At 69.4% G+C, this 56983-nt stretch carries 50 protein-coding genes, 1 tRNA gene, 4 pseudogenes and 1 riboswitch (1 of these 56 only partly in view); of the genes and pseudogenes, 25 read left to right on the forward strand and 30 right to left on the reverse strand.

Features of this window, described 5'->3' with window-relative positions; genetic code table 11:
* Positions 1-67: 67 nt before the first annotated feature.
* Positions 68-1765, reverse strand: coding sequence for a YibE/F family protein (locus ACI2L1_RS05845; protein WP_404738044.1), 1698 nt, complete (start codon positions 1763-1765; stop codon positions 68-70).
* Between the two features lie 71 nt (positions 1766-1836).
* Positions 1837-2026, forward strand: a riboswitch (TPP riboswitch).
* Here ACI2L1_RS05845 and thiC point away from each other — a divergent pair.
* The 3 genes and pseudogenes from thiC to ACI2L1_RS05860 all read left to right on the forward strand — a co-directional run.
* Positions 2019-3824, forward strand: a complete 1806-nt coding sequence (thiC, locus tag ACI2L1_RS05850; RefSeq protein WP_404738045.1) for a phosphomethylpyrimidine synthase ThiC — start codon at positions 2019-2021, stop codon at positions 3822-3824. Its footprint overlaps the riboswitch before it by 8 nt.
* A gap of 155 nt (positions 3825-3979) precedes the next feature.
* A complete protein-coding gene (locus ACI2L1_RS05855; protein ID WP_404738046.1) occupies positions 3980-4534 on the forward strand; it encodes a hypothetical protein in 555 nt (184 codons plus the stop codon).
* 71 nt (positions 4535-4605) lie between these two features.
* Positions 4606-4752: pseudogene (locus tag ACI2L1_RS05860) on the forward strand (thiamine biosynthesis protein ThiC); the annotation flags it as partial.
* A gap of 153 nt (positions 4753-4905) precedes the next feature.
* Here ACI2L1_RS05860 and ACI2L1_RS05865 read toward each other — a convergent pair.
* The 3 genes from ACI2L1_RS05865 to ACI2L1_RS05875 form a co-directional block, all read right to left on the reverse strand.
* The gene (locus tag ACI2L1_RS05865) at positions 4906-5766 is read right to left on the reverse strand and encodes a hypothetical protein (RefSeq protein ID WP_404738047.1); all 861 of its coding nucleotides are present in this window, start codon (positions 5764-5766) and stop codon (positions 4906-4908) included.
* Between the two features lie 193 nt (positions 5767-5959).
* Positions 5960-7024: a metallophosphoesterase gene (locus ACI2L1_RS05870; RefSeq protein ID WP_404738048.1), complete on the reverse strand. Its 1065-nt coding sequence runs from the start codon at positions 7022-7024 to the stop codon at positions 5960-5962.
* Positions 7025-7224: 200 nt separating this feature from the next.
* Positions 7225-8337, reverse strand: a complete 1113-nt coding sequence (locus ACI2L1_RS05875; RefSeq protein ID WP_404738049.1) for a LacI family DNA-binding transcriptional regulator — start codon at positions 8335-8337, stop codon at positions 7225-7227.
* Positions 8338-8826: 489 nt separating this feature from the next.
* On the opposite strand from ACI2L1_RS05875, the gene hisC reads away from it, so the two are divergent.
* From hisC to ACI2L1_RS05905, 6 genes and pseudogenes are all read left to right on the forward strand, one after another.
* Complete coding sequence (hisC, locus tag ACI2L1_RS05880) at positions 8827-9906, forward strand: histidinol-phosphate transaminase (protein WP_404738050.1); 1080 nt, start codon at positions 8827-8829, stop codon at positions 9904-9906.
* 185 nt (positions 9907-10091) lie between these two features.
* Positions 10092-11600 (forward strand): cytochrome ubiquinol oxidase subunit I, encoded by a 1509-nt coding sequence (locus tag ACI2L1_RS05885; protein ID WP_404738051.1) that lies wholly within the window; start codon positions 10092-10094, stop codon positions 11598-11600.
* Positions 11601-11631: 31 nt separating this feature from the next.
* The gene (gene cydB / locus ACI2L1_RS05890; RefSeq protein ID WP_404738052.1) at positions 11632-12636 is read left to right on the forward strand and encodes a cytochrome d ubiquinol oxidase subunit II; all 1005 of its coding nucleotides are present in this window, start codon (positions 11632-11634) and stop codon (positions 12634-12636) included.
* A gap of 12 nt (positions 12637-12648) precedes the next feature.
* Positions 12649-16137, forward strand: coding sequence for a thiol reductant ABC exporter subunit CydD (cydD, locus tag ACI2L1_RS05895; RefSeq protein WP_404738053.1), 3489 nt, complete (start codon positions 12649-12651; stop codon positions 16135-16137).
* A 213-nt stretch (positions 16138-16350) separates the two neighbouring features.
* Positions 16351-16692, forward strand: a pseudogene (locus ACI2L1_RS05900) (ATP-binding protein); the annotation flags it as partial.
* Positions 16693-16770: 78 nt separating this feature from the next.
* Complete coding sequence (locus ACI2L1_RS05905; protein WP_404738054.1) at positions 16771-17835, forward strand: M23 family metallopeptidase; 1065 nt, start codon at positions 16771-16773, stop codon at positions 17833-17835.
* Positions 17836-17877: 42 nt separating this feature from the next.
* On the opposite strand, the gene ACI2L1_RS05910 is transcribed toward ACI2L1_RS05905, so the two are convergent.
* On the reverse strand, positions 17878-18744 hold the full coding sequence (locus ACI2L1_RS05910) for a Cof-type HAD-IIB family hydrolase (RefSeq protein ID WP_404738055.1): 867 nt from the start codon (positions 18742-18744) through the stop codon (positions 17878-17880).
* Between the two features lie 276 nt (positions 18745-19020).
* On the opposite strand from ACI2L1_RS05910, the gene ACI2L1_RS05915 reads away from it, so the two are divergent.
* A complete protein-coding gene (locus ACI2L1_RS05915) occupies positions 19021-19923 on the forward strand; it encodes an LLM class flavin-dependent oxidoreductase (RefSeq protein WP_404738056.1) in 903 nt (300 codons plus the stop codon).
* A gap of 154 nt (positions 19924-20077) precedes the next feature.
* Here the strand turns inward: ACI2L1_RS05915 and ACI2L1_RS05920 are convergent, their stop codons facing one another.
* The 3 genes and pseudogenes from ACI2L1_RS05920 to ACI2L1_RS05930 all read right to left on the reverse strand — a co-directional run.
* Positions 20078-20545 carry a hypothetical protein gene (locus tag ACI2L1_RS05920; protein ID WP_404738057.1) on the reverse strand — a complete coding sequence of 156 codons (468 nt, stop codon included), beginning with the start codon at positions 20543-20545 and terminating at the stop codon, positions 20078-20080.
* Positions 20546-20570: 25 nt separating this feature from the next.
* Positions 20571-21143 carry an RNA 2'-phosphotransferase gene (locus ACI2L1_RS05925; protein ID WP_404738058.1) on the reverse strand — a complete coding sequence of 191 codons (573 nt, stop codon included), beginning with the start codon at positions 21141-21143 and terminating at the stop codon, positions 20571-20573.
* A gap of 122 nt (positions 21144-21265) precedes the next feature.
* Positions 21266-21781 (reverse strand): annotated as a pseudogene (locus tag ACI2L1_RS05930) (MerR family transcriptional regulator); the annotation flags it as partial.
* A 273-nt stretch (positions 21782-22054) separates the two neighbouring features.
* On the opposite strand from ACI2L1_RS05930, the gene ACI2L1_RS05935 reads away from it, so the two are divergent.
* The 7 genes from ACI2L1_RS05935 to ACI2L1_RS05965 all read left to right on the forward strand — a co-directional run bounded on the left by ACI2L1_RS05935 (position 22055) and on the right by ACI2L1_RS05965 (position 26872).
* Positions 22055-23044: an ABC transporter ATP-binding protein gene (locus ACI2L1_RS05935; RefSeq protein ID WP_404738127.1), complete on the forward strand. Its 990-nt coding sequence runs from the start codon at positions 22055-22057 to the stop codon at positions 23042-23044.
* Positions 23034-23942 carry an ABC transporter permease gene (locus tag ACI2L1_RS05940; protein WP_404738059.1) on the forward strand — a complete coding sequence of 303 codons (909 nt, stop codon included), beginning with the start codon at positions 23034-23036 and terminating at the stop codon, positions 23940-23942. The genes ACI2L1_RS05935 and ACI2L1_RS05940 overlap by 11 nt, the downstream gene beginning before the upstream one ends.
* Positions 23939-24850 carry an ABC transporter ATP-binding protein gene (locus ACI2L1_RS05945; protein ID WP_404738060.1) on the forward strand — a complete coding sequence of 304 codons (912 nt, stop codon included), beginning with the start codon at positions 23939-23941 and terminating at the stop codon, positions 24848-24850. The genes ACI2L1_RS05940 and ACI2L1_RS05945 overlap by 4 nt, the downstream gene beginning before the upstream one ends.
* A 10-nt stretch (positions 24851-24860) precedes the next feature.
* Positions 24861-25580 (forward strand): ABC transporter permease, encoded by a 720-nt coding sequence (locus ACI2L1_RS05950; RefSeq protein WP_404738061.1) that lies wholly within the window; start codon positions 24861-24863, stop codon positions 25578-25580.
* A gap of 110 nt (positions 25581-25690) precedes the next feature.
* The gene (locus ACI2L1_RS05955) at positions 25691-25888 is read left to right on the forward strand and encodes a hypothetical protein (protein WP_404738062.1); all 198 of its coding nucleotides are present in this window, start codon (positions 25691-25693) and stop codon (positions 25886-25888) included.
* Positions 25889-26157: 269 nt separating this feature from the next.
* Positions 26158-26261 (forward strand) — tRNA-OTHER (locus tag ACI2L1_RS05960).
* A gap of 68 nt (positions 26262-26329) precedes the next feature.
* Positions 26330-26872, forward strand: a complete 543-nt coding sequence (locus ACI2L1_RS05965) for a phosphoribosyltransferase family protein (protein WP_404738063.1) — start codon at positions 26330-26332, stop codon at positions 26870-26872.
* A gap of 3 nt (positions 26873-26875) precedes the next feature.
* Here the strand turns inward: ACI2L1_RS05965 and ACI2L1_RS05970 are convergent, their stop codons facing one another.
* The 9 genes and pseudogenes from ACI2L1_RS05970 to ACI2L1_RS06010 all read right to left on the reverse strand — a co-directional run bounded on the left by ACI2L1_RS05970 (position 26876) and on the right by ACI2L1_RS06010 (position 37254).
* A complete protein-coding gene (locus ACI2L1_RS05970) occupies positions 26876-27673 on the reverse strand; it encodes an HAD family hydrolase (RefSeq protein WP_404738064.1) in 798 nt (265 codons plus the stop codon).
* Positions 27670-28947: a serine--tRNA ligase gene (gene serS, locus ACI2L1_RS05975; protein WP_404738065.1), complete on the reverse strand. Its 1278-nt coding sequence runs from the start codon at positions 28945-28947 to the stop codon at positions 27670-27672. Before serS ends, ACI2L1_RS05970 begins: the two co-directional genes overlap by 4 nt.
* 520 nt (positions 28948-29467) lie before the next feature.
* Positions 29468-30400, reverse strand: a complete 933-nt coding sequence (gene pheA, locus ACI2L1_RS05980) for a prephenate dehydratase (protein ID WP_404738066.1) — start codon at positions 30398-30400, stop codon at positions 29468-29470.
* A gap of 68 nt (positions 30401-30468) precedes the next feature.
* A pseudogene (efeB, locus tag ACI2L1_RS05985) lies at positions 30469-31686 on the reverse strand (iron uptake transporter deferrochelatase/peroxidase subunit); the annotation flags it as partial.
* A gap of 662 nt (positions 31687-32348) precedes the next feature.
* Positions 32349-34322 carry a copper resistance CopC/CopD family protein gene (locus ACI2L1_RS05990; RefSeq protein ID WP_404738067.1) on the reverse strand — a complete coding sequence of 658 codons (1974 nt, stop codon included), beginning with the start codon at positions 34320-34322 and terminating at the stop codon, positions 32349-32351.
* A gap of 13 nt (positions 34323-34335) precedes the next feature.
* The gene (locus tag ACI2L1_RS05995; RefSeq protein ID WP_404738068.1) at positions 34336-34824 is read right to left on the reverse strand and encodes a copper chaperone PCu(A)C; all 489 of its coding nucleotides are present in this window, start codon (positions 34822-34824) and stop codon (positions 34336-34338) included.
* Entirely contained in the window at positions 34821-35477 is a 657-nt protein-coding gene (locus tag ACI2L1_RS06000; protein WP_404738069.1) for an SCO family protein, read from the reverse strand. Before ACI2L1_RS06000 ends, ACI2L1_RS05995 begins: the two co-directional genes overlap by 4 nt.
* Positions 35478-35555: 78 nt before the next feature.
* The gene (locus tag ACI2L1_RS06005) at positions 35556-36293 is read right to left on the reverse strand and encodes a YcnI family protein (protein ID WP_404738070.1); all 738 of its coding nucleotides are present in this window, start codon (positions 36291-36293) and stop codon (positions 35556-35558) included.
* Between the two features lie 145 nt (positions 36294-36438).
* Positions 36439-37254 carry a hypothetical protein gene (locus ACI2L1_RS06010; RefSeq protein WP_404738071.1) on the reverse strand — a complete coding sequence of 272 codons (816 nt, stop codon included), beginning with the start codon at positions 37252-37254 and terminating at the stop codon, positions 36439-36441.
* A 230-nt stretch (positions 37255-37484) separates the two neighbouring features.
* Between ACI2L1_RS06010 and ACI2L1_RS06015 the strand changes: the two genes are divergently transcribed.
* Positions 37485-37925: an ATP-binding protein gene (locus tag ACI2L1_RS06015; RefSeq protein WP_404738072.1), complete on the forward strand. Its 441-nt coding sequence runs from the start codon at positions 37485-37487 to the stop codon at positions 37923-37925.
* Between the two features lie 108 nt (positions 37926-38033).
* Here ACI2L1_RS06015 and ACI2L1_RS06020 read toward each other — a convergent pair whose 3' ends face one another.
* Together ACI2L1_RS06020 and ACI2L1_RS06025 are read right to left on the reverse strand one after the other, a co-directional pair.
* Positions 38034-39377 (reverse strand): tyrosine-type recombinase/integrase, encoded by a 1344-nt coding sequence (locus tag ACI2L1_RS06020; protein WP_404738073.1) that lies wholly within the window; start codon positions 39375-39377, stop codon positions 38034-38036.
* Positions 39370-39678 carry a helix-turn-helix domain-containing protein gene (locus ACI2L1_RS06025; protein ID WP_404738074.1) on the reverse strand — a complete coding sequence of 103 codons (309 nt, stop codon included), beginning with the start codon at positions 39676-39678 and terminating at the stop codon, positions 39370-39372. The genes ACI2L1_RS06020 and ACI2L1_RS06025 overlap by 8 nt, the downstream gene beginning before the upstream one ends.
* Positions 39679-40145: 467 nt before the next feature.
* On the opposite strand from ACI2L1_RS06025, the gene ACI2L1_RS06030 reads away from it, so the two are divergent.
* From ACI2L1_RS06030 to ACI2L1_RS06045, 4 genes are all read left to right on the forward strand, one after another.
* Positions 40146-40379 (forward strand): helix-turn-helix transcriptional regulator, encoded by a 234-nt coding sequence (locus ACI2L1_RS06030; RefSeq protein ID WP_404738075.1) that lies wholly within the window; start codon positions 40146-40148, stop codon positions 40377-40379.
* A gap of 679 nt (positions 40380-41058) precedes the next feature.
* Positions 41059-42228 carry a DUF3631 domain-containing protein gene (locus ACI2L1_RS06035; protein ID WP_404738076.1) on the forward strand — a complete coding sequence of 390 codons (1170 nt, stop codon included), beginning with the start codon at positions 41059-41061 and terminating at the stop codon, positions 42226-42228.
* Between the two features lie 396 nt (positions 42229-42624).
* Entirely contained in the window at positions 42625-43026 is a 402-nt protein-coding gene (gene mobC, locus ACI2L1_RS06040; protein WP_404738077.1) for a plasmid mobilization relaxosome protein MobC, read from the forward strand.
* Between the two features lie 4 nt (positions 43027-43030).
* Positions 43031-44707, forward strand: a complete 1677-nt coding sequence (locus ACI2L1_RS06045) for a mobilization protein (protein ID WP_404738078.1) — start codon at positions 43031-43033, stop codon at positions 44705-44707.
* Here the strand turns inward: ACI2L1_RS06045 and ACI2L1_RS06050 are convergent, their stop codons facing one another.
* The 6 genes from ACI2L1_RS06050 to ACI2L1_RS06075 form a co-directional block, all read right to left on the reverse strand.
* Positions 44708-45046 carry a DUF6087 family protein gene (locus ACI2L1_RS06050; protein WP_404738079.1) on the reverse strand — a complete coding sequence of 113 codons (339 nt, stop codon included), beginning with the start codon at positions 45044-45046 and terminating at the stop codon, positions 44708-44710.
* Positions 45047-45077: 31 nt separating this feature from the next.
* Complete coding sequence (tgmC, locus tag ACI2L1_RS06055) at positions 45078-46265, reverse strand: ATP-grasp peptide maturase system methyltransferase (RefSeq protein ID WP_404738080.1); 1188 nt, start codon at positions 46263-46265, stop codon at positions 45078-45080.
* Entirely contained in the window at positions 46255-47217 is a 963-nt protein-coding gene (tgmB, locus tag ACI2L1_RS06060; RefSeq protein WP_404738081.1) for an ATP-grasp ribosomal peptide maturase, read from the reverse strand. The genes tgmC and tgmB overlap by 11 nt, the downstream gene beginning before the upstream one ends.
* A 5-nt stretch (positions 47218-47222) precedes the next feature.
* On the reverse strand, positions 47223-47525 hold the full coding sequence (gene tgmA, locus ACI2L1_RS06065; protein WP_404738082.1) for a putative ATP-grasp-modified RiPP: 303 nt from the start codon (positions 47523-47525) through the stop codon (positions 47223-47225).
* 123 nt (positions 47526-47648) lie between these two features.
* Complete coding sequence (locus ACI2L1_RS06070; protein ID WP_404738083.1) at positions 47649-47963, reverse strand: hypothetical protein; 315 nt, start codon at positions 47961-47963, stop codon at positions 47649-47651.
* Between the two features lie 41 nt (positions 47964-48004).
* The gene (locus ACI2L1_RS06075; protein ID WP_404738128.1) at positions 48005-48421 is read right to left on the reverse strand and encodes an ATP-binding protein; all 417 of its coding nucleotides are present in this window, start codon (positions 48419-48421) and stop codon (positions 48005-48007) included.
* 250 nt (positions 48422-48671) lie between these two features.
* Here ACI2L1_RS06075 and ACI2L1_RS06080 point away from each other — a divergent pair, with 250 nt between their 5' ends.
* Entirely contained in the window at positions 48672-49925 is a 1254-nt protein-coding gene (locus ACI2L1_RS06080; protein WP_404738084.1) for a helix-turn-helix domain-containing protein, read from the forward strand.
* Positions 49910-50440, forward strand: a complete 531-nt coding sequence (locus ACI2L1_RS06085; protein WP_404738085.1) for a GNAT family N-acetyltransferase — start codon at positions 49910-49912, stop codon at positions 50438-50440. Before ACI2L1_RS06080 ends, ACI2L1_RS06085 begins: the two co-directional genes overlap by 16 nt.
* A gap of 90 nt (positions 50441-50530) precedes the next feature.
* Here ACI2L1_RS06085 and ACI2L1_RS06090 read toward each other — a convergent pair whose 3' ends face one another.
* The 4 genes from ACI2L1_RS06090 to ACI2L1_RS06105 all read right to left on the reverse strand — a co-directional run bounded on the left by ACI2L1_RS06090 (position 50531) and on the right by ACI2L1_RS06105 (position 54864).
* Positions 50531-51826: an RNA polymerase sigma factor gene (locus ACI2L1_RS06090; protein ID WP_404738086.1), complete on the reverse strand. Its 1296-nt coding sequence runs from the start codon at positions 51824-51826 to the stop codon at positions 50531-50533.
* A complete protein-coding gene (locus ACI2L1_RS06095) occupies positions 51823-52170 on the reverse strand; it encodes a YciI family protein (RefSeq protein ID WP_404738087.1) in 348 nt (115 codons plus the stop codon). Before ACI2L1_RS06095 ends, ACI2L1_RS06090 begins: the two co-directional genes overlap by 4 nt.
* Before the next feature lie 323 nt (positions 52171-52493).
* Complete coding sequence (locus ACI2L1_RS06100; RefSeq protein WP_404738129.1) at positions 52494-53753, reverse strand: MFS transporter; 1260 nt, start codon at positions 53751-53753, stop codon at positions 52494-52496.
* Positions 53754-54177: 424 nt separating this feature from the next.
* Positions 54178-54864, reverse strand: coding sequence for a DUF317 domain-containing protein (locus ACI2L1_RS06105; protein WP_404738088.1), 687 nt, complete (start codon positions 54862-54864; stop codon positions 54178-54180).
* Positions 54865-55244: 380 nt separating this feature from the next.
* Between ACI2L1_RS06105 and ACI2L1_RS06110 the strand changes: the two genes are divergently transcribed.
* On the forward strand, positions 55245-56117 hold the full coding sequence (locus ACI2L1_RS06110; RefSeq protein WP_404738089.1) for an alpha/beta fold hydrolase: 873 nt from the start codon (positions 55245-55247) through the stop codon (positions 56115-56117).
* Between the two features lie 472 nt (positions 56118-56589).
* On the opposite strand, the gene fxsT is transcribed toward ACI2L1_RS06110, so the two are convergent.
* Positions 56590-56983: the 3' end of an FxSxx-COOH system tetratricopeptide repeat protein gene (gene fxsT, locus ACI2L1_RS06115; RefSeq protein ID WP_404738090.1), read on the reverse strand. 3572 nt of this gene lie beyond the right edge of the window; 394 of the gene's 3966 nt are visible here — the last part of the coding sequence; its start codon lies beyond the right edge, outside the window — the gene reads right to left on this strand; the stop codon is at positions 56590-56592.

The following is a 56983-nucleotide window of genomic DNA, read 5'->3' on the forward strand; positions in this document are numbered from 1 at the left end:
CCGAGGAGCCCGGAGGTCCAGAAGTCCGAGAGCCGGGCGAGCCCGCAGACCCCGGCCTGGGCCCCTCTCAGTGCCTGCGCCGTCGTCCCTTCCCGCCCCGGGCCGGAGCCGGTCGGCCACCGGCTGTCCCCGCGCTCGCGCTCGTCGCCGGTACGGCCGCAGGGACCCCCGCTACTGCCCCCGCGTCCGCCCCCGCCGTCTCCGACCCCGCACGGTCGGCGGAGACGACCAGCGCCGCCAGGGCTGTGGTGACCGGAACCGAGGCGACGAGGCCGATCGAGCCGACCAGTGTGCGCACGATCTCCTCCGCCACCAGCTCGCTGTTGGCGACAGCGCCCACGCTGGACTGGGCGATCGAGAAGAGCAGCAGCAGCGGCAGCGCGGCGCCCGCGTAGGCGAGGACGAGCGTGTTGACCACGGACGCGATGTGGTCGCGGCCGATCCGGATACCGGCGCGGTACAGCCCGCGCCAGCCCATCGCCGGGTTGGCCTCGTGCAGTTCCCAGACCGCCGAGGTCTGGGTGACCGTCACATCGTCGAGTACACCGAGCGAGCCGATGATGACGCCGGCGAGCAGCAGACCACTCATGTCGATCGACGGATACAGACCATGGATGAGCCCGGTGTTGTCGTCCGTGTTGCCGGTGAGCGCGGCCCAGCCGATGAACTGCGAGCCGAGAACGCCGATCAGCACCAGGGAGATCAGCGTGCCGAGGACCGCCACGGAGGTTCTCGCCGAAAGACCGTGGCACAGGTAGAGGGCGATCAGCATGATGGCGCTCGCCCCGATCACCGCCACGAGCAGCGGGTTCGAGCCCTGCAGGATCGCCGGCAGGATGAAGAAGTTCAGCACCATGAAGCTGATGGCCAGCGCGACCAGCGCCATGACTCCGCGCAGCCGTCCGACGACCACGACGGCGAGTGCGAAGATGCCGGCGAGCAGCCCCATCGGGAGCCTGCGATTCACGTCGGTGACCGAGTACTGCAAGTCCCGGGGCGCGGAGGGCTCGTACGCGACCACGACCTTCTCGCCCTCGTGCAACTGCCTCGACTGGTCCGGCTGGACGATCTCCGTGAAGGTGCGGCCGTTGTCCTTGCCGGTGTCGACCCGGATCGTCGCCTTCTTGCAGGTGCCGTTCGCCTGCTGCTCGGCGGAGGAGCCCTCGGCGGTGGAGGTGTCCCCGGTCGGGGTCTCCCCCGAGGCGTTCACCGACTTGCAGCTGACGCTCACGACCTTGCTGACCGTGGCCTGCTGGGTCTGCCGGTCGAAGCCGACACCGGTCCGTTCGTGTGCTGGAGCTCCACCGGGCCAGAGCACCGCGAGCCCCACCACGACGGCCACACCGAAGGGGATCAGGATCGCCGCGATGACCTTGCGCAGGTGCTTGGAGACGGGCGCCGCCGGGCCGTGGTTATGGCTGTGACCGTGCGAGTGGCCGGGTCCACCGCCGCCGCCGGACCCGGGACCGCTCGCATGCACGGGCCCGTCGCCGGGTCCGTGCCCGTGGCTGTCATCGCCTCCACCACGACCGCCGTGACGGCTGTCGTCACCGTCGTCACCGCTGCCATAGCCACCGCCACCAGCGTCCTGCTCGTGGCCGTAACCGTGCCCACCGCTGTGCTCGTGCTCGTGCCAGCCGTCGGCGCCGCCACCCCTGGGGCCACTGGGGGAGCCACTGCCGGGCCCAAGCCGGGGGCCGTTTCCGGGGCCCGGACGGCGCGGAGGCTCGGGGGGCGGGTACGGAGGCTGATGCGTCGTGGTCACCGACCGATCATCGCAAGAACGACAGGGGCCCTCTGTTCACCGCGCCCGAATTGACGCTAGCGTGGTGGCAACTTTGTACACGCGGGAGCTCGGAGCACCGGGCTGAGAGGGCGCTGACCTCCGTCCCAGCGATGTTTCACGTGGAACATCACGTCAAGTGAGTGACGTTCCCCACGAAACGTCGGCAGACGGAAACCGCTGCGTCGACCGCCGAACCTGTTACCGGGTAATGCCGGCGTAGGGAGTAGGTCTCATGACCATCAAGGACGCGCGCACGCCTGCCTCCGAGCAGATCGACGAGGAGGCCGGGACGTCCATCGGCTGGCACAAGGGGTACGTGACGGGCCCAGAGGGCTCGCGCCCCGATCTCCGGGTGCCGGTCCGCCAGGTGCACCTCACCAACGGGCAGTCGGTCACGCTGTACGACACGTCGGGCCCGTACACCGATCCGTTCACCGAGACGGACGTCCGCCGGGGCCTTGTGCCGCTGCGGGAGAACTGGATCATCGCCCGCGGCGACACCGAGGAGTACGCGGGCCGTCCCTCGCGCCCCGAGGACGACGGGATCAAGCACACCTCACCACGCGGTGGCCTGCGCAACCTCGACGCGGTGTTCCCGGGGCGGCCACGCCAGCCGCGCCGCAGCCGCGACGGCAACGCGGTCACACAGCTCGCTTACGCCCGCCGCGGTGAGATCACACCGGAGATGGAGTACGTCGCCATCCGGGAGAGCGTCGAACCCGAGGTGGTCCGGGAGGAGATCGCTGCGGGCCGTGCGGTGCTCCCGGCGAACGTCAACCACCCGGAGATCGAGCCGATGATCATCGGTAAGCGGTTCCTGGTGAAGGTCAACGCCAACATCGGCAACTCCGCGGTCACCTCCTCAATCGAGGAGGAGGTCGAGAAGATGACCTGGGCGACCCGCTGGGGCGCCGACACGGTCATGGACCTGTCCACCGGCCGCAACATCCACACCACCCGCGAGTGGGTGCTGCGCAACTCCCCCGTCCCCATCGGCACGGTGCCGCTCTACCAGGCGCTGGAGAAGGTCGACGGCCGCGCCGAGGAACTGACCTGGGAGATCTACAAGGACACGGTCATCGAGCAGGCCGAGCAGGGCGTCGACTACATGACGGTCCACGCGGGCGTCCGGCTGCCGTACGTACCGCTGACGGCCAACCGCAAGACGGGCATCGTCTCGCGCGGTGGCTCGATCATGGCGGCCTGGTGCCTCGCACACCACAAGGAGTCGTTCCTCTACGAGAACTTCGAGGAGCTCTGCGAGATCCTCGCCGCCTATGACGTCACGTACTCGCTGGGTGACGGCCTCAGGCCCGGTTCGATCGCGGACGCCAACGACGAGGCGCAGTTCGCGGAGTTGCGCACGCTCGGGGAACTCAACACGATCGCGAAGCGTTTCAACGTACAGACCATGATCGAGGGCCCGGGACATGTCCCGATGCACAAGATCAAGGAGAACATCGAGCTTCAGCAGGAGATCTGTGAGGAAGCTCCCTTCTATACGCTCGGCCCGCTGACCACCGACATCGCGCCGGCCTACGACCACATCACCTCAGGTATCGGCGCCGCGATGATCGCCTGGTGGGGCACCGCGATGCTCTGCTACGTCACGCCCAAGGAGCACCTGGGCCTGCCCAACCGGGACGACGTCAAGACCGGTGTCATCACCTATAAGATCGCGGCCCACGCGGCCGACCTCGCCAAGGGACACCCAGGCGCCCAGGAATGGGACGACGCCCTCTCCGACGCCCGCTTCGAGTTCCGGTGGGAGGACCAGTTCAACCTCGCCCTGGACCCGGACACGGCCCGTGAGTTCCACGACGAGACCCTCCCGGCCGAACCGGCCAAGACGGCCCACTTCTGCTCCATGTGCGGCCCGAAGTTCTGCTCGATGAAGATTAGCCAAAGCATCACAAAGCAGTTCGGCGGTACGGCGGCTGCGGGGGCGACGGCTGAGGAGGTCGCTGAGGGGATGCTGCAGAAGTCGAAGGAGTTCGCGGCGAGCGGGAACCGGGTGTATTTGCCGCTCGCGGACTGAGACCCGCGTGTGACGGGCCGCGTTTCCGACTGGTCCCCATCCAAGTCGGAAACGCGGACCTGATTTTTCCAGGCGGAGGCGGATGGACAGGGTGTCCCGGATACGCAATCCTGCCTTGGCGATCACGCGCCTGCGGTGGCCGCATCGTGCGAGGGGTGGGGTTCGTGGAGCGATCACAGGCCGGGGCTCTGCCGCCGGAAGCCCTCCGTTACCGGTCGACGCGTCTGCAACGCGTGCTGCCTGTCTTGCCTCTCTTCGTCGTCGTCATGGGCACGCACATCTGGGAGTGGGTGGCTGGGGCGCCATCGGGCGCTGAGGTGGCAGGGACGTCCGGTACGTGGGCCGCCCTGCTGTTCGTGCCGCTGATCATGAATAGGCATTTCGGCATCACGCTCTCGCAGTCGACAGCCATCGTGCACAACCTCCGACGCCGGACCATCCAGTGGGCCGAAGTCCAAGTCATCCGCATCGAGTATGTCCTCGGGACCCGGACCGTCGTGATCTACGAAGCGGACGGCCGCCGTACCAGCCTGCGGGCACCTATCACCGGTTTCCTTTCCTGGGATCGCGAATTCGAAGAGAAGTTCCACAAGATTGGCAGGTGGTGGTTGGAGCACCGTGGAGAGGACTGGGTTCCTGTCCCGCCGCCCGAATCATGGTGGAATGCTCCGTCGGCGCCCAGCGGGAATCCATTCGCTCCTCCCGCGTAGTTGACTGCCGACCCACGCGCCCTTCGTGCGATGGAGCGACCTTGGCGTGAAGATGCGCGCAGACCGACTCCGGTCTGAACCTGTCTTCCATGAAGATCTCCCAGGACATCCGCCGACGCCACGGCGACAGTCAGGGGGAGATCGAGGAGGGAATGGCCCAGAAGTCGAAGGAGTTCGCGGCGGCGGGCAACCGGGTGTATCTGCCGATCGCCGACTGACGAAGGCGAGACGCCGACTGACGAACGCGACACGCGGACTGCCGTAGGCGAACGCGGACCTCCGAAGGCGACGCACAGGCAGGCGGCGCGCAGCCGGGTCTTCGGCTTGCGCTCCCCGTGGTGGGGGCGCAAGCCGAGGGGCTCGACCGGGTGTCACTCCGGCTGGTGTTCCGGCCCCCCGAAGTCCGGGCTGGTGTAGTCCGGGCTGCTGAAACTCGGGCGGGCACCGGAGGCTCCGTCGTCCGGGCTGCTGAAGCCAGGGCGGTCGTAGCCGAGGTTGGGCATACGGCTGGTCGGTGCGGGCGGTGCCGTGTGGTGCAGAGCGGCGGTGCCGGGGTCGGCCAGCGCTTCCCTGAGGAAGGGGAGGATGCCGCGTTCCAGCAGGGCTTCGCGCCAGGCGTCCCTGGCCCGCGCCACCTCCCCGCTGAGCTCGCCGTATCCCGCGTCCGGCGAGGGCCGGTTTCGCAGGGCGGTGAGCAGCAGGCCGCCGGCGGCGACGAGGATCGCGACCGCGGTCAGGGCACCGAACACCCATCCGATAGTGATCATCGCGTGGGCGAACGCCGGCGGCGGACTGAGCATCTGGAGGATGTAGCCCACGAGCAGGAAGATCGCCGCTGCGATGCCGGCGAGGACAGGTGTCAGGACGGCGGCGACGGCGACGGCGCCCGCACCGGCGGTCTCGGCGACCTCTCCCATGGTGGTGGCGAGCCCCATCGCACCCGTGCCCGACTCGGCGGGGCCGGGTTCGTGCACGGACGACAGGGTGGACGGCGCCGGACGGCGCTGTTCCTCGCGGACCTTCACGTAGTGCTGGTACTCGGTCGCCGCGGCCGCCGTGATGAGTGCGGTGGCGTTCAGCGCCATGGTGCGCAGCTGTTCGGGATTCAGCCGCTGTCCGACAGCGGCCAGTTCGGGACGGTGTGGTGCGGAGCGCAGCGCCTCATCGAGGATCCGCTCGTACTCCTGGCGGTCCTCGCTGTGCAGGTGCTGCGGAACGCTGTTCATGTGCATCCCCCGATGCTCCGTAGGGCTTGGGGCTCGCATGCCAACGAGCCGTCGGGCAGAAACGGAGGGGAGCCTGCTACGGATAAGCAGATGGTAGAGCGGTGACGGCACAGGGTGACAGGGGGTTTCCAGAAATTGGCCTCTGGCCTGCGCGGTCTCCGGTCAGTCCGGCATAGGGAGACGACTGCCCTGTGAACGTTCAGATATCCAGGGGAAGTTGCTGGACCAGCAGTTTTCCGGCCATGGTCACCCCACCGTCCATCGCGATGGCCAGTCCGTCGGCGTAGACGTGCGGTCCCTCGACCACCGGACCGGATTCGTCCTCGTCGTCCTCGGAGCCCACTTCGCCGAGCAGATAGGGAATCGGGCTGTGGCCGTGAACGATGCGGGTGCCGCCGTACATATCGAGCAGCGAGCGCACATGGTCGGCTCCGCCCTCGTCGCGGAAGGAGAAGCGCTTGGTGAACTTGCGGAACAGATCCCACACCTCGTCCGCGTCGTTGCGCGTGAGGGTCTCGCGGACGGTGTCGTTGACCGCCTCGATCGAGTCGCCGTAGTCGAGGTAAGCGGTGGTGTCGGAGTGCACGAGCAGATGTCCGTCGACCTCCTCGACCGCGTCCAGTCGTGCCATCCACTGCAGATGGTGGTCCTGGAGGCGGTCCATATCGGTCTTCTGGCCGCCGTTGAGCAGCCAGGCCGCCTGGAAGGTGGCGGTGCCGGCGCCGGAGTTGACGGGGGTGTCGCCGAACCGCTTGGCGCCGATCAGCAGCAGTTCGTGGTTGCCCATGAGGGCCTTGCAGTAGCCGCCGGCCGCTGCGGCCTCCGCGGACAGTCGCATCACGAGGTCGATGACGCCGATGCCGTCGGGGCCGCGGTCGGTGAAGTCGCCGAGGAACCACAGCCGGGCGGTGCCCGCGCTCCAGTTGCCCGCCTCGTCGACGAGGCCCTTCTCCTGGAGTGCGGCCAACAGCTCGTCGAGATAGCCGTGGACGTCGCCGACGACGAACAGCGGACCGGGACCGTCCACCGCATGGGACGCGGGGTCGGCGGCCGCCTGGAGCTCGTCACCGTGGTGGATGACGGGCAGGTCCTGCTCGGTGGGGGTGTACCCCTCCGGGTACGCCTCCTCGTGGGCCGGTACGACGTCGCCTGGGTGTGTGCTGTGGCCGTACGGGCCGGTCTCGTTGACGTACGCGGGCACCCGGAAGTCGCGCAGCACCGCCGTGCGCTCCACCTCGGGTCCCTGACCGGCCCCCTGAGTCATCAGACCCCTCCACCATCGCGCCGCATCTGCACCGCTTCGGACTGCCTGGTCGCAGCGGCCCGCGGTGTCGTGGGCCCATCATAGGAATGCGGATCGCGCCATGTGATGACCCAGGGGTGGTGAATCGGAGCAAGACTCCTGTTCACCGCGGCATTCGCCCCGATTGGGCCGGGCTTCGACCACCGGCCGGCCGCTTCCGGCTACTTCTCCTCGGGCGACCGTGGCGGGCTGACCGTCGTGCGCGGGGCCCGACGCTGGGACGAGGTGCGCACGATCAGCTCCGTCGGCATCACCTGCTCGACCGGTTGGTCCGATTCGACCCCCTCGATGGCGTCGATGAGGAGCTGGACCACGGCCGTGCCGATCCGGCGCGGCTTGAGGGAGAGCGTGGTGACGGGCGGCTCGGTGCTGGCGTACACCGTGGACTCGCTGCAGCAGACGATCAGCAGGTCGTCCGGGACGCGCAGTCCGTAGCGGCGGGCGGCGGCGAGCAGGTCGGTGCCGTTGGGGTCGAACAGGCCGTAGACGGCGTCCGGTCGGTCGGGGCGGGCGAGCAGCCGGTCGGCGGCGACGGCACCCGCGCATGGATCGTGCGCGGGGTAGGCCTCGTAGACCGGATCCTGGCCCACCCGCTCGCACCAGCGCAGATACGCGGTGGTCGACAGATGGGTGTACGTGTCCGTCGTCGTCCCGGTCAGCAGGCCGATGCGGCGGGCGCCGGCGTCGGCCAGATGGTCGAGGATGCCGAGTACGGCGGCCTCGTGGTCGTTGTCGACCCACGCGGTGACCGGGAGCGCGCCCGCCGGGCGGCCGTCGGAGACCACCGGTAGACCCTGCCGGACCAGTTCGCTGACGACCGGGTCCTGGTCGGACGGGTCGATGACCACGGTGCCGTCCAGTGCGACGTTCGACCACACGTCGTGGCGCGAGGTCGCGGGCAGGATGACGAGGGCGTAACCGCGGGCGAGCGCGGCGGAGGTGGCGGCCCGTGCCATCTCGGCGAAGTAGGCGAACTCGGTGAAGGTGAAAGGTTCATCCCCGTACGTCGTCACGGTCAGGCCGATGAGTCCTGACTTGCCGGTACGGAGCGTTCTGGCCGCGGCGGAGGGCCGGTATCCCAGCCGGTCGGCGACCTCCCTGACATGGCGGCGGGTGGCGTCCGGGAGCCTGCCCTTGCCGTTCAGGGCATCGGAGACGGTCGTGATGGAGACTCCGGCGGCGGCGGCCACGTCTCTGATGCCCGCCCGGCCCGGCCGACTGCCTCGACGTGAGGTTTCCGCGCGGCTCACCTGGTGCTTCCCTGCTGCTGTCATGGCGAGCCGATAGTAGGGCTCATGCGGTGGGGTAGGGCGGACGCATATGCACGCGTTGACAGGCACGTTTCTGCAAGGTCATTTCATGTCAACTGGCTGAGAAACAAAGCCAGTTAAACGATCCAATGGCACTACGTAACTTGTCGGCACGCATGGGCCTGCCAAGTCCCCGATGTTTCGAAGAGGTCTCAACTCACCTTGACGGGTGATGCGCGCCACGGCGCGAACCACCGGCGCATAGATATATCTGACCGCGCCCCCCGATTCGCCTGGCTTCGTACGACGATGCCCGTGATGCCAGTGGGGCAGATGGGGCGCGCGGGGTACTGGCGCTACGTGCCTCCGCACCGGTACGCACGGGCGCCCAATCCTCATAGGGTGAGCAGTATTGGAAGCCGCTGCCAGAGTCGGCTGCCATGAGTCGGCTGTCCATGAGTCGGCTGCCCATGAGTCGGCGGTCATGAGTCGGTGGTCATGAGGAGGACTGCGGTGAGCGAGACGAGCCCCAAGCTGCGCGCCGAGCTGGAGGGTATCCCCACCTACAAGCCGGGCAAGCCGGCCGCGGCCGGCGGTCCGGTGGCCTACAAGCTGTCCTCCAACGAGAACCCGTATCCACCGCTGCCGGGCGTGCTGGAGACCGTGACGGCCGCGGTCTCCTCCTTCAACCGCTACCCGGACATGGCCTGCACCGGCCTGATGAACGAACTCTCCGAGCGGTTCGGTGTCCCGCTCTCCGACCTCGCCACCGGCACCGGCTCGGTCGGTGTCGCCCAGCAGCTGATCCAGGCGACCTCGGGCCCCGGTGACGAGGTGATCTACGCCTGGCGGTCCTTCGAGGCGTACCCGATCATCACGCAGATCAGCGGCGCGACCTCGGTGAAGGTGCCGCTGACGGCGGGCGATGTGCACGACCTGGACGCGATGGCCGACGCGATCACCGACCGCACCCGGCTGATCTTCGTCTGCAACCCCAACAACCCGACGGGCACGGTGGTGAGGCGGGCCGAGCTGGAACGGTTCCTCGACCGGGTGCCGAGCGATGTGCTGGTGGTGCTCGACGAGGCCTACCGCGAGTTCATCCGCGACCCCGAGGTGCCGGACGGCGTGGAGCTGTACCGCACCCGGCCGAACGTCTGTGTGCTGCGCACCTTCTCCAAGGCGTACGGCCTAGCGGGCCTGCGTGTCGGCTTCGCGATCGCCCATGAGCCGGTGGCGGCGGCACTGCGCAAGACGGCGGTGCCTTTTGGAGTCAGCCAGCTCGCGCAGGAGGCGGCGATCGCCTCGCTGCGGGCCGAGGACGAACTGCTCGGCCGGGTCGGCTCGCTGGTCTGCGAGCGCAACCGTGTGGTGGAGGGGCTGCGCGCCCAGGGCTGGACGGTGCCGGAGTCCCAGGCCAACTTCGTGTGGCTGCGGCTGGGGGAGCGCACGGTCGACTTCGCGGCGGCGTGCGAACAGCACGGCGTGGTCGTACGTCCGTTCCCGGGCGAGGGTGTGCGGGTCACGGTCGGCGAGACCGAGGCGAACGACATCCTCCTGAAGGTGGCGGAGGCCTTCCGTAAGGAGCTCTAGCTCACACCGGCCGCGCGTGCGCGCAGGTCAGGACGGTTCAACAGGGGGGTTCCCGGCGGTAATCGGGACCCCCCGTCGTCTATCGAAAGCAGGTGCGGCATACTGGCTTGTGAATGTGAACGCTTTCACAAGCGAACGCTTCGCACGCATATGTTCCACAAGCCTGTGAGGTAAGGAGCGGCGACGTGGACCTGGCTCTGGCGCCGGAGACCCTGGCGCGCTGGCAGTTCGGCATCACCACCGTCTACCACTTCCTGTTCGTCCCCCTGACGATCTCCCTGGCCGCCCTCACGGCCGGCCTCCAGACCGCCTGGGTGCGTACGGAGAACGAGAAGTACCTCAGGGCCACCAAGTTCTGGGGCAAGCTCTTCCTGATCAACATCGCGATGGGTGTGGTCACCGGCATCGTGCAGGAGTTCCAGTTCGGCATGAACTGGTCCGACTACTCGCGCTTCGTCGGCGATGTCTTCGGCGCTCCGCTCGCCTTCGAGGCGCTGATCGCCTTCTTCTTCGAGTCGACCTTCATCGGTCTGTGGATCTTCGGCTGGGACAAGCTTCCCAAGAAGATCCACCTGGCCTGTATCTGGATGGTCTCGATCGGCACGATCCTGTCGGCGTACTTCATCCTCGCGGCCAACTCCTGGATGCAGCACCCGGTCGGCTACCGGATCAACAAGGAGAAGGGCCGTGCCGAACTCACCGACTTCTGGGCGGTGCTGACCCAGAACACCACGCTGGCCCAGGTCTTCCACACGATGTCGGCGACCTTCCTCACCGGTGGCGCCTTCATGGTCGGCATCGCGGCCTTCCATCTGTTCCGCAAGAAGCACATCCCCGTGATGAAGACCTCGCTGCGGCTCGGCCTGGTCACCGTGGTCATCGCCGGCATGCTCACCGCCATCAGCGGTGACACCCTCGGCAAGGTCATGTTCAAGCAGCAGCCGATGAAGATGGCGGCCGCCGAGGCGCTGTGGGACGGCCAGGACTCGGCGCCCTTCTCGATCTTCGCCTACGGCGACGTGGAGAAGGGCCACAACACCGTGGCTATCGAGATCCCGGGCCTGCTGTCCTTCCTCGCCAACGACGACTTCACCTCGTACATCCCCGGCATCAACGACGTCAACAAGGCCGAACAGCAGAAGTACGGGCCCGGCGACTACCGGCCCAACATCCCCGTCACCTTCTGGGCGTTCCGCTGGATGATCGGCTTCGGCATGGCGTCCTTCGCCATCGGCCTTGCCGGACTCTGGCTGACCCGCAAGAAGTTCATGCTGCCGCAGCACCTGAGGGTCGGCGAGGACGAGGTGCCGCACCTGGTCCTCTTCAAGAACAAGGCCCTCAGCCCCAAGCTCGGCAGGCTCTACTGGCTGGTGGCGATCTGGACCCTGGGCTTCCCCCTGATCGCCAACTCCTGGGGCTGGATCTTCACCGAGATGGGCCGTCAGCCGTGGGTCGTCTACGGCGTCCTGCAGACCCGGCACGCGGTCTCCCCCGGCGTCTCCCAGGCCGAGGTCCTCATCTCGATGATCACCTTCACGACCCTGTACGCCATCCTCGCTGTCGTCGAGGTCAAGCTGCTGGTGAAGTACATCAAGGCGGGCCCGCCCGAGCTCACCGAGGCCGACCTCAACCCGCCCACGAAGATCGGCGGCGACGCCCGTGACGCCGACAAGCCGATGGCCTTCTCGTACTAGGCCTCGCTGCTAGGCCAAGGGAGCTCAAGTCATGGAACTTCACGACGTCTGGTTCGTGCTCATCGCCGTCCTGTGGACCGGCTACTTCTTCCTGGAGGGCTTCGACTTCGGGGTCGGCGTCCTCACCAAGCTGCTCGCCCGCGACCGGGTCGAGAAGCGTGTTCTGATCAACACCATCGGTCCCGTCTGGGACGGCAATGAGGTGTGGTTGCTCACCGCGGGCGGGGCGACCTTCGCCGCCTTCCCCGAGTGGTACGCCACCCTCTTCTCCGGCTTCTACCTGCCGCTGCTGGTCATCCTGGTCTGCCTGATCGTCCGCGGGGTCGCCTTCGAGTACCGCGCCAAGCGACCCGAGGAGAACTGGCAGCGCAACTGGGAGACCGCGATCTTCTGGACCTCGCTCATCCCGGCGTTCCTGTGGGGCGTCGCCTTCGGCAACATCGTCCACGGCGTGAAGATCGACCGGAACTTCGACTACGTCGGCGGCCTCTGGGACCTGTTCAACCCGTACGCCCTGCTCGGCGGAGTGGTGACGCTGACGCTGTTCACCTTCCACGGCACGGTGTTCACCGCGCTCAAGACGGTCGGGGAGATCCGGGAACGGGCACGGAAGCTGGCGCTTCGGGTCGGAGTGGTGACGGCTGCGGCGGCAGTGGTCTTCCTTCTGTGGACCCAGGTCGACAAGGGAGACGGCAAGAGCCTGGTGGCGATGGTCGTGGCGGTCGCCGCACTGCTCGCCGCTTTGGTGGCCAATCAGGCCGGACGCGAGGGATGGTCGTTCGCACTGTCCGGCGTCACCATCGTGGCCTCGGTCGCCATGCTCTTCCTGGCGCTGTTCCCGAACGTCATGCCGTCCACGCTCAATGACGACTGGAGCCTGACGGTCACCAACGCCTCTTCCAGCCCGTACACCTTGAAGATCATGACCTGGTGTGCCGGTATCGCCACGCCGATCGTCCTCCTCTACCAGGGTTGGACCTACTGGGTGTTCCGCAAGCGCATCGGAACGCACCACATCGCTGAAGCCGCGCACTGAGGTGTGTTTCACGTGAAACCAATCGATCCGCGTCTGCTCCGGTACGCCCGCGCCACCCGCCTGTTCATGGCGGCGATCGTCGGTCTGGGCGTCGTCGGAGCGGCGCTGGTCATCGCTCAGGCGATGCTCATCGCCGAAGTGGTGGTCGGCGCCTTCCAGCACGGTCTGTCGGCGGGGGAACTCCGCACTCCCCTGCTGCTGTTGGCCTCGGTCGCCTGCGGGCGCGCTCTCGTCTCCTGGCTCACCGAGCTCGCCGCGCACCGCGCGAGCGCCGCGGTGAAGTCGGAGCTGCGGGGGCGGCTGCTGGAGCGTGCCGTGGCCCTCGGTCCCGGGTGGCTGAGCGGGCAGCGGACCGGGTCGCTGGTCGCCCTCGCCACCAGGGGAGTCGACGCCCTCGACGACTATTTCTCGCGCTATCTCCCGCAGTTGGGTCTTGCGGTGGTCGTGCCGGTGGCGGTGCTGGCGAGGATCGTGACCGAGGACTGGGTCTCGGCGGCCATCATCGTCGGGACCCTGCCCCTCATCCCCGTCTTCATGGTGCTGATCGGCTGGGCCACCCAGTCCCGGATGGACCGTCAGTGGCGGCTGCTGTCCCGGCTGTCGGGGCACTTCCTGGTCGTCGTCGCGGGGCTGCCGACCCTCAAGGTGTTCGGCCGGGCCAAAGCGCAGGCCGAGTCGATCAAACGCATCACCGGCGAGTACCGCCAGGCGACCATGCGGACGCTGCGGATCGCCTTCATCTCCTCTTTCGCCCTGGAGCTGCTGTCGACGCTCTCGGTGGCGCTGGTCGCCGTGACGATCGGGATGCGGCTCGTGCACGGCGAGATGCATCTCTACGACGGCCTCGTCATCCTCATCCTGGCTCCCGAGGCGTATCTGCCGTTGCGGCAGGTCGGCGCGCAGTATCACGCGGCGGCGGAAGGGCTGGCCGCCGCCGAGGAGATCTTCTCGGTCCTGGAGAGGCCGGTGCCGGTGTCGGGTACCGCCGTGGTGCCGTCGGGCGGGCTGGTCTTCGAGCAGGTCACGGTCAGGTACCCGGGGCGCTCCGGGGACGCCGTCACGAACGTGTCCTTCGAGGTCGCGCCCGGGGAGACGGTCGCGCTCGTCGGGCCCAGCGGGGCGGGCAAGTCGACGCTGCTGAACGTCCTGCTGGGCTTCGTACGGCCGGCCGAGGGGCGGGTGCGGATCGGGGGAGCCGATCTCGCCGAGCTCGACCTGGAGGAGTGGCGGTCGCGCATCGCATGGGTGCCGCAGCGGCCGCAGCTGTTCGCCGGGACGATCACCGAGAACGTACGGCTCGCCCGGCCCGACGCCGACGAGGCGGCCGTACGGCGGGCGTTGCGGGACGCGGGATCGCTGGAGTTCGTCGACGCGCTGCCCGGGGGCGCTGACACGGTGCTCGGCGAGGACGGGGCCGGGCTGTCCGCCGGGCAGCGGCAACGGCTCGCGCTGGCACGGGCGTTCCTCGCGGACCGCCCGGTGCTGCTCCTGGACGAGCCGACGGCGGCGCTCGACGGGGCGACCGAGGCGGAGGTCGTGGCGGCGGTACGGCGGCTGGCGGCCGGGCGGACGGTGCTCCTGGTGGTGCACCGGCCGGCGTTGCTGGGGGTCGCGGACCGGGTGGTGCGGCTGGCGGAACCGGCGGCTCACGTGCCGGTGGAGGTCACGGCCAGGGCATCCGAGGCTCAGGTGGTGGAGACCGGCGTCGCCGCTTCGGCCGAGCCCGGGGCGGTCGATGTGCCCTCGGACCGGCGGGGCCCTCTCGCCCGCGTCCGAGCCATGTCCGGCCCCCGGCATGGCCGGCTCGCCCTCGCGCTGCTGCTCGGCAGCCTCGCGCTCGGCAGTGCGGTGGGTCTGATGGCCACCTCGGGATGGCTGATCTCGCGGGCCTCGCAGCAGCCGCCCGTGCTGTATCTGATGGTGGCCGTGACGGCGACCAGGGCCTTCGGCATCGGCCGGGCCGTCTTCCGGTACGCGGAGCGGCTGGTGTCGCACGACGCCGTGCTGCGGATGCTCGCCGACACGCGGGTCGCCGTGTACCGGCGGCTGGAGCGACTGGCACCCGCCGGTCTGCGGACGGCGCGCCGGGGTGATCTGCTCTCGCGGCTCGTCTCGGACGTGGACGCACTTCAGGACTACTGGCTGCGCTGGTTGCTGCCCGCCGCTGCCGCGGCCGTGGTGTCGGCGGCCTCCGTTGGCTTCACGTCGTGGCTGCTGCCCGAGGCCGGTGCCGCGCTCGCCGTGGGCCTGCTGGCCGCCGGTGCCGGTGTCCCGCTCGTCAGCGGTGCCGTGGCCCGCCGGGCCGAGCGCAGGCTCGCCCCCGCCCGCGGAGCACTGGCGACCCGTGTGACCGATCTGCTCACCGGAACCGCGGAGTTGACCGTCGCCGGTGCCCTGCCCGCCCGTACCTCAGAGGCGCGGCGGGCCGACGGCGTCCTCACCCGGATCGCCGCGCGCACCGCCACCGCCACCGCACTCGGCGACGGACTCACCACCCTGATCTGCGGCCTGACCGTCACGGCCACCGCCCTCGTCGGCGCCCAGGCGGTCGCCGCTGGGCGCCTGGGCGGGGTCACCATGGCCGTCGTGGTCCTCACCCCGCTGGCCGCCTTCGAGGCGGTACTCGGACTGCCGCTCGCCGTGCAGCACCGCCAGCGGGTGCGCAGGAGCGCGGAGCGCGTCTACGAGGTGCTGGACGCGCCCGAGCCCGTACGGGAACCGGAGCAGCCGCGACCGGCGCCCGCCTCGCCGTTCCCGGTAGTGCTCAAAGGACTGACCGCGCGTTACGAGGGCCAGGAGCGGGACGCCCTCACCGGGCTCGACCTGACCCTTCACCGGGGCCGCAGGGTCGCCGTGGTCGGCGCGTCCGGCTCCGGCAAGACGACCCTCGCGCAGGTCCTGTTGCGCTTCCTGGACACGGACGCAGGCACCTACACCCTGGGCGGAGCGGACGCCCACGGGCTGGCGGGCGACGACGTACGGCGCCTGGTGGGGCTGTGCGCGCAGGACGCGCACCTCTTCGACAGCTCGGTGCGCGAGAACCTGCTCCTCGCGAAGAAGGACGCGACCGAAGACGAGCTGCGGGAGGCGCTGAGCCGGGCCCGGCTGCTCGACTGGGCGGAGAGCCTGCCAGACGGCCTCGACACGCTGGTCGGCGAGCACGGGGCGTGGCTGTCCGGTGGCCAGCGGCAGCGCCTCGCGCTGGCCCGGGCACTGCTCGCCGACTTCCCGGTCCTCGTCCTGGACGAGCCCGCCGAGCATCTCGACCTGCCCACCGCGGACGCGCTCACCGCCGATCTCCTGGCCGCCACCGAGGGCCGTACGACCCTCCTCATCACGCACCGGCTGGCGGGTCTCGACTCGGTGGACGAGGTCGTCGTACTCGACGGGGGACGGGTCGTGCAGCGGGGTTCCTACACGGAGTTGGTTGCTGTGGAGGGGCCGTTGCGGGGGATGGCGGAGCGGGAGGCTGAGTCGGAGCTGCTGGTGGCGGCGGGCTGAGACCCGGGCGGCTCCGAAGACCCAGTCCGGCTTTCTCGGGCAAACCGGGCTCATTGCGCTCGGGGTAAGCCCCACCCCTCGCGGACCGTCGGCCGAACTCGCCGTGCGGCTGCTGGAGGCGATGCGGTCCGTCGGCAACGGTCTGCTGCTGCACGCCACGCTGGAGCGGATCTGCGAGAGGGCGGCGGAACTGAACGGCGCCCGCTATGCGGCCCGCTCGGCTTCAAGCCCTCGCGCCGCTTTGTCGGCGCGCTCGACACCGTGGTCGGCGACCGCACGGGCAAGAGCCTCGTCGCGGCTCTGCGGGAGGCCCTCTCCAACGCCTTCCGGCACGCCGGGGCCTCCCGGATCGACGTCGTCGTCGACCCTGCCGGGCGGCAGCGACGGCGTACGTCTGACCACTGCGGATGACGGTGAGGCATTCCCGAGGGCGGTCGGCACAGCGGTCCGAACAACCTGAAGCGGCGTGCGGAGGCCCCGGGCGAGACATCGGCACGGGCCCGGATGGGCGAGGACGGCGGCGGTACGACCATCGTGTGGCAGGCACCATACTGACCCGTCCGCAGCAATGTGTCCCCCAGCCGTACGACTTGAACAGGACCGCGACGGGGAGCCCGGGACAGGATCGCTGACATGCGATCACCTCGCCGTCATCCGCTGCTCGTTCCGGCGCTGCTGTGTGCGTTCGCGATACTGGCGGTCCGGCCCACGGACGCCGCCGCCGACGGTGCGGACCGCCGAAAGGACGGTGATCCGGGGCTCAGTGCGCAGGTGGCGCGGTTGTACCAGGACGCGGCCCTGGCGACACAGCGATACGAGGCGGGCCGCCAGGAGGCGGTGGTGCAGCGGGCGCAGGCGCTGCGGTCCGAGGCTCTCCTCGACCGGGAGCGGCGGGAGATCGCCGTCCTGCACGAGGAACTCGGCCGTATCGCCCGCGCCCAGTACCGTGACGGCGGCGGCCTTCCGCTCACCGCGCAGATCATCTTCGCCGCCGACACCAGTGAGTTGATAGAGGGTCAGCACGTCTTCTCCCGGACGACGGTGGCCGTCAACAACGCGGTCGAAAAGAGTCGTCGGGCCGAGGCACGGCTCGCGGCGGACGAGGCGAGGTCGGCGGCGGCCTGGCAGAAGCTGGAGAGGCGGAGCACCGAACTGGCCGCGTTGAAGAACGACATCGAGCAGAAGCTCGAAGAGGCCCGTTGGCAGTTGCAGGGGCAGGCCGACGCCTCCGTCGCGGCCGGTGCGTGCAGGGGTGCCGTACGCCTGGACCAGCCGCAGCAGGCCCCCGCCGGCGCATGGGTCACACCGGTGGAGGTGTACGAGTTGTCCGCCGCGTTCGGCAGCGGCGGGTCGCGGTGGGCGAGCCGGCACACCGGGCAGGACTTCGCGGTGCCGATCGGCACGCCGGTACGGGCGGTGGGCGCGGGCCGTGTGGTGCGGGTCTCCTGCGGTGGCCCCTTCGGCATCGAGATCGTGATCGAGCACCCCGGCGGCTATTACACGCAGTACGCCCATCTCGCCGCCGTCGGTGTCGATCAGGGGGAGAGCGTCGTCCCCGGCCAGGTGGTCGGGCAGTCGGGCACGAGCGGCAACTCCACCGGCCCGCACCTGCACTTCGAGGTGCGGGTCACGCCGGAGATGGGCTCGGCGGTGGACCCGGTGCCATGGCTGGCGGCACGTGGGGTACCGGTCGGCTGAGCGCGTGTGTGGAGTGCGCGGAAAGCCGAGGGGAGACCGCGCCTACGGCCGCTCCAGCATTCGCTCGATCACGACCGCCACCCCGTCGTCGTTGTTGGCGACGGTTCTGCCCGAGGCCGCGGCGATCACATCCGGGTGGGCGTTGCCCATCGCGTACGACTGTCCCGCCCAGGTGAGCATCTCGACGTCGTTGGGCATGTCCCCGAAGGCGACGACCTCCTCGTGCGAGATGCCGCGTTCGGCACAGCACAGGGCGAGTGTGCTGGCCTTGGAGACGTCGGGGCCGCTGATCTCCAGCAGGGCGCTGGGGCTGGACCGGGTGACGTTGGCGCGGTCGCCGATGGCCAGGCGGGAGAGTGTGAGGAAGGCGTCCGGGTCGATCGAAGGATGGTAGGCGAGGATCTTCAGCACCGGCTCGTCGGCACCGGGGCCGTCGTCCGCGAGCAGCCGCTCGGCCGGGGCGAGGTTGTCCGGGATCTCCATGTGCAGCTTGGGATAGTCCGGCTCCTGGTAGAAGCCGTACGTCTGCTCCACCGCGTAGACCGTGCCGGGGGCCGCCTCGCGCAGCAGCCGTACGGCGTCCAGTGCGTTGTCCCGGGCCAGCTCGCGCACCTTCACGAACCGGTGGGCGCCGGGACCGCCGTGCAGGTCGACCACCGCGGCGCCGTTGCCGCAGATGGCGAGGCCGTGGCCGTGGACGTGGTCGCTGACGACGTCCATCCAGCGGGCCGGGCGGCCGGTGACGAAGAAGACCTCGATGCCCGCCTCCTCGGCGGCGGCGAGGGCCGCGACCGTGCGCGGGGACACCGACTTGTCGTCGCGCAGCAGGGTGCCGTCGAGGTCGGTGGCGATCAGGCGCGGCGGTATGTCGGCGGCCGGGGTCTGGGGCTGTCGGGTCGCTGAGGTCACCGGCCCATTCTCCCGCATATGCGTGCACGACCGTGTGGGTGCCCGCACAGGTGAGACATGGATGACGTCTGGCCGACCCCCGGCCGTCACGGTGCCCAACTCTGCGGTGACCGAGTCCGGCTCATCGGTGTCTGAGTCCGGAAGTGTCGTTGCCGCCTCCCGCCCAAAGCGAATTCCCCCAGATCACGCTGTGACAGGCGAAATGAAGAAGTCCGGGGCTGGCTCTGGGGAGAGCAGCGTGCAGGGCCCATCGAGCAGCGTCGTAGCCTCTGAGGCATGAGTCTGCGCCTGAGCACCGTGATCCTCCCGTATCGCCGCTGGTCCGAAGGCGGCCGTGCGGCCTGGCAGCGCGCGGAACAGCTCGGCTTCCACACCGCGTACACCTACGACCACCTGTCCTGGCGCACCTTCCGGGACGGCCCGTGGTTCGGCGCCGTGCCCACGCTGACCGCCGCCGCGGCCGTCACCCGACGCATGCGGTTGGGGACCCTCGTCACATCGCCCAATTTCCGGCATCCAGTGCCCTACGCCAAGGAGCTGATCTCCCTCGACGACTTCTCCGGCGGCAGGTTCACGCTGGGCGTCGGTGCGGGTGGCTCCGGCTTCGACGCCACCGTGCTCGCGCAGGACCCGTGGTCACCGCGCGAGCGTGCCGACCGGTTCGCCGAGTTCGTGCAGCTCCTCGACCGGCTGCTGACCGAGGGCTCGGTGTCGTACGAGGGCGACTTCTACTCCGCGCACGAGGCGCGCAATATCCCGGGCTGTGTGCAGCGCCCCCGGCTGCCCTTCACGGTGGCGGCGACCGGGCCGCGCGGGTTCAGGCTCGCGGCGCGCTACGGACAGGCTTGGGTGACCACCGGCGACCCCAAGCTGTACGAGAACGGCACTTCCGAACAGTCGATCCAAGCCATTCGCGGGCAGGTCGAGAAGCTGACCGATGCCTGCGCCGAGATCGGCCGGGACATGGCCGGGATGGACAGGATCCTGCTCACCGGTTTCACCCCCGACCGAGGCCGTCCGCTGGAGTCGCTGGACGCGTTCGTGGACTTCGCGGGTCGGCATCAGGAGCTGGGTTTCACGGAGATCGTGGTCCACTGGCCGATCGCCGACTCGGACTTCGCTGCGGATGAGAAGGCCTTCGAGCGGATCGCCATGGAAGCACCTGCCCAGCTGCGCTGAGTGGCCATTGGCCCTACGAGGGTGGAGGGGGAAGTCTGCCCAGGGTAGGTGTACGCGGTGTGGAAGCCGAGCTGTTCCGCGCGCTGCCAGGCCGCACGGCCGCCTTCGGGCCAGCGGTGTCGGGCTGTGTTTCACGTGACACAGTGACTCAGGGTCACTGTGTGCGGCCGCTGAGCCAGGGGCTGAGCCCGACCGGGATGAACTCCTTGTGCACACGGTCGCCCGGCAGCGGCACCATCAGGAAGTGGCTTGGCGGGAAGCGGCGCACCTTCACCCAGGCGTGGCCCTCGTAGAGAGCACGCAGGAAGGCGGGGACGTCGTCGCGGGCGATGTCGGGGCACTCGACTCCGTCGACGGTGATCAGGGCGTCGTCGTCCGGGAACAGCCGCACATCCACCTGGGGCCGTCCGCCGAGCTCGACGTAGGCCTCGTGGGGCAGGGTGCCGTCCGGGTCGGTGGTGACGCCGACGCCCGCGGCACTGCGGCGCGAGGTCTGGTCGGCGCCGATGTCGTGGGACACCTCGATCGCGAGCCCGTACTCGGCGGCGAGAGCGCGGAGTGCGGTGACGGCGGCCTCGGTGGTGGGGAGGTGGCCTTTGCCCTGGTCGCTGCCTTCTTCCATGGGGTCGATCATCTCCCGCCGAGGTTCAGTGCGGCTCGGGAAACCGCAAATAGCGCGGTGGCACGGCCTGGGTCAGCCACACCCCGTTCGCGCTGACGTGGAATACATGGCCGTCGCGGTGCATGGCTCCCGTGTCCACGGAGAGCACGACGGGGCGGCCGCGGCGGGCGCCGACCCGGGTCGCGGTCTCGCGGTCGGGCGACAGGTGTACGTCGTGCCGGTTCATGGGCCTGAGGCCCTCGGTGCGGATCGCCTCCAGGTTGCGGGCCACGGTGCCGTGGTAGAGGTACGGCGGTGGGCTCGCCGGGGTGAGTCCGAGGGCGACCTCGATGCTGTGGCCCTGGCTGGCGCGGATGCGGGTGCCTTCGATCGCGAAGCGTTGCTTGTCGTTGGCTGCGACGACGTGGTCCAACTCCTCACGGGTGATGCGGAAGTGGTGTGCGGCGGTCGCGGCGAGCAGTTCGTCGATCTCGACCCAGCCGGCCTCGTCGAGGGTGAGCCCGATCCGTTCGGGTTGGTGGCGCAGATGCTTCGAGAGGTACTTCGACACCTTCACGGTGCGTCTCTCGTCCTTCTCGCGCGGCTTGTTCTCGTTCATCCCGTCAGGGTGCCGGGAGAGATGTGAATCACGCGAATGATTTTGGAGCGGATGTTTGATCCACAACCAACTGCGGTTATCCACAGGCTACTTGGCGGTTCTGTGGACAACTCCCTGTCATGTCAGTGACCTTCGTCAAGATCGACTGGGGGCGCTTCGGTTGACGTGAGCGCATCCAACGCCCTTGCCCGCCCCTCCCGTTCAGCCGCCAGCGCGAAGAACTCAGTCGCCCTCTCCGCCCCAACGAGCCTCTCCACCGCCCGCATCGTCTCCTCGGGCACGACCACGGAACGTGACACGGAAGGGCTCGATGGCGGCTCCTCGGATCCCGGGTGCCGGCGCAGCTGCCGTACCGCCAACAGCCGCATCGCGCACGCGAGTTCCGCGTCCACTGTCTGCTGGGCGAGCGGTCGCAGCAGGCGTGCGAGCGAGGCTGCTTCGGTCGCGTCCGCGCCGGTCGGATGGTGGGGTCCGTCCAGGCAGCGGGTGAAGACATGCTCAGTGGTGAACTCCAGGAAGCGGGCGGCCATGTGCTCGACCTGGCCCCTCAACTCCCGTACGTGGCCTGAGATCGCCGAGAGCGGGACGCCCGCTCCGCACAACTCGACGGTCACGGCGAGCTCTTGGGGGCTCGGTAGTCCGCTGTTCGGCGCCGTCGTCATGCCGCCCCGCCTCTGTCGACTGCGCTACGCGTCCGTAATGTGACACTGGGGAATGAGGCGGTCATTGAAGGCTGCGTCAACAGGGCCCGGATCGGTCTGTGGAGAACCCCGGCGATGTGGAAAGCGGAGTTCGCGTTGTTCGACCTCAGGGGGACCCTTAGGTGCCCGTACATCTGGAGTCTGATGCCGATGCAGCTCTGCGGGTTGACGACCTGAGTGGTCCGCGTCACTACCGTCTATGACGTGACTGTGATCGCGACCGAAAGCCTGAGCAAGCGGTTCCCCCGGGTGACCGCGCTTGACCGGCTCTCCTTGGACGTCGGACCCGGTGTGACCGGACTCGTCGGAGCCAACGGAGCCGGCAAGTCCACCATGATCAAGATCCTGCTGGGTCTGTCCCCCGCGTCCGAGGGCCGTGCCGAAGTGCTCGGGCTCGACGTGGCCACCAAGGGCGCCGCCATCCGCGAGCGGGTCGGCTACATGCCGGAACACGACTGCCTGCCGCCGGACGTCTCGGCGACCGAGTTCGTCGTGCACATGGCCCGCATGTCCGGACTGCCGCCCACCGCCGCGCGTGAGCGCACCGCGGACACCCTGCGCCATGTCGGCCTGTACGAGGAGCGCTACCGCCCCATCGGCGGCTACTCGACCGGCATGAAGCAGCGCGTGAAGCTGGCGCAGGCCCTGGTGCACGACCCGCAGCTGGTCTTCCTCGACGAGCCGACCAACGGCCTCGACCCGGTCGGCCGGGACGACATGCTGGGCCTGATCCGCCGTATCCACACCGACTTTGGCATCTCGGTCCTGGTCACCTCGCACCTGCTGGGCGAGCTGGAGCGCACCTGCGACCACGTCGTCGTCATCGACGGCGGCAAGCTCCTGCGCTCCAGTTCCACCACCGACTTCACCCAGACCACGACGACCCTCGCGGTCGAGGTCACCGACACCGACGAGCACCCGGACGGCACCCGCGCGGTGCGTGAGGCGCTCCACGCGCGCGGGGTGGAGGTCCTCGACTCGTCGAGCGTCCTGCCGGGCGCCGGCCACATCCTGCTGCTGACCGCGCAGGGCGAGGAGACCTACGACGTCGTCCGGGACGCCGTCGCCGACCTCGGACTCGGCCTGGTGCGCATGGAGCAGCGCAGGCACCACATCTCGGAGGTCTTCACGAGCGAGGACACGCGTGTGGACACGAACGAAGAAGCGCAGCGGAAGGAGGCGGTCGGCCATGGCAATTGAGCACTCCGCAGCACCACCGTCGGGTGACCAGACCCGCATCCACAACATCGGCTACCGCAGCTACGACGGCCCCCGCCTCGGCCGCTCGTACGCCACCCGCTCGCTCTACTCGCAGTCCCTGCGCGGCGCCTACGGCCTCGGCCGCTCGGTGAAGTCCAAGGTGCTGCCGATGCTGCTGTTCGTCGTGATGTGCGTGCCCGCGGCCATCATGGTGGCCGTCGCGGTCGCCACCAAGGCCAACGACCTGCCGGTCGACTACACGCGCTACGCGATCATCATGCAGGCCGTCATCAGCCTGTACGTCGCCTCGCAGGCGCCCCAGTCCGTCTCGCGGGACCTGCGCTTCAAGACCGTGCCGCTGTACTTCTCGCGGCCCATCGAGACCGCCGACTACGTACGGGCGAAGTACGCGGCGCTGGCCTCGGCGATGTTCGTCCTCACCGCGGCCCCGCTGATCGTGCTCTATGTCGGCGCGCTGCTGGCCAAGCTGGACTTCGCCGACCAGACCAAGGGATTCGCGCAGGGACTCGTCTCCGTGGCACTGCTCTCGCTGCTCTTTGCCGGTATCGGCCTGGTCATCGCCTCGGTCACCCCGCGCCGCGGCTTCGGCATCGCGGCCGTGATCGCCGTCATGACCATCTCCTACGGCGCGGTCTCCACCCTCCAGGCCATCGCCGACTCCCAGGGCAGCACGTCCGCCATCCCGTGGATCGGCCTGTTCTCGCCGGTCACGCTCATCGACGGACTGCAGTCGGCCTTCCTCGGCGCGAACTCGGCGTTCCCCGGTGCGGTGGGCCCGAGCAACGGCGAAGGGGTCGTCTACGTCCTCGCCGTCCTGGGCCTGATCGCCGCGAGCTACGGCCTCCTGCTGCGCCGCTACAAGAAGGTGGGACTGTGACCACGCTCCAGATCGACCACGTCTCCCGCTGGTTCGGCAACGTGGTCGCCGTCAACGACATCACCATGACGATCGGCCCCGGCGTCACGGGCCTGCTCGGCCCCAACGGCGCCGGGAAGTCCACCCTCATCAACATGATGGCCGGCTTCCTCGCCCCGTCCACGGGCACCGTCACCCTCGACGGACAGCAGGTGTGGCGCAACGAGTCGATCTACAAGCACATCGGCATCGTCCCCGAGCGCGAGGGGATGTACGACTTCCTCACTGGCCGCGAATTCGTCGTCGCCAACGCCGAGTTGCACGGTCTCGGCGCCAAGGCCGCCCAGCAGGCGCTGGCCACGGTCGAGATGGAGTACGCGCAGGACCGCAAGATCTCCACGTACTCCAAGGGCATGCGCCAGCGCGTGAAGATGGCGTCCGCCCTGGTCCACGACCCCTCGCTGCTCCTGCTCGACGAGCCCTTCAACGGCATGGACCCGCGTCAGCGCATGCAGCTCATGGACCTGCTGCGGCGCATGGGCGACGAGGGCCGTACGGTCCTGTTCTCCTCCCACATCCTCGAAGAGGTCGAGCAACTCGCCTGGCACATCGAGGTCGTCGTCGCCGGACGGCACGCGGCCAGTGGTGACTTCCGCAAGATCCGCCGCCTGATGACCGACCGCCCGCACCGCTACCTGGTGCGTTCCAGCGACGACCGCGCCCTCGCGGCCGCGCTGATCGCCGACCCGTCGACGTCCGGCATCGAAGTCGACCTGGCGGAGGGCGCGTTGCACATCCAGGCCGTCGACTTCGGCCGCTTCACCGCGCTGTTGCCCAGGGTCGCCCGTGACCACGGCATCCGGCTGCTCACGGTCTCGCCGTCCGACGAGTCCCTCGAGTCCGTCTTCTCGTATCTCGTCGCGGCGTAGGAGGCCGAACATGTACGACCCCACAGTCGCCCGACTCACTTATCGGGCCCTGCTCGGCCGTCGCCGGGCCCTCATCCTGGGCGCCCTACCCGTGCTGCTGATCCTGATCTCCGTGATCGTGCGCGCTTTGGTCGGCGCCGACGACCAGACCGCTTCCGACCTCCTCGGCGGGCTCGCGCTCGCCACGATGGTGCCGATCATCGGCGTCATCGCGGGCACCGGCGCGATCGGTCCCGAGATCGACGACGGTTCGGTGGTGTACCTGCTGTCCAAGCCGGTCAAGCGGCCGACGATCATCTTCACCAAGCTGATCGTGGCGATCGCCGTGACGATGGTGTTCTCCGCCCTGCCGACGCTGATCGCGGGCTTCATCCTCAACGGCAACGGTCAACAGATCGCCGTCGCCTACACGGTGGCCGCGCTGGTCTCCTCGATCGCCTACGCGGCGCTGTTCCTGCTCCTTGGCACGGTGTCCCGGCATGCGGTGGTCTTCGGTCTCGTCTACGCGCTGGTCTGGGAGGCCCTGTTCGGCTCCCTGGTCGCCGGGGCGAAGACCCTGAGCGTCCAGCAGTGGTCGCTGGCCGTCGCGCACAAGGTCGCGGGCGGTGACCTGGTCACCTCGGAGGTCGGGCTGCCGACGGCCACGGTGCTGCTGGTCGTGGTGACCGTCCTCGCCACGTGGTACGCGGGACAGAAGCTGCGCTCGCTGACGCTGGCGGGCGAGGAGTAGGCGCCCGGCGCTTCGCGCTTCAGACGCCCCGCTTATTGACAGGGACTTCACCTCTGTCCGGGCACACTGGACAAAGGGGGATGTTCGGCTGCGAGTCGAAGGGAACGGGCATGGCAGACGACTGGGACGACCTCGTCCTGGATGAGGACTTCATACGGTCCGCCGAGACGAACGAGCCGTCTGCCAGGGCCCGTACGCTCGCTGCGCGCTGGCGCCGGGAGGCACCGGAGCCGCAGCCCTGGCGCTCCGACGAGCCGCCCGCAGGGTGGTTCTTCAGCAAGCGCCGACGCCGGTGGCGGCGCGGCTAGCATCGAACACACGGCCGCTTTAAATCGGTGGCGCCCAACTCGTCGTGCAGGCAGAGTGGTTGTGTCCACACCGCCGGACGACGGTTCGGCGCCACTTTCTGGGAGAGGAGCCGGGCGATGTCCATGCACGACAGTACGTCCAGCTCCCGTCAGGGCAGCCAGCGGAGGACTCCGGTGTAGTTACGCCGCCGTCGAGTTCACCCCGCAGGACCTGCCCGGGGCGGCCGCTTCGAGCACGCGATGTCGCTCTCGCGTGAGGCCGCCCACCCGGAGGATTGGCCGAGTGGTAAGGCACTGGCTTGCGCTGTGTTCATCAGAAGCGAGCCGTGGTCGGGTCTGAAAACCCGCGCACGTTCGATCCGTGCATCCTCCGCAAGACGTTGTCACTGGGACTTGGCCGGGCTTTCTCGGCCGGCGTACGCCAGCCAAGAAGGGCCGGAGTTGACCAGGACCGCACACGACCTCGTACTCGAACACTTCACGTGGCTCGGTGGTCACGCCGACGTGTGGGCGGTGTTCCGGGACGCCGAGGCCCTGGAGGCGGTCGTGAAGGCGCTCGCCGAGCCGTTCCGGGACGCCGGGATCACCGCGGTCTGCGGTGTCGAGTCCCGGGGGTTTCTGCTTGGTGCCGCCACGGCCGTCGAGCTGGGAGTCGGCTTCGTGCCTGTCCGCAAGGGCGAGGGCCTGTTCCCCGGCCGGAAGAGCCAGCGGACCACCGCACCGGACTACCGCCGGCTCCGGCACCGGCTCCGGCTGCAGCGGAACTCCGTGCGGTCCGGCGACCGGCTGGTGCTGGTCGACGACTGGATCGAGACCGGGCAGCAGGCGGCCGCTGTCCGGGACATGGTCGAGGAGCGCGGTGGCGAGTGGGCCGGTTGCAGCGTGATCGTCGACCAGCTCGGACCGGAAGGCCACATACCGGCGGGACCCGTGCGCGCGCTGCTTTCCTTCGACGAGCTTCCGGCCCAGCCGGACGCCCCCTAGGCGTCAGCCCAGCATCCGCTCCACGACCTCCGCGATCCCGTCCTCCTCGTTGGAGGACGTCACCTCGTCGGCCACCGCCTTCAGTTCCTCGTGCGCGTCCGCCATCGCCACGCCGTACGACGCCCAGGCGAACATCGGGATGTCGTTGGGCATGTCGCCGAAGGCGATCGTGTCGGCGGCCTTCAGGCCCAGACGGCGGGCCGCCAGAGAGAGGCCGGTCGCCTTCGACAGGCCCAGCGGGAGCAGTTCGACGATGCCCTCGCCGGCCATCGCGACGCTGACGAAGCCGCCCGCGGCCTGCTGGGCCGCCTCGGCCAGCTCGTCGTCCGACAGCTCGGGGTGCTGTATGTAGATCTTGTTCAGCGGAGCGGCCCACAGGTCCGCCACGTCGGTGAGCGGAACCGACGGCAGCGCGCCGGTCACCGTGTATCCCGCTCCGACCAGCACCTCCCCGTCGAGACCGCCCCGGCTCGCCGCGAGGTACAGGGGACCCACCGCGGCCTCGATCTTTGCCAGTGCCACCCCGGCCAGCTGCCGGTCCAGGGTCACCGACGTCAGCAGACGGTGCTCGCCGGCGTCGTACACCTGCGCGCCCTGTCCGCAGACCGCGAGGCCCTGGTAGCCGAGGTCGTCGAGGATGTGCCGGGTCCACGGGACCCCGCGGCCGGTCACCACGATGTGCGCGGCTCCGGCGGCCGTGGCCGCCGCGAGCGCGGAACGTGTGCGCTGCGAGACCGACTGGTCGGAGCGCAGGAGCGTTCCGTCGAGGTCGGTCGCGATCAGCCGATAGGGGAAGCTCACTTGGCGACCGGCTCCAGCAGCTCCCGGCCGCCCAGATACGGACGCAGTACCTCGGGCACCCGCACGGAGCCGTCGGCCAGCTGGTGGTTCTCCAGGATCGCCACGATGGTTCGCGGTACGGCGCACAGCGTGCCGTTGAGCGTCGCCAGCGGCTGGACCTTCTTGCCGTCGCGCATCCGGACGGCGAGGCGGCGGGCCTGGAAGCCGTCACAGTTGGAGGCCGAGGTCAGTTCGCGGTACTTGCCCTGGGTCGGGATCCACGCCTCGCAGTCGTACTTGCGGGAGGCGGAGGCGCCCAGGTCGCCCGAGGCCACGTCGATGACCTGGAAGGGCAGTTCGAGGCCGGTCAGCCACTGCTTCTCCCAGTCCAGGAGCCGCTTGTGCTCGTTCTCCGCGTCCTCGGGGGCGACGTACGAGAACATCTCGACCTTGTCGAACTGGTGCACGCGGAAGATGCCGCGGGTGTCCTTGCCGTAGGTGCCGGCCTCACGGCGGAAGCACGGCGAGAAGCCGGCGTAGCGCAGCGGCAGCTTGTCGGCGTCGAGGATCTCGTCCATGTGGTACGCGGCGAGCGGCACCTCGGAGGTGCCGACCAGGTAGTAGTCGTCCTTCTCCAGGTGGTACACGTTCTCCGAGGCCTGGCCGAGGAATCCGGTGCCCTCCATGGCGCGCGGGCGGACCAGCGCCGGGGTCAGCATCGGCGTGAAGCCGGCCTCCGTGGCCTGGGCGATCGCCGCGTTGACGAGCGCCAGCTCAAGGAGCGCACCCACACCCGTCAGGTAGTAGAAGCGCGAGCCGGACACCTTGGCGCCGCGCTCGACGTCGATGGCGCCCAGTGCCTCGCCGAGCTCCAGGTGGTCCTTGGGCTCGAAGCCCTCGGCGCCGAAGTCGCGGATGGTGCCGTGCGTCTCCAGGACGACGAAGTCCTCCTCGCCGCCGACAGGGACGTCGGGGTGGACGAGGTTGCCGAGCTGGAGGAGGAGGCGCTTGGTCTCCTCGTCGGCCTCGTTCTGTTCCGCGTCGGCCGTCTTGACGTCGGCGGCGAGCTGGCCGGCCTTCTGCAGCAGCTCGGCCTTCTCGTCGCCCGAGGCCTTGGGGATGAGCTTGCCGAGCGCCTTCTGCTCGGAACGCAGCTCGTCGAAGCGGACGCCGGACGACCTGCGCCGCTCGTCGGCAGACAGGAGGGCGTCGACGAGGGCGACGTCCTCTCCACGGGCGCGCTGGGACGCGCGCACTCGGTCGGGGTCCTCACGGAGCAGGCGAAGGTCAATCACGCGGCCAAGGCTACCGGTGCGGGGTGAGGGCCCACGACTCACTATTGCGAAACACGGTTTACATACCGTTATGCGGCAATTGCGCACTGTGTCAATAAAAGGGGCCTCACTCCCCGGGAGGGGTCATGATCGCGGCGCCTGGTTGACTCGACTCCCTTGTGGGGAACGGGATTTGGGCCGTAGTTGTCCACAGGGATCCACACCCTCCAAAGAGTTATCCACAGGGTGTGCGGAAGGGCTGTGGATTTCGGAATCGATCACTCCGAAACTTGGGGATCGCGGTGCGGATTCACGGTGCAAACCCCTGCTTACCCATGCTTTCGAGTGGAAAGTGGTCGCCTCAAAGGATTGCACAACGGGAAACAGTGGACGAAGGGTGATGTGCGCGCCGGTGGCCACGGAAGAGGTCGTGGGGCCGATTTGTCGACAAGGTGGCCATGGCCTGTCGACTTGTCCCCAGGTCGAGAACCAGGCCTGTGGATAACTCCTGTGGATAACTAAAATCGGCAGGTAAGACCGGTCAGAAACGGCCGTCCTGGCACCGCGCCACCCAGTCCGAGGCCGCCACGAACGCCTCGTCCGATGTGCCGGTGAGCGGCACGCGCATGTCCGCGGGTTCGCTGTCCGCACGCGGGTACGAACCGAGGAAACGCACCTCGCGGCAGATCCTCTTCAGGCCCATCAGGGCGTCCGCCACCCGCCGGTCGGTGATGTGCCCCTCGGCGTCGATGCAGAAGCAGTAGTTGCCGATGCCGGCGCCCGTGGGCCGGGACTGCAGCACCATCAGGTTGATGCCGCGGGTGGCGAACTCGCCGAGCAGATCGCGCAGTCCGCCGGGGTGGTCGTCGCGCTGCCACAGCACGACGGACGTCTTGTCGGCGCCGGTCGGCGCGGCGGGCCGGGCCGGACGGCCGACCAGTACGAAACGGGTCTGCGCGTTCTCCGCGTCGTGGATCTCTGTCTCCAGCGCCTCCAGGCCGTACCGGGCAGCCGCGAACTCGCCGGCGAAGGCCGCGTCGTACTGGCCCTCCTGGACCAGCCGGGCGGCGTCCGCGTTCGAGGCGGCGGACTCCCAGTGGGCGTCCGGGAGGTGCTTCTTCAGCCAGTTGCGCACCTGCGGCTGGGCGGCCGGGTGGGCGGAGACGGTCTTGATGTCCGTGATCTTCGTGCCCGGCCTGACCAGCAGCGCGAAGGTGATCGACAGCAGTACCTCGCGGTAGATCATCAGCGGGGCGCCCGCGACCAGCTCGTCGAGAGTGGTGGTGATGCCGCCCTCGACGGAGTTCTCGATCGGCACGAACGCGGCCTCGGCCTCACCCGCGCGCACCGCGTCCAACGCGGACTGCACCGACACATACGGGATCAGCTCCCGGGTCGCCGTCTCGGGAAGCGTCCGCAGGGCGACTTCGGTGAAGGTGCCCTCAGGGCCGAGATACGCATAGCTCGCTGGCATGACCTCACCCTAATGGCCCTTGCGGAGGCCGACGTACTTCTCTCACGACCGGGTGAATCAGCGTGACCTCACCCCTCCAGCAGACCCTGCCCCACGTACTCCCCTTCCGCCGCCCCGCCCGGCACCGCGAACAGCCCGCTCGACTCGTGCCGGATGTACTGGGAGAGCGCGTCACCTCGGTCGAGCTTGCGCTGGACGGGGACGAAACCGCGCAGCGGGTCCGCCTGCCAGCAGACGAACAGGAGCCCGGCGTCCGGCACTCCGTCCGCGTCGATGCCGTCGTGGTACGAGAACGGGCGGCGGAGGATCGCCGCGCCCCCGTTCTGGTCGGGCCGGGTGATCCGGGCATGCGCGTTGACGGGGACCAGCAGATCCCCGTCGGCGTCCGTCTTCTCCAGATCCATCGCGGTCGTCTCGGTGCCCCCGGACAGTGCGGCGCCGTTCGCCTTCCGGCGCCCGATGACGGCCTCCTGGGCTCCCAGGGTCAGCTTCTCCCAGTCGTCCAACAGCATCCGAATCCGTCGTACGACGGCGTAGGAGCCGTTCGCCATCCACGACGGGTCCTTCGAGACGGACGCCGGAACGAAGATCCGCTCGTCGAAGTCGGACTCGCTGGGCTTCGGATTGCGTGTGCCGTCCAGCTGACCCATGAGGTTGCGGGCCGTCATGGGGTGGGCCGTGGCTCCCGGCGTGCGGTTGAAGCCGTTCATCTGCCAGCGGACCTTCGCGGCGCCACCGGCGTCCTTCTGGATCGCGCGCAGGGCGTGGAAGGCGACCAGGGCGTCATTGGCGCCGATCTGCACCCACAGATCGCCGTTGCTGCGTGCCCTGTCGAGGTGGTCGGAGGAGAAGTCGGGCAGCGGGTCGAGGGCGACGGGTCGCTGTTTCTCCAGCTCGGTCCGGGAGAAGAAGCTGTGCCCGAAGCCGAAGGTCACCGTCAGGGAGGACGGCCCCGCGTCCCGGGCGACATCCGTGTCGGCGGACCCCACGGCCTCCCCCGCCATCAGCCGCTCCGCCGTCCGAGACCAACGGCGCAGCAGCGCGGCGGCCTCCTTGCGGCCCGCGCCCGCCGACAGGTCGAAGGCGACGAGGTGGCCGCGGGCCTGGAGGCCCTCGGTGATTCCGGGTTGATGTTTCCCGTGAAACATCGCCGCGTCGCTGCCCACGGAGGTCAGTGGAGTCGCCTGGACGGGCGCGGCCGCGTATCCCGCGGCCGCGCCCGCCGCACCGAGCACGAGGCCGGTGGCACCTGCGGTACCGAGCAGAGCGCGCCGCGAGATGCCTCCGGCGGTGGAGCCGGTTGCCTCGTGGCCGCGCGGCGGGGAGGGGCTCTCCGGGGAGGAGTTCTCCGCGGAGGCGGCGGCCTTGGGGTTGGCGGTCCTGGAAGTGGCTGCCCTGGATGAGGCGACTTGAGAGGTGCCGGTCTCGGAAGCAGCGGCCCTGGATGTGGCGCCCCTGGAAGAACTGGTAGCGGAGGTACGTGCCTTGGACGGCCGCGCCTTGGTAGGGGCGCCGGGTTTGGAGGGCGCATCCTCCTTGGGCGCACGCCCGACCGGGGCGCCGGGTTTGGACGGCGCGCTCTTCTCGGGTGCACCCTCGGCCGTGGTGCCGGGCTTAGAGGGCGCGCTCTTCTCGGGTGCACCCCCGACCGTGGTGCTGGGCTTCGACTGTGCCCCCTTCTCGGGTGCACCCCCGGCCGAGGCGCTGGGCTTCGACGGCGCGCCCTTCTCGGGTGCGCCCCCGACCGTGGTGCCGGGCTTAGAGGGCGCGCTCTTCTCGGGTGCGCCCCCGCCCGCGGCGCTGGGCTTCGACGGCGCCCCCTTCTCGGGTGCACCCCCGACCGGGGCGCTCGGCCTCGACGGCGCGCCCTCCTCGGGCGCACCCCCCTCCCCGGAGTCGCCCCCTTCGGTGCCGGCGGTGGGAATGGACTGGTCGGACATGGTGCGGTTCAGCCGATCTGCGCGTTCTTGGAGACGGTCGTCTGGTCGATGTCGGAGGTCCGCACGGTCACGGCGACCTTCCAGTCACCCGCCATGGGGATCTGCACGTTGCTCGCCGACCAGTGGCCGGTGGCGATGTGGTCGGGGGTGATGGTCAGCGGCCCGATCTTCTTGGTCTCCAGGGTGAGGGCGACCTTCACCTCGGGGATGTCGAAGGCACGGCCGTTGGTCCGCTGGACGTAGACGTGCATCTCGTTGCCGCCCACGCGCGCGGGGTCGAGGTCGATGGTCACGACACCCTTGCCGTCCGTGCCGCCGGTGTCGAAGGACATGTCCAGGGTCAGCGCCCCGGAGGAGTCCGAGGCGTTCGAGGAGGACGATGAGGACGAGGAGGAGGCCGCCTTGGCCGCCTTGGCGTCCTCCTCAGTACGGCCGGGCTCGGTCTGCGTCAGCACGGTCGTGACGGCCAGCAGGACGACCGCGACCCCCGCCTCGGCGAGCACCGAGCGGCGCAGCCCGAAGCGGTTCGGGTCGGCGTCCCGGGAACGCTGCTGCCGGGCCTTGTCCATCGCGGCCTGCTGCCGGGCGAGTTGAGCGGACCGCTTGGAGCCGCCGGCGCTCTTCGAGTCGGCGCCCTTCGAGCCGTCGGCACCCTTGGAACCCTCCCCCTTCGAACCCGCTCCCTTGGCCTTCCCGGCCCCGGAGGCGTTCGCCGTCACCCGCTCTCTCTGCTGCACCCGCTTGGCCCGCTGCACCACCGTGTCCGCGAGCTGCGCGGTCCACCGCCGTGAGATGTACGCGATGCCGACCAGCAGCGCCACCAGCCCGATCTTGACCAGCAGCAGCTGTCCGTACGTGGTCTCGGTGAACGCCGACCAGGAGCCGAGCTGGCGCCAGGACTGGTAGGTCCCGGTCGCGACCAGCGCGACCACGCTGCCGAAGGCGACCTGGGAGAACCGTCGTACGGCGGCGGACTCGATCGGCGCGTCCGAGCGGTACAGGGCGACGAGCAGCGCGGTCAGCCCGCCGAGCCAGGCGGCGACGGCGAGCAGATGGACGACGTCGACAGGCATGGCGATGCCCGCCTGGAGCCCGACCGAAGCGTGCTCGGCCATCGCCCAGCTCGCCGCGAGCCCGGCCGCGACGACGGTCCCGCCGATCGCGAGGCCGAAGGTGAGGTCCCGCTTCTCCTCGTCCTCGCGCTTGTCGTACGCCCCGAAGAGCACGGAGATGAACAGGGCCGCCGCGGCGAGCAGCAGCAGCCGGGAGACGAGAGCCGCGCCCGTCTTGGTCTGCAACACGTTCCCGAGCAGGTCCATGTCGAAGATGTCCCCGACCTTCCCGGAGCCCGTGTAGGAGCCGCGCAGCAGGAGCAGCAGCAGGGTGGCCGAGGTGATCGTGAGCCATCCGCCGACGACGAGCCGCTGCATGGGCCGCACTCCGGCGCCGCGCTGCCAGCAGGCGAGCACGAAGGCGGCGCCGCCGACCAGGACGATGAAGCCGGCGTACGACATGTACCGGCCGAAGCCGTACAGCCAGCCGACGACCCCGCCGCCCGCCGTGCTCCCGGAGACCGAGACGGAGGTGGTCGAGGGGGCGCCGACGGAGAAGGTGTAGGCGCCGGCGACGGGATGGCTGTCGGCGGAGACGACCTGGTAGGTGACGGTGTACGTGCCGTCGGGCAGGCCGCTGTGGACCTTCACGGCGTACGTCGTGCCGCTCACCTCGAACGGCTTGCCCTGCTGGACGGCCTTGCCCTTGGGGTCGAGGACGCGCAGCGAGTCGTTCGACAGGGCGACCTTCTCGGAGAAGGTCAGCGAGACCTGGTCGGGCGCCTTGTCGACCACCACCCCCTGCTGGGGGTCGCTGCCGGTGAGCGCGGCGTGCGCGGAGGCCGGTCCGGCCGTGGTCAGCAGCAGGCCGCAGACGGCCAGGAGCAGCAGCACCAGGGTCCGGACGCGGGGGGCGATGGTCTGCGTCAAGGTGATCCCTCCCTCAGTGTCCGGTCTTCGGGACGTATGTCGCCGACTTCACCGGCATCTTCACGACGACGGGGTCGGACTGGGCGAAGTGCAGTTCGACGGTGACGGTTTCACCCTGCGTCGGCTTGCGCTTCAGCTTGTCGAACATCAGATGGTTGGCGCCGCTTTTGAACACGAGTTGACCGTGGGCCGGGACGGCGAGGCGGGACACCTGTTCCATCGTGCCACCGGTCGTCTCGTGCATGGTGACGTCGCCGTCGCCGCTGGTGACCGAGGTCAGCTCGTCCTTCGCGCCACCGGAGTTGGAGATGGTGAGGAACCCGGCGGCCATGTCGGCGGAGACGGGCTGCGGGATGTAGGCGCCGGAGACGGTGAGGCCTCCCGAGGAGCCGTCGGAGCCGTCGGAGCCGTCGGAGTCGGAGGAGCCCGAACAGCCGCTCAGGACCAGGGCCCCGGCGAGGACGGCGAGAGGTACGGCCGCCGACACGGTCGTACGCCTCACGGGTTCTGCCCATTGATGATCTTGGGCAGGTCCTTGGTGTAGTCGTCCACGGTCGCGTCCTCGCCGTAGAGGACATACCCCTTGTCGGTCTTCGGGGAGAAGGCGACGACCTGGGTGCCGTGCACCGAGACGGTCTTGCCGGTCTTCTTGTCCTTGTGGGTCGGCTCGATGGAGATGCCGAGGGTGCGGGCGCTCGCCTGGATGGTGGCGAAGTCGCCGGTCAGGCCCACGAACTGGGTGTCGATGCCCTTGAGCCACTTGCCGAGCTCGGTGGGGGTGTCGCGGGCAGGGTCGGTGGTGACGAACACCACGGTCAACTTGTCCTGCTCGGACTTGGGCAGCTGCTTCTTCGCGACGGCGATGTTGTTCATCGTCAGCGGGCAGATGTCGGGGCAGTGGGTGTAGCCGAAGTAGATCAGGGTGGGCCTGCCCTTGGTCGCGGCCCGCAGGTCGTACTTCTCGCCCTTGGTGTCGGTCAGCACCAGGTCCGGCTTCTCGAACGGCTGGTCGAGGACGGTGGCGGCCTTGTCCGAGCCGGCCTCCTCCGAGACCACGGAGACGGGCGAGGAGCTGTCGTCACCGCTGCCGCAGGCGGAGAGGGTCAGGGTGGCGGCGGCGAGCAGCGCGGCCGCGGCGAACGTCTTCTTGCGCATTTCAAAATGTCCCAGATGTAAGGGTTTTGGTGTGCGTCGGGGCCCCGTACGACCCCGGCGCGCATCCGTGAAACAGGGTCAGGCGTCGCTGCGCCGACGGCCGGCGAGCACGCCGTACGCCACGCCCATGGCGCCGACGACGATGCCGACCACGCCGAGGACGCGGGCGGTGGTGTCGCTGCTGTCACCATCGGCGACCTCGGTGGTCGCGGCGGCGTTCTCGGTCTTGGCGTCCGTCTCCTCGGCGGCCGTCGAGCCGTGGTGTCCGTCCTCGGTGGCCGCGGACAGCGCGAGCACGGGAGCCGGCGTCTCGGGTTCCTCCGCGCCGTCCTCCTGGACCTCGATCCAGCGCACGACCTCCTTGTTGGAGTACGTCTGGATCGCCTTGAAGACCAGTTCCTCGGCGTCCTCGGGCAGGGCGCCGATGGAGACCGGGAACTTCTCGAAATAGCCGGGCTGGATGCCGTTCGCCGCGCTGGTGGCGGTCCAGGTCACCTTGGTGACGGCCTCGGTGATCTGCTCTCCGTGCAGTTCGAGGGGCTTGGCGAGCTTGGACTTGGTGACCTCGATCTTCCAGCCGGCCATCGGCTCCGGCATGACCGAGGCGAGCGGGTGGTCGGTCGGGAAGTTGACCTCGAGCTTGCTGGTGGAGGCGTTGTCACGCTCGTTGGGGACCTTGAAGTCCACGACCGCGTAACCGCCCTTGGCGGCGGTGCCCTCGGCGGCCACGCTGACGTGCGCGAAGGCGGGGGAGGACAGGCCGATGACAGCGATGGCGGCGACGGCGGCCGTGGCGGCGAGACGAGAAGCCTTCATGAAGAGCACTCCGCTTCGAAAGGGGTTCCGGTGGTTCCGGTGAAGAGAGATACGCGTGCGCACACGCGCGTGCCGCACGACGGCGGCCCCTTTTTCACGTCCCTCGGCAGTCGTCCCCGGGAAGTGGAGTGGCGGTCGCGTCGCGTCAGGCGGCGAGAACGAGCACGGCGGCGGTCGGCGGGCCGCGTCGGATCACCGTGTGCTGGAGTGCCGCGGTACGCGGTCGGGGCGGCGCGGGCGACGCCGTCAGCGGCACCCGCGGCACGCCCTCGGGCGCCCCCGGCAGTCCGGCACGCAGGGCTCGCACCAGCGCGAGCGCCGCGCGCAGGGACCGTACGAGCGCCCCTTCTGTGACCACCTGCGCCGAGCAGGTGGACAGCTCGGCGAGCCGTAGCAGCGCCAGGTCCCCGCGCCGCAGCAGCCAGCCGGCGGCGACGGCCGCGAGGACATGCCCGAGGATCATCGGCAGGGAGGGCAGCGCGGAGGCCCCGGTCATGGTCTCCGTCGCATGGTGCGTCGCACCCGTCGTACCGGGGTGGAGCCCTGCGTCGGAAAGGATCTTCTGGGCCTGCGCCGGGCTGATCGCCGCGGCGGTGGTCCCGCACAGCAGGCGCGCGGCCTGCTGGACCAGCGTGGCGTCCGACGTCGACTGCGCCGAGGGCATCGACGTCATGGACGCCATCGCCGTCGTACCGTGCTGCCCGAGTCCGAACAACACGTGCAGCACGGTCTGTCCGACGGCGAGCAGCGTCGCGATCCCCGGCAGTGAGCGCTCGCGACCGGCGAGAGGTGCCACGACCAGGACGGCCCCGAGGAACCCCGCGCCGAGCGTCCACAGCGGCACGGTGGCGCAGGAGGCGATCGAGTGACCGGCCGCGGCCAGCACGACGCAGACCGCGGCGAACATCGCGGCCCGCAGAACCCGGAGATCCCCTCCGGAGCGCGCGTGGGGGGCAGTCATGGCGGGCTCATCATCGCACTGGCCTTATGGGCGCCATACGGCAGGTCCACAAGATGACGTACGGGGTGTACGACCGGAAGGTCACTTCTGGTGCACGCTGCCCCACATACACCCATGAACGCCCCCCGCACACCCCCCGTATGGGCGGCATCACGTCAGCGATGTGCTTACGGCCGGGCATGCGTGGCAATACGTAACGGTATGTCGAGCCGCGGCCGGGAGGCTGGAGCATGAGCATCTGGTGGTCACTCCATCTGCGGCGTGAGGCTGCGAGCGTTCCGCTCGCCCGGCGCCTGCTGCTCGGCACCATGGAGACCGCGGGGGTGGACCCGGACATCTCCTACGACCTCTCCCTCGCCCTCAGCGAGGCCTGCGCCAACGCCGTGGAGCACGGCGGGGAGAGCGGCCGACAGGATTCCTCGGCGGCGTACCGGGTCACCGCCTACCTCGACGGCGAGAAGTGCCGTATCGAGGTCACCGACTCGGGCCCCGGCTTCCCACCGGTGCGCCCCCGCCCCACCCTCATGGAGGCGGAGAACGGCCGCGGCCTCGGTCTCATCCGCGAACTCGCCGACCACGTCCAGATCGGCAACAAACCGGGCCGCGGCGCCGTGGTGAGCTTCGACAAGATCCTCAAGTGGCGGGAGGATGCACCGCTGGTGGCGGTGTAGCGCTGTTGGTGAGCGCTCAGGGGTGGGGGACCAGGTCGCTGACCTGGTGAAACGGCCCTTTCCTGGGTCGGGCGCAGATCGCTGTGCGCCGCAGTCCAATGGCCGTGGTCAGGCCGCGAGGGCACAGGCAGGGCACATGCCGGAAGGTTTCGTCTCCCCGGGTGTGCCCTCGGCGTTCGCGGGTGCGGGCGGGGTGGCTCCTGTGCCCGAGTGGCCCGGGTGGGCGAGCGCCGCATCCATCGCCCGTCGCGTGCGCGACTCGCTGTTCGGCATCAGGTGCGTGTACGTGCGCAGCGTGAAGCCGGCGTCCGAATGGCCGAGGTACTCGGACAGCGCCTTGATGCTCTCGCCCGCGTCGAGGAGGACGGACGCGTAGGCGTGGCGGTAGGCGTGCATCCCGTCGTCGGGCGCCGCGGCGAAACGCGGGGAGCCCTTTTCACGGGGCGGGATGACGCCGGCGGTGGCGAGGGCCTTCTTCCAGGGGTACTGGTTGAAGACGCCGCGGTGGTACGCGCGCTTCTGTGCGTCGGTGAAGAGCAGCCGGAACGTGCGCTCCTCGCCGTCGGGTTCGGCCCACGGCAGCGTGACCTCGACCGGCGGGAACTCCTTCATGTGGGCCTTGAGCGCCTCGGCGAGCGCATCCGGCAAGGGGATCGTGCGAAGCCGGTTGCCCTTGGGCAGGGCGAACACCATCGTCGAACGGACCAGCTTGATCTGCCGGTTGACGTGGACCACGCCGCGCTCGAAGTCGATCTGGTCCTCGGCGAAGCCGAACACCTCGCCCTGCCGAAGCCCGCAGCCGAAGGACAGCTTCCCGCCGCACCGGAAGCGCGGAGGCAGCGCGGCCGTCACCGCGTGTACGCGCTCCAGGCTCCAGGGGATGATCTTCTTCTTGGTCACGGTCGGGAGCTTGACCGAGCTGGACTTGCAGGGATTCCGGGGCAGCAGCCCGTCCTCCACGGCAGCGTCCAGGACAGCGGAGAGGACGGAGTTGATCCAGCCGATGGTCGATGCCTCCAGGCCCGCGCTCTGCAGCTTCTTGACCCAGCCCTGGATCAGGGAGGGTCGGTTGAGAGCCCGAATCTCCAGGTGGCCCAGGTGCGGCTCGATGTGGTTGCGAACGACGCCCTCGTACGCGTCTCCCGTGCCCATGCCGACGCTCCTGGCATCGACCCACTCCCCGGCGTAGGTCTTGAGCGTCTTCTTGCCGGCGTTCGGGTCGATGTACGTCCCTTCGTGCAGCTTGGTTTCGACTGAGGCGGCAGCCTTCTCTGCGTCGATCTTGCGCTCGAAGTTCTCCTTCCGCTGCTGGCCGAGGTGGTCGCGGTAACGGACCTGCCACCGCTTGCCCTTGCCGTGGTCGGCGGTGGGGACCTTGCCCTTGTGCTCCGGGCACTCCTCCTCGTCGGGCTTCGGGAACGTCTTGTGCCAGCGGTCGTACACGTCAGCCAAGAAGGGCCTCCTGGAGGTGGTTGAGGGTCTTTGGGGCGGTGTGGGACACCGAGGGCCCCAGGGGCAGGAGGGCTGCGGGGGAGATGCCGAGTGCGGTCGCGATGGCGACGAGGTCGTCGATGTCGCAGCGGCGGCGGGCGCGTTCGGTGCGGCTGAGGGCCGTGTTGGTCATCGGGCGACCCAGTGCGGTGCAGCGGGCGGCGAGTTGGTGCTGGGTCAGGCCGCGGGCGAGGCGTAGGTGCTCGATAGCGCGGGCGGCGTGGAGGCCGACGGGGCCTATTTCGACAGGTCGGGTTGCCATGACAGATAGCTGTAACTTGCACTCGGGCGCTGTGGCAAGAGTTAGTTCTTAAACTCTCCAAAAGTCGTTCCGGAGCGAAGTGGTGTTCGTCTCATCGAATTCCGGTACATCACAAGTCTTTTCAGCGAGGAGGCCGTGCTACCTTCCCTCCGCGCCTCAGGGATGGGCGATTTGAGTGGCTATGGGGAGTGGTGTCTGGTGGGTTTCCCGTGCCACTCCCGACTGCCAGGTGCCGCCTCTGAGCTGCGGAGGTACCGGATTCCGGCACCTCTGCCGGTCGCTTCGGCTCAGAAAATTTTCGGCTTCCGTGGGAGCGATTTCGGCAACCGGGGATCCGCCCTTACTGTTTTGGTCTTCCCCGGCCACGCCGAGAGAAGTAGCCGGGAGTTCCAGAACCCGCTCTGGACGTTTCCCCGGGCGGTGTGGCCGTATTGCCAAAGCCCGCCACCCAAAACCCCGATCCCAATATGGAGACCTCATTGCCGAAGCACTCCTCGCGCCTTGCCGGCGCCGAGCGTGACCAGCTCGCCACTCCCGCCGACGTGGCCACGTACCTCGGGGTGCCGGTGAAGACCCTCTACCAGTGGAAGTACCGGGGCACCGGCCCCAGCGTCCACAAGGTCGGCCGTCACCTGCGCTACCGCTGGCGGGAGGTGGACGCATGGCTGGACGCCCAGACGTCGTACGACCTCACGGCCTGACCCCGCCCCTGACGCGGACAACGAAGCGGCCCCCGGCGCGCCAACGCCGAGGGCCGAAGACTCCCCTGCCGAATGCCCATCCCTGAATGAACGAGCTGGTGAGGGGCGGGACCTTGCCCGTCCTGCCCCTCACCGGAGAGGAACGCCTATGGCGGACTCTACGTCCCCCAGCACCCCGAACACCTCCCCGACGGGCTGGCCCACTCCCGCGGTCCCCGGCGAAGGCGTCCCCTGGCGCCGCAGGGATCCGGTGGACACACCGTCCCCGGCGTCGGGGACCGTCGAGCATTCGGCGGATGTGGAAGCCCACGGGGACCGTCCCCAGCCGTCTGCCGATGCCGCCGTGGGGGACCGTCCCCGCGACGTGCTCGCTGCCCGGTCCCCGCACGTCCCGGTCCCCGTGGCGACATCCGGCGCAAACCCGCAGGTCAGCGGCACCAACATGGGGACCGGTCCCCAAGAGGCTGCAGTTGCACCAGGGGACCGCAATGGGGACCGTGAGCACGGCCCCCGCAAGTCGCCGGGGACCGACAGCCCCGTGGCGGGAACCGCCCAGCAGGAGGGGACCGATCCCGCCGGCGCACGGGGACCGGATCACGGGACCGGCTCCCGGCCTCCTCGGGGACCGGCAGACCCTGGGGAACGGGGTTCCGGTGAGGGTGCGGAACTGCTGGATGAGTTGCGGGCGGCGATCGGCAAGTACGTGGTGCTGCCCAGCGAGGAGGCACTGACCGCAGTCACGCTGTGGGTGGCGGCCACGCACATCCAGACCGCATTGCAGCACGCGCCCCGCCTGGCGGTGATGAGCCCGACGAAGGGCTGCGGCAAGTCCCGCGTCCTGGACGTGCTGCACGAGACCGTGTACAAGCCGATGATGACGGTGAACACCTCCCCGGCGGTCATCTTCCGCGTCATCGGCAAGAACCCGCCCACCCTGCTGGTGGACGAGGCCGACACCATCTTCGGCCCCAAGGCCAGCGACAAGGAGGACCTGCGCGGCCTGCTGAACGCGGGCCATCAGCGCAACCGGCCCGCCTGGCGGATCTCCGGACCCGAGCACAAGCCCACCCCGTATCCCACCTTCGCCATGGCGGCGCTCGCGGGCATCGGCGACCTGCCGGACACGATCACGGACCGGGCGGTCGTACTGCGGATGCAGAAGCGCAAGCCTGGCGAGAAGGTCGCCCCCTTCCGCTCGCGGTACTCGGCGCCCGAACTCAACGCGCTGCGTGACCGGCTGTCCGCCTGGCTGGGCCCGTTGCGCGGCACCGCTGGCGGGATGGTGCCGGCGATGCCGGTGGAGGACCGGGCCGCGGACACGTGGGAGCCGCTGGTCATCATCGCCGACCTGGCCGGCGGCCACTGGCCCGCGAGCGCCCGTGCGGCCTGCGTGGCGATGACCCGCCACGAGGCGGTCCAGGACGAGCAGACCAGCTTGAAGACGCGGCTGCTGCGCGACATACACCGCATCTTCGAGGCGCACGGCAACCCCGAGGCCCTGTCCACCCAGACTCTGGTCGCCGACCTGATCCAGGACGCCGACGCGCCCTGGGCGGAGTACGGCACCAAGGGGTTCAACGCCTACCACCTGAGCAACCTGCTCCGCGACTTCGGCATCAGTCCCGCCAACTACCGGTTCGACCAAGGCAGACAGGCCAAGGCGTACGCCCGTAACCGGTTCCTCGACGCCTGGGCCCGCCACTGCCCCGGTCTCGCCGAGGCGGCGCCCGAGCCCGTGCACGACGCCACGCCCGGGCGCCTGACCCAGGACAAGCCACCCACGGCCCCGACGGGCTCGCTGCCCATCGGCCCGCCTGGCAGCCCCGCCGGGCCTAAGCGCGCCCGCTAACCCGCCTCCCCCTGGGATCCGTATCACTGCGTCGCATCCGTCCCCGCGCAGGTCAGCGCGGGGACGGATGTCCTTGCCGGGACGCACTTCTCCGTACCGGCCCAACTGTCCGTACCTGTGCTGACCAGGCATGCGACGGACGCAACGGACGTGACACAGCACCGCCCCACCTAATCGCCGGAGAAACACTCCATGCACGAACAGCACCAAGAACTCCCCACAGCTCAGCAGCGGATACCCATCCCCGCAGCCCCAAACGGCACAGCAAGTTGTCGGGTAAGGAGTCCTTACCCGGCCTCCGCCCTGGAGGGGGCGGAGGCATCCGGCGCAGGGGCACCGGAGCCGGTCGGGCTGGGGGAGCCGACCGAGACAGGGGGTAACGAGCCGTCATCGAGCGTGCCCCAGCAGCCCGCGCCACGTCGCCGTCTGCGTGACAAGCAACTGCGCCAGCGCCGAGTCCACCCTCGCTACAACGAAGCCGAGTTCGCCCTCGTCCAGAACGCCGCTGCCCTGAGCAGCATGGCGCTTGGTGGCTATGTGGCCGAGAGCTCGCTCGCTGCCGCCCGCACCGACGATCCCACTGCGGCGGTAGCCGACTACCGAGCCATGGTCAAGGCACTGATGGCCGCCAACCGGCAGCTCGGCGGCATCGGCAATAACCTCAACCAGCTCACCTGGCACCTCAACAAGGACGGCGCCTGTCCCCACCCCGATACCGTCCAACATCTCCTGGATCGGGTGGAGGCGTGCATCGCCGAGCTGGACGACGCCGTCGCCCAGATCACAGAGGGGCGGTGAGCCATTGATTCCGAAGATCATCCTAGGTAAGGGCCCATACGCCACGCGCCGCACGATCGGCTACCTCTTCGGCAAGGGCCGGGCCAACGAGCACATCGACCCGCACCTGGTGGCCTCCTGGAACGACTTCGCCCCCGACCCCGGCCGCAGCCCCCACCGCGACCCGAAGAAAGTGGAGGCCCAGCTCGCCGCCCAGCTCGACCAGCCCGTGATGATGCTGGGCGACAAGGCACCCAAGTACACCGTGTGGCACTGCCCTGTCCGTGCCGCGCCCGAGGACCCGATCCTCACCGACGCCCAGTGGGCGGACATCTCCCGCCGAATCGTGGCCGCCGCCGGCATCGCCCCCGAAGGCGACGAGGAAGCTTGCCGATGGGTGGCCGTCCGCCACGCCGACGACCACATCCACATCGCCGCCACCCTCGTACGTCAGGACGGACGCCGCCCCCAACGCGATTACGACCAGCGCGCCGTCCAACGCGAAGCCCGCAAGATCGAAGCCGACTACGGGCTGAGGCGGTTGAAGCCGGGTGACGGCACGGCAGCCAAGCGCCCCACCAGCAAGGAGCACTTCAAGGCCAAGCGCCTGGGCCAGGACGCCACCTCCCGCGAGATCCTGCGCCTGCGTGTCCGCCGCGCGATGGCCGCCGCCACAACTGAGGCCGAGTTCTTCGCCCTGTTGGAGGCGACCGGTGTGAGTGTCCGGCCGAAGACGGAGCCGTCCGGAGACGTCACCGGCTACAGCGTCTCCCTGCCCGGCGACGTCAACAAACAGAAGCAACCCATCTGGTACGCCGGTTCCACCCTTGCCGGCGACCTCTCCTTGCCCAAGGTCCGCCAACGCCTCGCCACCACCGCACCCGAGCCGGCCGCAGCCCGCCCAGGCAGCCCCTGGCATCAGGCCACCGCCGCCGCCGAACGCATCCCCCACCACCTCACCTACAGCAATGAGGAAGTGGCCCAAGGACAGCTGGACGCGCTCGGCGGAGCTCTCGATCTGCTCCCACTAACAGCTCCTGCCGCAGCCCGCGCCGAACTCGAAAAGGCCGCCGTCGCCTTCGAGCGTGCCACCCGCTCCCGCGTCGCCGCCGACCACGCCAGTACCCGCGTCCTGCGCCGCAGCGTCCAGGCGATATGGAAGGAACCTGTACGGCACGAGGATGGTGCCGGACTGGCGATGCTGCTGGACGTCGCGCTCACCGCGGTCGCCTACGCCATGCACTGGCACCGGACCCGCCAGCACGCCCAACAGCAGGCGGCAGCCGAACAGACGCTCATCCACCTGCAGGCCGCGTACGCGCAGGTCGCCGAACCGGTCCTGGCCGCACTCGCCGGCCGGACACCCAGCCTGCAGACGAAGCGCCGCTACGCCTACCACCTCCAGCAGGCAGTACCGGAGCACGCCGAAGGCATCGTCAACGATGGTGCCTGGGATGCCCTCGCCACCGTGCTAGCCGAGGCGGAGGCGGCGGGCCACAACGCGTCCGCCATCCTCGGCCAGGCGCTCAGCCTGCGCACCCTGGAGGACGCCCGCAGCCCTGCTCGCGCTCTCACCTGGCGCGTTCGCCGCCTCGGCGAACGCCACGCACCTGGTCCGCACGCCCAAGCGTCCAAAGTCCGCCACCCCGCGCAGCGCCCCACGGCTCCGCCTGCGCAGGAGTCTCGTATTCGGTCGCGCTGATCAGGCCGGTGCCCGCCCGTCGCCGTGTGTGCGAGGCGCCTGGGGCTTGCGGTGCTTGCCGGTGCCGGTGCCGGTGCCGGTGCCGAGTGGCTTCGGCACCGGCCCGGGAGCCGGGGGCTCTTTGGTCTCCGCGTAGATGATGGCCTTTGCTTCAGCCAGGTTGGCCGCGAATCCGTGCGGCTCCCAGGAGTGCCCGTTCCACCGCTCGATGGCCCGTGGCGCCTCCGGGCGCAGATGCGATCCCCTGGGGCCGTTGCCGGGGACGACAGAAACGGCGCGCAGTCGGCCGATCTTCGCGTCGCGGCGTTCCGCCCAGTCCTTCAGCGGTTCGTCGTCCATCGTGGCGTTCCTCGGATCGGCGGTGGTCGTCTCAGGAGGGTAGCGGCCACTGCGGGCCGTTCGGGTTCCCCAGCCAGACCACCTGGGCGTCGCGGGAGACCGTGACGCCGAACGCGGCGCTGCCTGGTGACCCGTACTCCTCCCAGGTGGCCACCGCCGTCTCGACCGCGTCCCAGAGGCGACGCGGGCCGCCCTGGCGGACCTGCCAGCCGCTGTCGGTGGGGGCGAGCACGGCGAAGGAATCGGTCACGCCGTCCAGCACGAACGTGCTGACCGGGCCGCCGTCGACCGGCATGGAGAAGAAACGGGCGTCGGGCACCGCGAGCTGCGCCATGAAACCCGGACCGGAGCTGGTGAGGACGCCTGGCCCATACGTGGCTTTCCGCGTCGTTCCGTCGTCAGGTCCCGGAATCATGCCGAGGCTCTCCGGCGCGTCCTGCTGCCGGGCGATCATGAAGCTCGGATCGTCCTCGCTGAACCAGCCGCTCGCGCTGCCTCCTGTGACGATGAGCTTGACCAGTCCGAGGGAGCGCATCCAGCCGCGCAGGGTGGTGAGGATGATGCCGCCCGGCAGCACTTGCTGCAGCCAGGCGGGCGGGATGGTGCGGAAGCCGCAGGTGGCGATCAGACGGTCGTAGGGGGCTCCGTCCGGGTGGCCGACGCGGCCGTCCCCCACTACCAGGTGAGGGGCATAGCCGCATTGGGCGAGGGCCTCGTGGGCTCGGCGTGCCACCTTCTCATCCGTCTCGATCGAGGTCACGCTCTCGCTGCCAAGGCGGTGGCACATCAGCGCGGTCGAGTAGCCGGTGCCGGTGCCGATCTCCAGCACGGTCATGCCCTCATGCACATCCAGGTCTTCGAGCATCCTGGCCACGAGGCTCGGCAGTGTGGACGACGAGGTGGGGGTGGTGTTGCTGACGGGGTGGGGATCAGTCCAGTCGATGTCCCGGCCGTCGAACTGGGTCATCCAGGTCTCGTCGGTGTAGACGAGACGGAGCCATTCCGCGTGGCCGGCGGTCGCAGGGGTGACCGGCTCCCACGTCGTGACGCCGGGGGCGTCGCTCTCCCGATAGAAGCGCGGGATGAAGACGTGGCGGGGCACGTTCTCGACGGCGGCCCGCCATTCGGGGGATCTCAGCCAGCCGCCCTTCTCCAGGTGGTCGGCGAGCTGTCGCCGCAGGCTGACCGCGGCCGTCTCGAGATCAGGGTCACTGGCCACGGAGTCCTCCTTCCAGGAGATCGGCGAGTGCGGCGGTCATGGGCAGACCGGTCGGCGGCTCCATCCATGCCCATTGTCCGGAAGGGTTGCACTCGATGAAGATCCACTCTCCGGAATAGGTCAGGGCGAAGTCGAACGCCCCGAAGACGAGTCGGAAGTGCTTGAGGTAGGCGCGCATTGCTCGTTGGACCGTGGGTGGCGCGGCGACGGGCGTGTAGGTGTGGGTGCCGTAGTCGGTGCGCCAGTCGAGGAGGCCGGAGTCGATCCGCACCGCGAAGATCTGCTCGCCGATGACCGTGACCCGGATATCCGCGCTCTTGTCCACGCGCTTCTGGAAGAGGTGCATGGTGCCGGCCACGGAGTCGTCGATCTCGTCGGCGGTCACCTCCGTCACCGGTAAGGTCTGGGACTTGCCGTCAACCAGATAGAGCGGCACCGAGATGGGTTTGAAGATGACCCGACGGTGCTCCTTGATGAAAGCCCGTGCGTCGTCGGGAACGTTGGTGATCAGCGTGGGTGGCAGCACGAAGCCGGCCGCCGCTGCGGCGGCGAGCCCGGCGGGCTTGTACTCGGCGTCTCCGATGCGGTTGGGGTGGTTGACGTACAGGCAGCCCGGCAGCGAGGTCAGGACGCCGCCCAGTCCATAGCGGGCCTGGGCCACGGCGAACCGTTCGTCCTGCCGGTCGAGGTGCGAGAACGAGAACCCGGAGGGGCGGCGGTAGTACATGGCCCGCACGGCGCCCAGTTCTGCACGTCGACTGGGAGTCTGCATGCTTCCCCGCCAGCCGCCGGTGCCGCCGATGGAGGCGGAGCACGACAGGGTGGCGGGGAAGTCACCGGAGTCGAACCGCAAGACCGGGACGCCCCGGTCGTGCAGCTCGGCGATCACGATGTCCGCGGTCGGGTCGTCGAGGTTCGTGACGACCAGGACCGGGCGATCGTCTTTCGTCACCGAAATCACTGGTCGGTGTCGTTGCCCGTGTCGCTGTCCGGGGAATCGCTGTTGCGGTCCCCCTGGCCCGTCGTGCCGGTCGGCGGGTTCGTGCCCGAGGACGTGCCATGCCCCGGGGCCATCGTCCGCACGCCGGAGGCGTCGAAGTACCGGGCGGTCTGCGTCGACGCGTCCAGCTCCACCCTCGCGTAGTCGGGTCCCTCGACGGGCGGGTAGGGAGCCATGCGACGAAGACCCCAAGGGGCGACTGTCAGATGCCCCTGCGGCAGCGGACTACCGGTGGGGAAGCGATCCACGTAGTTGAACACGGTCTTCCTCTCTGATTGTGCGGAAAGCGCTGTGTCGCGACTTCCTTGCTCGCCCGCCCGGCCCCCGGACATCGAGGTGCCCAGCGGGAGTTGTGAGGCGCCGGTGCTGCGTTTCCAACGGGGTCAGACAGACGTGAGGACTTGTCGCCGGAGCCCCTCAAGCACGCGCACGAGGAGCGACACCTCTGGCTCCCTCGACTCGGCCGCGGCTCGGCCCTCCTCGTACCAGCGGCCGAGACGCCGCCGGTACTCGATCTCCGCCTGTCTGACCTCGGCGCGGATTTCACCGAGCGCAAGGTCCGACTCCAAGTGCAGCCGAAGGAGATCCGCAGGCGTGATACGCAGGGGTTCGGCGGAGATCTCGGCGTCGGGGTCGCTCGTCGAACGGAAGGGAACGAGGGTGAGTTCGACGCACGCCTCCGGGCTGGGATCGTCCATCAGTTCCTCGGCATGCATCAGCCGTAAGGACACCCGCGGCCTCAGCATTCGGCCGGCACTTCCACCTCGGCCCACACGACCTTGCCCCAACGCTTGCGGTCGTAGCCCCATCTCCAGCTGAGGGCATCGACCAGGAGGAGGCCGCGGCCCTCCTCGGCGTCATCATCGGGGCTACCGACCTCCGGCGTGTCCCGGCAGGTGTCGGCGACGCCGATACGCACCACGCCTTCGGTCGGACGTGTGACCAGGACACGGACGCTGCGGCACCGCGTGTGGTCGATGGAGTTGTTGACGAGCTCGGCCACGATCTGCACCCCGACCTCTGCCAACTCGCCTATGCCCCAGGTGTTCAGGACGGCGGAGACGAGCAGGCGGGCCCGGCGAGCGGATTTCGGTTCGCACGGCATCGTCTCGGTGTAGCCGGGGGTGCCGGTCGCAGTAGGTCGGGCGGCGGTCATGGTCACAGGAACATCCCTCCGGGGTGGACGCCCGCCCCCGCGACGGGGTGGCGCCGGGGCGGGCTCTCCTCCATGCCGTCGAGGATGGGGGAAATCAGGACCTCGACGGCCTGATACCGAGTCAACGACCTGCAGCCCGAGGGGAACAGGAAAGGTCGGGCTTCCATCGGCCGTCCCGAACCGGAAGACTTTGCGTTCCCGTGACCTGGGGTCTGGTTCGGTCGGTGACCGCCGGTCTACCGTCGGAGGCATGGGAGCGAACGTCATCCTCAAGAGCCGGATGGACGAACTCGGGCTCACACAAGACGAATTGGCTGGTCGGATGAACGCCGCGCTCGCGGAGATCACCGGTAGGCCCGGCGATGTCTCTGCCCGCACGGTCCGCAACCTGCTGAACGGTTCCTCCCGCCGCCCCATCGGACGGACGTGCGCCGCTCTGGAGCGGGTGTTCGGATGCCCTATCGGGGATTTAGGGTTCAGGGCACCACGTACCATGCAGCACCCTCAGGAGGACCCCGTGCTGCGTCGCACCTTCCTCACCTCGGCCACCGGCACCGCAGCCGCCGCCGTTCCCCTGGTGGCCCAGCGTCGAGCCGTCGGCATGTCGGACGTGGCGCGGGCTGCCGCCGGGATGAACGCCCTCGTCGAAGCCGACGACCGTCAAGGCGGGCACAGGGAGTTGGAGAAGGCGGCGATGAAGGGACGTGACGGCGTACTGGAGCTGCAGCAGCGGAACGCCGGCGAACGCGTCCGTAGAGCCCTGTATGGGCTGGCCGCCGAGTACACCACCATTGCGGCCTGGTCCTGCATCGACGCCCGAAACCTCGATCAGGCCCAGACCTACTTGAACGAATCCGCCACGTACGCCGGCCTCTCTCAGGACGGCCCCACCGAGATGCGCGTGTGGGTCAACTTCTCGATGCTCGCCTACCAGCGCCAGAACTGGCCCGAAGCGCTCGCGGCGGCACAGGCCGCGCAAGTCTGCGCGGCAGCGCGGCGAGACCCGTTCTTCGATTCGCTGGGACGTGTCCGTGCCGCCCTCGCCTACGCGGGACTCGGGGACGGGCGCGCGGGCCTGCGGTCCCTCGGAGCCGCCCAGGACACCTTCACCAAGGTGGGGAAACGCGAACGCCCGCGTTGGACGGCCTTCTACGACCAGGCCGAGCTCGACCACCTCGCCGCCATCGTGCAATTCCGCAGCGGACGCCACGCCCACGCCGAAGCGATGGCCCACCGCGCCCTGGCCAAGATCCCGAATGCCTTCCGGCGCAACCGGGCACTCGCGACCGCCCAACTCGCCCTGGCACAGCTCCACCAAGGCGAAGCCGAACAGGCCACGGCCACCGCCGCCGACGTCTTCACGATCATGGACAGTGACCCTCTGCCCGGCCGCATGCGCACGCTCATCGGAGACTTCCACCGGGGCCTGTTCGCCCTGGCCCCCTCCGCCTCCTACGCACGAGACTGGGCAGACCGCATGCGAACCGAATGGAGCCGAGCGTGACCGACATGCGTCACTTCCAGCACGGGAACCTCCCCGAGGGCTTCCGGCAGATGCTCATCGACGTACACGCCGACGCCTACGCCGACCAGATGGACGACCCCTTCCACCAGCGCTTCGCCTGGTTCGTCGACCACTGGACCGGCATGGACGGCTTCTCCTGCGTCGTGGCCTACGACGGCGGCGAGCCGGTCGGCTTCGCCTACGGGGCCCCACTCGCACCCGGCCGGGAGTGGTGGCGCTCCACCGACTACGAGCCGAACAACGGCTACTCCTCCACCTACGCGGTTTCTGAGGTCATGGTGCGTCCGGGCTGGCGCAAGCAGGGCATCTCCGAACGGCTCCACGAAGCGCTGCTGAAGGAGCGTACGGAGGACCTCGCCGTGCTGCTGGTCGACGTGACCCACCCCAAGGTGCAGGCACTGTACGAGGCGTGGGGGTACGCCAAGGTCGGCGAGCAACAGCCGTTCGCCGACTCGCCGGTGTATGCGGTCATGGTCAAGGAAATTCGGGCCTGATCCTCTCTCCGGTCAGTTGGCCTGCCCCTGGCTTATTGCGTGGTGGGAGGAGCGAAGCCAGCCGCCGCCTGATGAGCAGTACGTGATCCCTTACGCGGGTCTGGTCTCCTGATCGGTGAGGCGCGCGGTGAGGTACGCCCGCTCGGCCTCGTTGCTGGTCAGTTCCAGGGCCTGCCGGTACGCCACCGCCGCCTCGTCCGTACGGCCGAGGCGCCGCAGCAAATCTGCTTTGATGGCCGGTAGGTACTGGTACCCGGAGAGTCGGCCGTCCTGCTCCAGCGCCTCGACCTGCGCCAGCGCGACCGCAGGTCCTTGGGCCATCGACAGCGGCACGGTCCGGTTCAGCGCGACGACCGGTGAGGGCCACAGCGACAGCAGCCTGTCGTAGAGCGCCACGATCTGCGGCCAGTCCGTTTCGGCGTACGTCGGCGCTTCGGCGTACAGCGAGGCGATCGCTGCCTGCACCAGGTAGCGCCCCACGACTCCGCCGCGCAGCCCGGCCACGATCAGGTCTTGCGCCTCGGCCAGCGCGGTACGGTCCCACAGCGAGCGGTCCTGCTCGGCAAGCCGCAGCAGCCGGCCGTCAGAGCTGGTCCGGGTGGCGCGCCTGGCGTCTGTGACCAGGAGCAGCGCCAGCAGTCCGCGGACCTCGGGCTCGTCGGGCATGAGGTCCCGCAGCGTGCGGGCCAGGTGCAGTGAGCGGTCAGCCAGGTCGGTGCGCATGAGCGCGGGGCCCGAGGGGGCCGTGTGCCCGGCGGTGAATAGCAGGTGGATCACGCCGAGCACGGCCGTCAGCCGGTCCGGCAGCTCGGCCGGGCGTGGCAGGCGGTAGGGGATACGGGCGGCGGAGATCTTCTTCTTCGCCCGGGTGATCCGGGCGGCCATCGTCTGTTCCGACACCAGCAGCGCCCGGGCGACGTCCGGTGTGGGCAGCCCGCACACCAGCCGCAGCGTGAGCGCGAGTTGCGCCTCCTGCGCGAGCGCGGGATGACAGCAAGTGAAGACGAGCCGCAGCCGTTCTTCGGGGACGACATCCTCCGGGTCCACGGCCTCCTCCCTCTCATTCTGTTCATCCAGCGCGTCCAGGGCGAGTTCGTCAACGGCCGATTCGGGCTCCACCAGCAGCGGCAGCTTCGAGCGGAACGTCCGCTCCCGGCGCATCGCGTCCATCGCCCGGCGCTTGGCCGCAGTGGTGAGCCACGCTGCGGGGCTGCCAGGGATCCCGTCGCGTTCCCAGGCCGACAGCGCCGCGGCGTACGCCTCCTGCACGCACTCCTCGGCCAGGTCTAGGTCGCGGGCGACGCGCACTGTCGCGGCGAGCACGAAGGCCCACTCGCGCCGGTGCGCGTCGGCGACCGCCTGTCCTACGTCCGCCGCAGCCGTCATCGGGCGATGGGAGCGATGCCGCCCGCGACGGGCCGCACCTCCACACCGCCACGGCCCCACTGGACGGCCGGATTACGACGCGCCAACTCCAGGGCGGCGTCCAGATCGGGAGCCTCGATGATGCAGACGCCCGCGATGACTTCCTTGGAGTCGATGAAGGGGCCATCAGTGACTACGTCGCCGCGCAGCGAGGTGGCGGTGTCGGCGGACTGCAGCGCGTACGCCGCGATCATGGTGCCGGAGTCGATCAGGTCGTCAGCGTGCCGCTTGCTCGCCGCCTGCTGCTCGGGCGTGTAGTCGTCGGCCTTGAGCGTGTCGTAGATGAGGATCGCGTACTGGGCCATGACGGGTCTCCTTGGCTGTGTCTCTGGTCGGTACGCCTCTACGTCGGACGGGCGACGTGAATTCGACAGACGGTACGCGAACTTTCTTCAGATGCCTTCGGGCAGGCTCCGGCTGCGGGCATGGCAGCGTCGGCAGCATGGCGTTCAGTAGGCGTCCCCATGGAGACGCCTACAACCTGACGCTATTGGGTCCAAGCTACGAGGAACTGGTGCTGTCGGTTCTCGTGGACATCGGCCTTGCCCCGAACCGGGTGCCGCTCAACGGGCTGAAAATCTGCTGCTCGATCTCGTGGACAAAGCCACCGAAACGGCCGTCTCCGTGACTACACCCGTTTCGCCCCCGAACCCTGCGGCAGCGAGCCCTCCGCCCTGTCATGGGGGGAGCCGATACGGTCCATCTGCCTCCAGGCCGGGAAGATCACCGGGCACAGCGTGGTGAGCAGATACGCACCGCCGACCGCCAGCAGTGTGGTGGACAAGCCGACTGAATCCACGAGGAAGCCCGCGGTCAGTCCGCCCAGCGGAGTGATCAGTTGCACCGAGGCCGTGGTCGCGCTCAGCACGCGGCTGCGCAGGTCCTCCGGCACCGTCTCATACGTCACGGTGGCCATGATGGGGTTGAGTACACCGAACGCAAGACCCTCTACCGCCATGATCACGGCCAGCGGGGTGAAGGTGTCGGTGAAGGCGGCCACCACGAAGCGCGGCAGGCCCCCGATGAGAAACGCGATCGTGAACACGGGCCACCGCCGAAAGCGGCTGCCCACCGCCCCATAGACCAGCGCCCCCGTGAGCGCGCACACCCCGAACGCCGCGTTCAGCAGACCGAGATCGACGGCACCACCAAGCTCCTCACGGGCATACACGGGCAGGAGCACGGCGCTCCATCCCTGGTCGAGCCCCCTGGTGACCAGCGTCATCAGGCACAGACCCAGCAGCAGCGGCGTGGCCGCCACGAAGCGATACCCTTCCGCGAGTTCACGACGGTAGGCCCGCAGCGACGCCGGCTCGGCCCGTCGTTGGGCCTGCGCCTCGGGCAGGCCGCGCACGCCGAACGCGAACAGTGGCGCGGCCACGGCGAAGGTCGCGGCATCTACCAACAGGACGTTCTCGGCTCCGAGTACGGTGATCAGCACACCTCCGAGAGCGGATGCCGTCAGCGCCGCACAGCGTGCCGCACCGTCGTACAGCCCGGCTGCCCTGGTCAGTGGCATTCCGGCGCGTTCGGCGAGCGTCGGCAACAGGACACCGCGAGCGGTTTCCCCCGGCGCACGGAACAGCCCTGTCATTGCCATCAGCACGCACAGCATCCAGAGCTGCAGGATGCCGGCGAACTGCAGCAGCGGGATCGCCGCAACGGCGACCCCGCAGGAGAGATCCGACGCGACACTCACCCGCCGTCGCCCCATCCGATCGATGACCGGACCGGTGACGAGCGCAGCGAGCACTGCGGGCAGCAGTGTGCAGAACGCGACGATCCCGGCCTTGGCGGCGCTGCCCGTGCTCTGCAGCACGAACCACGGCACGCCCAAGTAGGTAAGGCAATTCCCTGCGATCGAAACGAGGTTGGCGGCAAGAACCATTGCCAGAGGACGGCGATCAACCGTCCCGAAGTCTTCGGACACTACGGTGGTCTCCCATAAGGGGAAGCGCCCACCGTGAACGAAGCAGGTCAGCCGGCGGGCAAAGCGAAGTTGTCAGCGTCTGGCGCGCACAGCGAGGCGCACCGCGGTGCGGTGTTCACAAGCAGCGCCTCCAACACTTCGCCGGGATGACCACCCGGCACCTCCAGGCATTGTGACGTCGGGCACCGGCCCTCCGCAACGACGATCCGTCGCAATGGGCGAGCTCACACAGGGAATTGACCGAGTTGCGCCCATGAGGACAGATCTGCTGACCATCTGGATCTCGGAGCGCCATGCTTCAACGTGCTGGGAAGAAAACCCCTACTGAGTCCGCAGCGCTTGTTCGACCTCCAGGCTCTCCGGACTTGGGCGCCAGGTCGTATCAGCCGCGGCGGACGACGGTGAGCCGACCCGCCGCGAGCTTGGGCAGCCGACGACGCGGCACCGGGACTGCTGAGGCGAGCGACGCAGCGAAGGCGGCGACCAGATCGTAGGGGACGCTGGGGCTGAAGCTGGCGCACCACAGGTACGGGGCGCCAAGGACTGGCTCCGCCCATGCCTGCCAACCGAGTAGCTCGGGGCGCGGGTCGGCATCTTGGATCAGCGGCGGCACGATCTCCAGAGAGACGCTTGAGCTGAACCCGGGGTCCGTGGCGGTCGTCCTCGGCCGGTCCACGTCCCGGATCCAGCCCCGTGCAGTCAAGGCGGTCAGTACCACGTCTGGCCCCGTGATGGCGCTATCGGGTATCACCCGGTCGTCGAGCGCTGTGAGGAGGTCAGAGAGCGCCTCGTACGGCACGCCGGTGGTGAAGTAGCCGTTCCACTCCGTCATTGCGGAGGTCGCATGCGTGCGAGCGCTCAGCTGCAGTGCGATGGGTAGCCCGCCGAGCTCAAATGGGTGGCTGGCGAGGATCCACTCGACGCCATGCAGTTCGTCCGGGCTCACGTACAGCAGGGTGTGGCGGGAGGTCGGCCACATGCGCCAGCCGAGGCCGATGAGGGTGTCGCCGATCTGCTCGGCGAGCTCGCCATCGTCACCGGCAAGGTGGCGCGGAGTGACCCAGCACACCGGGTCCTGCGAACAGGGCTGGGAGGGATCGTTGGGAAGGTGCGCGTGCAGGAGCGCCTCCTAAGGCTTGTGGATCGAGTTGTCGGCCGTCTTGCACGCTGTGCCCTCAGCGGGCACATCCAGGGCACAGCACAACGGAAAACACCACGGACAAGTGAGAACTACCGAGCGTAGTTTTCCCCGGTCCGCAGTGCTTTCATCGCGAACCCGCAGGTCATCCCCCGCCCCCCTTCATTTGATCCTCAAGTGGAAGAAGGACGCCCCGCTGATGGCGGTGTGATCCGATGCCATGACTCCAGCCGCTCCGGTCTGCATACTGGCCGGTGCCGGTCGCTCCGCCGCCGGCGTCACAGCAACGCCGGGCCGTGGGGGGACTGCCGATGGCGTGGACGATATGCACGAGGGACGGACGGCGACTGTCGGTCGAGGAACGGGGTGATCCGAAGGGCCGCCCGGTGTTCCTGCTGCACGGCACACCCGGCAGCCGGCTCGGGCCCGCCCCGCGGCCGTCGGTCCTCTACCGCATGGGGATTCGGCTGATCACGTTCGACCGGCCGGGATACGGCGGTTCCGACCGCAGCCTGGGCCGTACGGTGAGCGCGGCGGCCGAGGACATACGGCTGATCGCCGACGCCCTCGGGATCGGCCGTTTCGGAGTGGTGGGCCGCTCAGGGGGCGCCCCGCACGCGCTCGCCTGTGCGGCGCTGCTCCCGGACCGGACCGCACGGGCCGGCGCGCTGGTCGGGCTGGCTCCTCCGGACGCCGCCGACCTGGACTGGTTCGACGGCATGACCGAGGCCAATGTCCATGCCTACGTCAACGCGGCCGCGGGTCGGCACCGGCTCACCGCCACGCTGGGCAGACGCTCGCTGACGATCCGCGCCGATCCCGCGGCCTCCGTCGCCGAGATGCGCAGGGGACTGCCCGAGTCCGACCGCTGGATCGTCGCGGACGCCGGAATCCAGGCCATGCTGGAGCGCAACTTCGCCGAGGGGCTGCGCAGTTCCGCGGACGGGTGGGTGGACGACGTCATGGCGTTCAGCACGGGCTGGGGCTTCGACCTCTCGGGCATCACCGCCCCGGTTTTCCTCTGGCACGGCGAGGAGGACATCTTCGCGCCGGTGGAACACACCCGCTGGCTCGGCCGCAACATCCCCGGGGCCCGCGTCGAGGTCCAACGCGACGCGGCCCACTTCGGAGCGCTGCGTGTGATGACCCGCTTCATCGGCTGGGCGTCCCGGCACGAGGGGTGAGGACGGGGTGGCTGCGGCCATCCGGTCCATGGTGGTTGGCGGCCGCGTGGGGGTTCTGCTGCCTGGCGGCTGGGCGGTGACCGGTCCACGTGGTGGCGGACGCGTGCGAGCTCTGCTCCATGGCGGCTGGGCGGCTGTCCGATCCGCGGAGACGGCAAACGGCACGGACATCGGTCCACGGCGGTGGTGGCCACTGGGCGGTCACCGGTCCCAGAGACGGCGCCAACGGGGCGGTCACCGGTCCACGGCGGTGGCGCCGGCGGCGCGGACTCGGCTCCGTAGTCGGCGCCGGCCACGCGCGGACTGCGCGCCCCGGCCGCTGGGGCGGTCACCGGTCCACGGCGATGGCGGCCACGCGCAGGCAGCGGTCCACGGCGATGGCAGCCACCGCGCCCGCCCGGCTCGAACCGCCCCATCCCGGACTGCCTCGCCTCGAACAGCCCTCCCCCGAACCGCCCCGCCCACCCCCGGATCAGACCTGCTGTGGTTCCAGATCCCGGTCGATCCGGCGCCTCGCGGTCGCTGCCTCGCTCAACGGATGCGTCTCGCCCAGGCGCTGGATCAGTTCGGTCTCCGCCTCCTGATGGAGCTGGTCGGCCTCCGTGTCCCGGCCCAGCCGGCGGAGGGTGATCGCGAGGTTGACCATGCTGCTGAGAGTGTCGGGGTGGGTGGGCCCGAGCCGCTTGCGCAGTCCGGTCACGGCGAGCCGCTCCCAGCGCTCGGCCTCCTCCGGACGGCCGAGGTCGGCCAGGGCGTTGGCCAGACTGGTCCCCACACTCAGGGTGGCCGGATGGTCGTTGCCGAGGGCCGCCGCGAGGGCGGTATGGGCCTGTTCGGCCAGTCGCGTGGCCCTGCGCGCATCGCCG

Origin of the sequence: Streptomyces sp. NPDC019531 (genome assembly GCF_044903305.1) — a bacterium.
Lineage (GTDB): Bacteria > Actinomycetota > Actinomycetes > Streptomycetales > Streptomycetaceae > Streptomyces.

What these genes read in the sequence shown, in the direction of transcription:
- ACI2L1_RS06080 (WP_404738084.1), top strand. Translation starts at nt 48,672, where the DNA reads ATGGGAGCGAACGTCATCCTCAAGAGCCGGATGGACGAACTCGGGCTC.
- pheA (WP_404738066.1), bottom strand. Translation starts at nt 30,400, where the DNA reads ATGCCAGCGAGCTATGCGTATCTCGGCCCTGAGGGCACCTTCACCGAA.
- ACI2L1_RS06015 (WP_404738072.1), top strand. Translation starts at nt 37,485, where the DNA reads ATGAGCATCTGGTGGTCACTCCATCTGCGGCGTGAGGCTGCGAGCGTT.
- ACI2L1_RS06070 (WP_404738083.1), bottom strand. Translation starts at nt 47,963, where the DNA reads ATGGACGATCCCAGCCCGGAGGCGTGCGTCGAACTCACCCTCGTTCCC.
- ACI2L1_RS06110 (WP_404738089.1), top strand. Translation starts at nt 55,245, where the DNA reads ATGGCGTGGACGATATGCACGAGGGACGGACGGCGACTGTCGGTCGAG.
- ACI2L1_RS05905 (WP_404738054.1), top strand. Translation starts at nt 16,771, where the DNA reads ATGCGATCACCTCGCCGTCATCCGCTGCTCGTTCCGGCGCTGCTGTGT.
- ACI2L1_RS05915 (WP_404738056.1), top strand. Translation starts at nt 19,021, where the DNA reads ATGAGTCTGCGCCTGAGCACCGTGATCCTCCCGTATCGCCGCTGGTCC.
- ACI2L1_RS06095 (WP_404738087.1), bottom strand. Translation starts at nt 52,170, where the DNA reads ATGGCCCAGTACGCGATCCTCATCTACGACACGCTCAAGGCCGACGAC.
- thiC (WP_404738045.1), top strand. Translation starts at nt 2,019, where the DNA reads ATGACCATCAAGGACGCGCGCACGCCTGCCTCCGAGCAGATCGACGAG.
- ACI2L1_RS06005 (WP_404738070.1), bottom strand. Translation starts at nt 36,293, where the DNA reads ATGAAGGCTTCTCGTCTCGCCGCCACGGCCGCCGTCGCCGCCATCGCT.
- ACI2L1_RS05920 (WP_404738057.1), bottom strand. Translation starts at nt 20,545, where the DNA reads ATGGAAGAAGGCAGCGACCAGGGCAAAGGCCACCTCCCCACCACCGAG.
- ACI2L1_RS05875 (WP_404738049.1), bottom strand. Translation starts at nt 8,337, where the DNA reads ATGACAGCAGCAGGGAAGCACCAGGTGAGCCGCGCGGAAACCTCACGT.
- ACI2L1_RS06090 (WP_404738086.1), bottom strand. Translation starts at nt 51,826, where the DNA reads ATGACGGCTGCGGCGGACGTAGGACAGGCGGTCGCCGACGCGCACCGG.
- ACI2L1_RS06085 (WP_404738085.1), top strand. Translation starts at nt 49,910, where the DNA reads ATGGAGCCGAGCGTGACCGACATGCGTCACTTCCAGCACGGGAACCTC.
- ACI2L1_RS06000 (WP_404738069.1), bottom strand. Translation starts at nt 35,477, where the DNA reads ATGCGCAAGAAGACGTTCGCCGCGGCCGCGCTGCTCGCCGCCGCCACC.
- ACI2L1_RS05925 (WP_404738058.1), bottom strand. Translation starts at nt 21,143, where the DNA reads ATGAACGAGAACAAGCCGCGCGAGAAGGACGAGAGACGCACCGTGAAG.
- ACI2L1_RS05955 (WP_404738062.1), top strand. Translation starts at nt 25,691, where the DNA reads ATGGCAGACGACTGGGACGACCTCGTCCTGGATGAGGACTTCATACGG.
- ACI2L1_RS05865 (WP_404738047.1), bottom strand. Translation starts at nt 5,766, where the DNA reads ATGCACATGAACAGCGTTCCGCAGCACCTGCACAGCGAGGACCGCCAG.
- ACI2L1_RS06010 (WP_404738071.1), bottom strand. Translation starts at nt 37,254, where the DNA reads ATGACTGCCCCCCACGCGCGCTCCGGAGGGGATCTCCGGGTTCTGCGG.
- ACI2L1_RS06075 (WP_404738128.1), bottom strand. Translation starts at nt 48,421, where the DNA reads ATGACCGCCGCCCGACCTACTGCGACCGGCACCCCCGGCTACACCGAG.
- ACI2L1_RS06030 (WP_404738075.1), top strand. Translation starts at nt 40,146, where the DNA reads ATGGAGACCTCATTGCCGAAGCACTCCTCGCGCCTTGCCGGCGCCGAG.
- ACI2L1_RS05940 (WP_404738059.1), top strand. Translation starts at nt 23,034, where the DNA reads ATGGCAATTGAGCACTCCGCAGCACCACCGTCGGGTGACCAGACCCGC.
- cydB (WP_404738052.1), top strand. Translation starts at nt 11,632, where the DNA reads ATGGAACTTCACGACGTCTGGTTCGTGCTCATCGCCGTCCTGTGGACC.
- ACI2L1_RS06025 (WP_404738074.1), bottom strand. Translation starts at nt 39,678, where the DNA reads ATGGCAACCCGACCTGTCGAAATAGGCCCCGTCGGCCTCCACGCCGCC.
- ACI2L1_RS05870 (WP_404738048.1), bottom strand. Translation starts at nt 7,024, where the DNA reads ATGACTCAGGGGGCCGGTCAGGGACCCGAGGTGGAGCGCACGGCGGTG.
- ACI2L1_RS06050 (WP_404738079.1), bottom strand. Translation starts at nt 45,046, where the DNA reads ATGGACGACGAACCGCTGAAGGACTGGGCGGAACGCCGCGACGCGAAG.
- ACI2L1_RS05950 (WP_404738061.1), top strand. Translation starts at nt 24,861, where the DNA reads ATGTACGACCCCACAGTCGCCCGACTCACTTATCGGGCCCTGCTCGGC.
- ACI2L1_RS06100 (WP_404738129.1), bottom strand. Translation starts at nt 53,753, where the DNA reads ATGGTTCTTGCCGCCAACCTCGTTTCGATCGCAGGGAATTGCCTTACC.